This is a genomic window from Ancylobacter sp. G4_0304, assembly GCF_047501495.1.
In the GTDB taxonomy this organism is placed as follows: Bacteria; Pseudomonadota; Alphaproteobacteria; order Rhizobiales; family Xanthobacteraceae; genus Ancylobacter.
The window spans coordinates 1-57,225 of sequence record NZ_JAZDRM010000022.1 but is presented as its reverse complement, the minus strand read 5'-3'; the positions used below and the strand labels follow the sequence as shown (position 1 = coordinate 57,225).

Below are 57,225 nucleotides of genomic sequence, written 5' to 3'. Positions count from 1 at the left end.
TATCGCTGGCGCATTGGCGAAATCCCGATGGATATCGTCGCCATCGCCGCGAACTACCCGCGCGAGACCTACGCCCATCTCGATTTCGACGGCATCCCGTTCCACTATCTGCCGATCACCAAGGCGACCAAGATGGAGCAGGAAGCCCAGCTCTGGGAGCTGTTCCAGTCCTCCGGCGCGGAAGTTGCGGTGCTCGCGCGCTACATGCAGGTGCTCTCGGACGGGCTGTCGGCCAAGCTGTCCGGCCGCTGCATCAACATCCACCACTCGTTCCTGCCCGGCTTCAAGGGCGCCAAGCCTTATCACCAGGCCTTCGAGCGCGGCGTGAAGCTGATCGGCGCCACCGCGCATTACGTGACCTCGGACCTCGACGAAGGCCCGATCATCGAGCAGGACGTCGAGCGCATCACCCATCAGGATTCCGCCGAAGCGCTGGTGCGCAAGGGCCGCGACATCGAGCGCCGCGTGCTCGCCCGGGCGCTGGCCTGGCATCTCGACGACCGCGTGCTGACCAACGGGCACAAGACCGTGGTGTTCCGCGACTGAACTTTTTGCCCCACTGGAGAGCTGTCCCATGGTCGAGACCCGCATCATCGACGGCAAGGGCTTTGCCGAGAAGCTGCGCGCGCGCCTTGCCGGCGAGGTAGCCGCCTTCCACCAGGAAACCGGCGTGACGCCGGGCCTCGCGGTGGTTCTCGTGGGTGAGGATCCCGCCAGCGCGGTCTATGTCCGCAACAAGGGCAAGCAGACCGTGGAGGCCGGCATGGCCTCGATCGAGCACAAGCTGCCGGCCACCACGGCCCAGGCCGAACTGCTGGCGCTGATCGCGAGCCTCAATGCCGATCCGGGCGTGCACGGCATTCTGGTCCAGTTGCCCCTGCCCGGCCATCTCGACGCGCAGGATGTGCTCGCCGCCATCGACCCGGCCAAGGATGTCGACGGCTTCCATGTGGTGAATGCCGGCCGGCTCGCGGTCGGGCTCGACGCGCTGGTGCCCTGCACGCCGCTCGGCTGCGTGATGCTGCTGAAGGACCAGCTCGGCTCGCTCGCCGGTCTGCGCGCCGTGGTGGTGGGCCGCTCCAACATCGTCGGCAAGCCGCTCGCCCAGCTGCTGCTGCGCGAGGACTGCACCGTCACCATCGCCCATTCCCGCACCAAGGACCTCGCCGAGGAATGCCGGCGCGCCGATATCCTGATCGGCGCCGTGGGGCGGCCGGAGATGATCCGCGGCGACTGGATCAAGCCCGGCGCGACGGTGATCGATGTCGGCATCAATCGCGTGGAGAAGGCGGGCGGCGGCACGAAGCTGGTCGGCGACGTGGCGTTTGACGAGGCGCAGGGCATCGCCGGCGCCATTACTCCCGTGCCCGGCGGCGTCGGCCCGATGACCATCGCCTGCCTGCTCGCCAACACGCTGACGGCGGCACGGCGGCAGGTGGGGGTGTGAGGGGGGAGGGTTCGTTGAAGCTAGGTGCGACGCGCGCTATATTGAGCGCATGAGCACCGCACGCGACACTCACCCTGTAAAAAAGGCCACTCGTGACGACGAGCAGCGCCGGATTCAGAATGCGCGGATTCAGGCGGCACTCGATGCTGGCGGGTTGGACGTACGAGTTGACGCCAGCGGCGAGGTCGACCCCGAGGCCTTTGCTGACGCCGTGATGAAGCGTTGGCCGCGCGTCATGGCGAAGCTCGGCGAGTGAGCGAGCCGCGTTGGATTTCGTCTGATTTTGTCATTCGTTTGAATCGCCGACTTGTAGAACATTCCGGCGAGCCCTTTCTCTTAAGGGACGGCGGGTTGTTGGAATCCGCGCTCACAGTGCCTCAGAACCGATGGCACTACGAACGCGCCAAGGACATCGGTGAGCTTGGGCTGGCACTTGCAGTGGCCATCGCCCGTAACCATCCGTTTGCCCAGGGCAACAAGCGGACGGCATGGGCGGCCATGCTCACCTTCTTTCACATCAACGGGTTCGCCTTGAGAGCGAAAGACGACTACCATCTGGCGGAACTGTTTATTGCAGTCATCACAGGCACGCTGGAGCCAGAAATACTGCTGTCTTCCATGTTCATCTCGCCCGCGCCATAAGCCCCCTCACACCCTCGACATCCTGTTCCACGCATCCAGCCCGGCGATCTTGTAGGCTTCGGCGAGCGTGGGATAGTTGAACGTGTTCTCGATGAAATAGTCGATCGTGCCTTTGAGGTTCAGCACCGCCTGGCCGATATGGATCAGCTCGGTCGCCCCCTCCCCCACGATGTGCACGCCCAGCAGCCGGCGGGTGCGCACCGAGAAGATCATCTTCATCATCCCGTTATTGAGCCCCATGATGTGGCCGCGCGAGGTCTCGCGGAACCGCGCAATGCCGCATTCATAGGGAATCTCGCGCCGGCGCACCTCTTCCTCGCTCATGCCGACCGTCGACATTTCCGGTACCGAATAGATGCCATAGGGGAAGAATTCCGGCGGCGGTGGCGGCTCCAGCCCGAAGGCGTGGCAGGCGGCGAGGCGGCCCTGCTCCATCGAGGTCGAGGCGAGGCTGGGAAAGCCGATCACGTCGCCCGCCGCATAGATGTGCGGCACCACCGTCTGCAGCGTCTTCGGGTCCACCGCAATGCGGCCGCGATGGTCCACCGTCAGCCCGGCGGCCTCCAGGTTGAGCCGTGCGGTCGCCCCGACCCGGCCGGCGGCGAATAGCAGCATGTCGGCGACCACGGTGCGCCCGTCGGCGAGCTTCACGACGGGCCGCTCGTCGGGGCCGAGCGTGATGGTCGACACCGCCGCGCCGAGGCGCAGCGCGACGTTGCGGTCGCGCAGTTCATGGACGAATTCCTCGATCAGCTCCTTGTCGATGAAGTCGAGGAAGGAGGAACGTGGCTCGATCAGCGTCACCGCGACATCGAGCGCGCTGAAGATGGTCGCATATTCGACGCCGATCACCCCCGCCCCGATCACCGCGAGGCTGCGCGGCAGGCGCGGCAGCTCGACGATCTCGTCGCTGTCGAACACGGTGGCGCCGTTGAACGGCACATAATCCGGGCGGAACGGGTTGGTGCCGCACGCGATCAATATGTGCGCGCCTTTCACCACCTGCGTCTCGCCCTCCTCGCCCGTGACCTCGATCTCGTGCGGGGAGAGGAAACGGGCCTCGCCGCGCAGGCTTTTGACGGCGTTGCGGCTGAACTGGTGCTCCAGAACCTCCACCTCGTGGTCCAGCGTCTTGTGCAGCCGGGCGAGGATGTCTCCGGCGGAGATGTCTTGCTTCACGCGGTAGGAACGGCCGTAGAAGCCGCGCTCGCGCCAGCCCGAGAGGTTGAGCACGGTCTCGCGCATGGTCTTGGAGGGGATGGTGCCGGTATGGACCGAGACGCCGCCGACACGCCGCCCCTTTTCGATCACCAGCACCGATTTGCCGATCTTGGCGGACTGCACCGCCGCGCGGCGGCCGGAAGGGCCGCTGCCGATAACGATCATGTCGAAGTCATGCATGGGCAATCGTACCGCTCAACCGAAGGCGCCGGACGTGCGCCGCGCGGCCTCGACGATGCATGATGAATGCCAAGCCGACATGACGGCGCGGGGCTCCCGCATACCCGGCGGGCGCTTTTCCGCGCTTCCGGGACAGTTCGGACTTGGCTTTTTGTGGTTATGGAGTTCCCATCTGCGGGAATGATCATTCAGAAGCATGGGGGAATCGGTAAGGTGGCAGAGTTGAAGGGCCGGAAGGCCGATGCGCCGGTCGAGGATCTGAGCACGGGGTCGGGCGCGCCGGCCACCAGCGAACGCACGCTCGAACAGGCGCTCGGCCTTCAGGTGCGGGCAATCCGCCGCGATCTGGACCTCACCGTCTCGGACCTCGCCAATGCCGCGGCCATCTCGGTCGGCATGCTCTCCAAGATCGAGAACGGGCTGATCTCGCCTTCGCTCGCCACGCTGCAATCGATCTCCAGCGCGCTCAACGTCCCGCTGTCCATGCTATTCACCAGCTTCGAGGAGAAGCGCGACTGTTCCTATGTGCCGGCCGGACAGGGCGTGCATATCGAGCGGCGGGGCACCAAGGTCGGGCATCAGTACGAATTGCTTGGCCATGCGCTCGGTGGCGAGGTAGCGGTGGAGCCCTACCTCATCACGCTTTCCGAGGAGGCGGTGCCCTATACCGGCTTCCGCCATGCCGGCGTGGAGTTCATCCACATGGTGAGCGGCGAGGTGGTCTACCGCCACGGCGACCGCACCTATCACCTGAAGCCCGGCGATTCGCTGCTGTTCGACAGCGCCGCCAATCATGGGCCGGAGGAACTGCTGGTGCGGCCGATGAGCTATCTGTCGATCATCATCTACCCGCGCGAGCCGGGATGAGGCACGCCCGGCAGTGGACGATTTCCTAAGAAGAAAAATTTATTCCCCTGCATTGACGCTGCCGTCCACCGCTCCTACAACAGGGCTACGCGATCACTTCACGCATTTCTTGCCCCGGGAGTCCTGCCGATGTGCGGCATTGTCGGCCTGTTTCTGAAAGACCCGAAGCTGGAGCCGCAGCTCGGCGCCCTGCTGTCGGGCATGCTGGACGTCATGTGCGACCGCGGACCGGATTCCGCCGGCTTCGCGGTCTACGGCGCCGGCAACCACGGTTTCGTCAAGCTCACCCTTCGCGGCCCTGACGGTACCGATTTCGCCGCGCTGGCCTCGCAGCTTGGCCACGCCATCGTCCCGCGCGGCACCCATGCCGTGCTCAGCGTGCCCGCCGCCGAGGAGGGTCTGGTGCGCGCGGCCCTCGCCGGGCTCGCCCCGGAGGTCCGCGTGGTCGGCACCGGCGCGCGCATGGAGCTCTACAAGGAAGTCGGCCTGCCGATCGAGGTTGCCCGCCGCTTCAAGCTGGAGAGCATGAGCGGCACCCACGCCATCGGCCACACCCGCATGGCGACGGAGAGCGCGGTGACCACCGACGGCGCCCACCCGTTCTCCACCGGCCCGGACCAGTGCCTCGTCCATAACGGCTCGCTGTCCAACCATGCCGGCGTGCGCCGCCGCCTCGCCCGCGAGGGCGTGAACGTCGACACCGAGAACGACAGCGAGGTCGCGGCCGCCTACCTCACCTATCGCATGCGCTCCGGCGACACGCTGGGCGAGGCGCTGGAGCATTCGCTCGACGACCTCGACGGCTTCTACACCTTCGTGGTCGGCACCGAGAGCGGCTTCGGCGTGCTGCGCGACCCGATCGCCTGCAAGCCCGCCGTCATGGCGGAAACCGACGCCTACGTCGCCTTCGGCTCGGAATATCGCGCGCTCGCCGGCCTGCCCGGCATCGAGACCGCGCGGGTGTTCGAACCCGAGCCGGCCAAGGTCTATTTCTGGGATCGCGCAGCATGAACCTCTCCCTGCGAAGCTCGTCCGTGCTGGACGGCACCACCCATGTCGACCTCGCCACCTCGACGGTGCGCGAGCTGAACGGCGCGCTGCACGCGCTCAAGCCCGACACCAATGAGACGCTGTGGAAGATCGCCAATCCGCGCGGGCTCCACGCCATCGCCGCCGGCCTCGACGTGCCGGCGAGCATCGAGATCGACGGCCCGGTCGGCTATTATTGCGGCGGCATGAACAAGCAGGCCCGCATCACCATCGAGGGCAATGCCGGCGTCGGCGTCGCCGAGAACATGATGAGCGGCCTTGTCCATGTGAAGGGCGACGCCAGCCAGGCGGCCGGCGCGACCGGCAATGGCGGCCTGCTGATCATCGACGGCAACGCCTCCGCGCGCTGCGGCATCTCGATGAAGGGCATCGACATCGTGGTGAAGGGCTCGGTCGGCCACCTCTCGGCCTTCATGGGCCAGGCCGGCACGCTCACCGTGCTCGGCGATGCGGGCGAAGCGCTGGGCGACAGCCTCTATGAGGCCAAGCTGTTCGTGCGCGGCACGGTCGCGGGCCTCGGCGCCGACTGCATCGAGAAGGAGATGCGCGAGGAGCACAAGACGCTTCTGGCCTCGAAGCTGGAGGCCGCCGGCATACTCGGCGAGGTCGATATCTCCGAGTTCCGCCGCTACGGCTCGGCCCGCACGCTCTACCATTTCCACGTCGACAACGTGTCGAGCTACTGAGGGATCGCGCGATGAACGACATGACCAATACGCCGCGCACCACGCCCCGCGCGTCCGCCACCTTCGACGAGTACACGCTTTCGGAAATCCGCCGCGCCGCCGCCACCGGCATCTATGACATCCGCGGCGCCGGGGCGAAGCGCAAGGTTCCCCATTTCGACGACCTGCTGTTTCTCGGCGCCTCGATCTCGCGCTACCCGCTGGAGGGCTACCGCGAGAAGTGCTCCACCGAGGTCCTGCTCGGCACCCGCTTCGCCAAGAAGCCGATTGCGCTGAAGATCCCGATCACCATCGCCGGCATGAGCTTCGGCTCGCTCTCGGCCAATGCCAAGGAAGCGCTGGGGCGCGGAGCGTCCGCCATGGGCACCTCGACCACCACCGGCGACGGCGGCATGACCAATGAAGAGCGCGGGCACTCCACCCAGCTCGTCTATCAGTATCTGCCCTCGCGCTACGGCATGAACCCGGACGACCTCAAGCGCTGCGACGCCATCGAGGTCGTGGTCGGCCAGGGCGCCAAGCCCGGCGGCGGCGGCATGCTGCTCGGCCAGAAGATCACCGAGCGCGTCGCCAAGATGCGCACGCTTCCCGTCGGCATCGACCAGCGCTCGGCCTGCCGCCACCCGGACTGGACCGGGCCGGACGACCTCGAAATCAAGATCGAGGAACTGCGCGAGATCACCGATTGGGAAAAGCCGATCTATGTGAAGGTCGGCGCCGCCCGTCCCTATTACGACACCGCGCTGGCGGTGAAGTCCGGCGCCGACGTCGTTGTCGTCGACGGCATGCAGGGCGGCACGGCGGCGACGCAGGAAGTCTTCATCGAGAATGTCGGCATCCCGACGCTGGCCGCCGTGCGGCAGGCGGTGAAGGCGCTGCAGGACCTCGGCATGCACCGCAAGGTTCAGCTCATCGTCTCCGGCGGCATCCGCAACGGCGCGGACGTCGCCAAGGCGCTGGCGCTCGGCGCGGATGCGGTCGCGATCGGCACCGCCGCGCTGGTGGCGCTGGGCGACAATGACCCCCATTATGCCGCCGAATACGAGGCGCTCGGCACCAAGGCCGGCGCTTATGACGACTGGCACGAGGGTCGCGACCCCGCCGGCATCACCACGCAGGACCCGGCGCTGATGGCGCGCCTCGATCCGGTCGCCGCCGGCCGCCGGCTCGCCAACTACCTCGCCGTGCTGACGCTGGAGTGCCAGACCATCGCCCGCGCCTGCGGCAAGAGCCATGTGCACAATCTGGAGCCGGAAGACCTGGTGGCGCTGACCATCGAGGCCGCCGCCATGGCCAATGTCCCGCTCGCCGGCACCGACTGGATTCCCGGCCGCGGCGGTAATTTCTGATCGCCATCCTCCCGCACGCGCCTCATGCGCGGGGCGGGAGGATGGCACACATCCGATACCGGGCCTGTGACGCTTTGATCACCGGCCGGAGGCGGTAGCGCGATGTGGCCACGTCGCCAGCGGCGGCCGGGATGTCGACCTTTGACACGGCGTCGCCGGCACGTCCGGCGCGCCGCTTGCATTCATGAACGAGCCCAAAAGGGCCGGGGAACAGCACGAAAGCGGATTGCATCGCATGGCCCACGATCTTGCCTATGCCGCGCGCGAGCTCGGCATCAATTATTTCCTCATTTCCTATGTCGACCTGTTCGGCGGCCTGCGCGCCAAGCTGGTGCCCGCCGGCGCGATCAGCGGCATGCAGAAGGCCGGCGCCGGTTTTGCCGGCTTCGCCACCTGGCTCGACATGTCGCCGGCCGACCCGGACCTGTTCGCGGTGCCCGACGCCGAGAGCCTGATCCAGCTGCCCTGGAAGCCGGAAGTGGGCTGGCTCGCCTCCGATCTGGTGATGAACAACGAGCTGGTCGCGCAGGCCCCGCGCAACGTGCTCAAGAACACGCTGCTCGGCGCGGACAGCCTCGGCTACGAGATGAAGACCGGCGTCGAGTGCGAGTTCTTCCTCACCACGCCGGACGGCCGGAAGATCTCCGACGCCGCCGACGATGCCACCAAGCCCTGCTACGACCAGTCCGCCCTGATGCGCCGCTATGACGTCATCAAGGAAATCTGCGACAGCATGATCATGCTGGGCTGGGGCCCCTACCAGAACGACCATGAGGACGCCAACGGCCAGTTCGAGATGAACTGGAACTTCGCCGACGCCCTCACCACCGCCGACCGGCATGTGTTCTTCAAGTTCATGGCGCGCTCCATCGCCGAGAAGCACGGCCTGCGCGCCACCTTCATGCCCAAGCCGTTCATCGATCTCACCGGCTCGGGCTGCCACATGCACACCTCGCTGTGGAACGGCGACACGAACCTCTTCGAGGACGAGGACGGCGAGCTCGGCGTCTCCGACCTGTGCTACAACTTCATCGGCGGCCTGATCCATTCGGCCGACGCGCTGTGCGCCTTCACCAACCCGACGGTGAATTCCTACAAGCGCATCAACGCCCCGCGCACGGTCTCCGGCGCCACCTGGGCGCCCAACACCGTCACCTATACCGGCAATAACCGCACCCACATGATCCGCATCCCCGATGCGGGCCGCCTGGAGCTGCGCCTGCCGGACGGCGCCGCCAACCCCTATCTCGCGCCCGCCGCCGTGCTCGCCGCCGGCCTCGACGGCATCCAGAACCAGCGCGATCCGGGCAAGCGGCTCGACATCAACATGTATACCGAAGGCCACAAGGTGCGCGGCGCCAAGAAGCTGCCGCTGAACCTGCTCGACGCGCTGCGCGCGCTCGGCAAGTCGACCGTGCTGCGCTCCGCCCTCGGCAGCCCGGTGGTGGACGGCTTCCTGAAGCTGAAGCAGGAGGAATGGGACGCCTATTCCCGCCACCTGACCCAGTGGGAACGCGACAACACGCTGGATATCTGACGGAGCGTCGGGCCTACCCTGCTTCTGCGTTGCTGCGTCATGCCCGGGCTTGTCCCGGGCATTCACGTTTTCAGGCGACGGCGGCGGCTTTCCCTCTCCCCTCGGAGGCGGGAAAAGCCACCCTCACTCCTGAATAGTGAACGGCACCACCCCTCTGCGGTCGGGGTCGAGCACGATGGCGCGGTCGAGCGGGGGGAAGGCGCGCTCCGGGCAGGAGGTGCGCGGGCAGATGCGGCAATTGACGCCGAGCGGTGCGACGCTGGCGCTGCGCAGGTCCAGCCCGTCGGCATAGACCAACTCGCCGGCATAGGAAATCTCGCAGCCAATGCCGAGCGCGAAGCGGCGCTCGCGCTGGCCGTGGCGCTGCGGCGGCTTCACGCTGCCGCGCGCGAGGCACAGATAGCGCACCCCGTCCGGCATCTCGCCGATCTGCACCAGCGCCTTGGACGGCTGCTCGAACGCCTCGTGCACGTTCCACACCGGGCAGGCCCCGCCATAGCGCGCGAACTGGAAGCGCGTGGCGCTGTGGCGCTTGATGACGTTGCCGGCGCGGTCGACCTTCAGGAAATAGAACGGCACGCCCTTCTCGCCCGGCCGCTGCAAGGTCGAGAGGCGATGGCACACCTGTTCGAGGCTCGCCCCGGTGATGACCGACAAAAGGTCGAGGTCGTGCCGCTTCTCGCGCGCGAGGCGTGCAAAGCGGCGATAGGGCAGGATCAGCGCGCCGGCATAGTAGTTCTGCAGCGATAGACGGCACACTTCCCGCGCGGTCACCGAGCGGAAACCGGCGTCGAACACATGGCGGTCGATCAGTTCGCTCTGCTCGAAGCGGGCCAGCAGCGCGGCGAGACGGAAGGTCTGGCTGGCGCGGTCCAGCGCCTTGGAGAGCGTGGCGACGCGGCGCTGCCGGTCATAGCGCAGCAGCGGTGCCTCCGGGTCGCCCGCCGGCGCGATCTCCACCCCGATATCGTGCCGCTCGCGCAGGTGCCGCACCAGCAGGCCGAGCGCATCGTCGCGCCCGAACAGGTCGAGCGCCGCGCTCATCTCCTCGGCGGCGCGGTCGAGCCCGTCGACATAATTGTCGATGTAGTGGAAATGGTCGCGCACCTCCTCATAGGGCGCGAGGCTGCGCGCCTCGCCATCGCCCTCGGTCGCGCTGGAGGCCACCGCGTCGTCCAGCGCCGCGCGGCGCTCCACCAGCCGGCGCATGCCGCCGTGCAGCCGCAGGAAGGCGTGGGCGAAGGCGGGGGCATGGGTGGTGGCGTTCTTCAGGTCCTGAAGGCTCGGCTCCATGCCGCGAAACATCGGGTCCGCCAGCGCCTCGCGCAGATCGGCGACAATGCGGTCGAGATCGTCGGCGCCGAAGCGGGTGATGTCGAGGTCGAACACCCGGCCGATCGCCAGCAGCACGGCGGCGGTAACCGGACGCTGGTTGCTCTCGATCTGGTTGATATAGCTCGGCGACAGCGAGAGCCGGCGGGCGAAGTCGACCTGCGTCAGTCCCAGCTTCTCGCGCAGATTGCGCACCGCGTGGCCGGCGAAGACTTTCTTGGACATGCTGACGCTCCACAACCCGCGGCAAGTGCCTTAACTTTTCCTCTCCCCGCCGGAGAGGGAGAAGCGACGCGCCCGCCATCGCACAGCACTCGTCCACTTTGTGAAATTTTTACAATTTCACGATCCGCATTTTCACAGCTTATCTTTTGTCCGGCAAGGGCCTAGAACTGCATCAACATGATCGGCGCGTCTCCCGCGCCGCCCTCTCGCGCATCGGTGCCCGCCATGAAGCACATACTCGACGAGCTCGAACAGCGCCGCGCCGGCGCCCGCCTAGGCGGCGGTGAGAAGCGCATCGCCGCCCAGCACAAGCGCGGCAAGCTCACCGCCCGCGAGCGCATCGAACTGATGCTCGACACCGGCTCCTTCGAGGAGTTCGACACCTTCGTGCAGCACCGCTGCGCCGATTTCGGCATGGACAAGGCCGAGAAGATTCCCGGCGACGGCGTGGTCACCGGCTGGGGCACGGTGAATGGCCGCCGCGTCTTCGTCTTCGCCAAGGACTTCACCGTGTTCGGCGGCTCGCTCTCGGAAGCCCATGCCGCCAAGATCACCAAGATCCAGGACCTCGCGCTGAAGACCCGCGCCCCGATCATCGGCCTGTTCGATGCCGGCGGCGCGCGCATCCAGGAAGGCGTCGCCGCGCTCGGCGGCTATGGCGAGGTGTTCAAGCGCAACGTGCTGGCCTCCGGCGTCATCCCGCAGATTTCCGTCATCATGGGCCCGTGCGCCGGCGGCGACGTCTACTCGCCGGCCATGACCGACTTCATCTTCATGGTGCGCGATACCTCCTACATGTTCGTCACCGGCCCGGACGTGGTGAAGACCGTCACCAACGAGACCGTCACCGCCGAGGAGCTGGGCGGCGCCAAGGTGCACACCACCAAGTCGTCGGTGGCGGACGGCGCGTTCGACAATGATGTCGAATGCCTGCTGCAGATGCGCCGGCTCATCGACTTCCTGCCCGCCAATAACGCCGACGGCGCGCCGGAATGGCCGAGCTTCGACGATGGCGAGCGCATCGACGCCTCGCTCGACACGCTGGTGCCCGACAATCCGAACAAGCCCTACGACATGAAGGAGCTGATCGCGAAGATCGTCGACGAGGGCGATTTCTTCGAGATCCAGCAGGGCTTTGCCGGCAACATCATCACCGCCTTCGGCCGGGTGCAGGGCAAGACCGTCGGCTTCGTCGCCAACCAGCCCATGGTGCTGGCCGGGGTGCTGGATTCAGATGCCTCGCGCAAGGCCGCGCGGTTCGTAAGGTTCTGCGACGCTTTTGAGATCCCGATCGTGACGCTGGTCGACGTCCCCGGCTTCCTCCCCGGCACCGCGCAGGAATATGGCGGGTTGATCAAGCACGGCGCCAAGCTGCTGTTCGCCTATAGCCAGGCCACCGTGCCGCTGGTCACCGTCATCACCCGCAAGGCCTTCGGCGGCGCCTATGACGTCATGGCCTCCAAGCATGTCGGCGGCGACGTGAATTACGCATGGCCGACCGCGCAAATCGCGGTGATGGGCGCCAAGGGCGCAGTGGAGATCATCTTCCGCGCCGATATCGACGATCCCGAAAAGATCGCGGCGCGGACCAAGGAATATGAGCAGCGCTTCCTCTCGCCCTTCGTCGCGGCGGAGCGCGGCTATATCGACGAGGTGATCACGCCGCGCTCGACCCGCAAACGCATCGCCCGCGCCCTCGCCATGCTGGCCTCCAAGAAGGTCGAGGCCCCGGCGAAGAAGCACGACAACCTGCCGCTGTGAAGGTTCGCACCATGTTCAAGAAAATCCTCATCGCGAACCGTGGCGAGATCGCCTGCCGGGTTATCAAGACCGCCCGCAAGATGGGCATCAAGACCGTGGCGGTGTATTCCGACGCCGACAAGGACGCGCTCCATGTCGAGATGGCGGACGAGGCGGTGCATATCGGCCCCGCCCCCGCCGCGCAGTCCTATCTGATCGCCGAGAAGATCATCGAGGCGTGCCGGCAGACCGGCGCCGAGGCGGTGCATCCCGGCTATGGCTTCCTCTCCGAGCGCGCGAGCTTCTCCCAAGCGCTGAAGGACGCCGGAATCGTGTTCATCGGCCCCAATCCGGGGGCGATCGAGGCGATGGGCGACAAGATCGAATCCAAGAAGGCGGCGGCGGCAGCGCAGGTCTCGACCGTGCCAGGCTATCTGGGCGTGATCGAGGACGCCGAGCACGCGGCCAAGATCGCCGACGAGATCGGCTATCCGGTGATGATCAAGGCCTCGGCCGGCGGCGGCGGCAAGGGCATGCGCATCGCCCATTCGCGCGCCGAGGTGCAGGACGGCTTCGACCGCGCCCGCTCGGAAGCGCGTTCCTCCTTCGGCGACGACCGCGTGTTCGTCGAGAAGTTCATCGTCGACCCGCGCCACATCGAGATCCAGGTACTGGGCGACAAGCACGGCAACGTCATCTATCTCGGCGAGCGCGAATGCTCGATCCAGCGCCGCAACCAGAAGGTGGTCGAGGAAGCCCCCTCCCCGCTGCTGGACGAGGCCACCCGCCGGAAGATGGGCGAGCAGGCGGTCGCGCTGGCCAAAGCGGTGAACTATGACAGCGCCGGCACGGTGGAATTCGTCGCCGGGCAGGACAAGTCGTTCTATTTCCTCGAAATGAATACCCGGCTGCAGGTCGAGCACCCGGTGACCGAACTCATCACCGGCATCGACCTCGTGGAGCAGATGATCCGCGTCGCGGCCGGCGAGCCTCTCGCCCTCCGACAGGAAGACGTGAAGCTGAACGGCTGGGCGGTGGAGAGCCGCGTCTATGCCGAGGACCCCTACCGCTCCTTCCTGCCCTCCATCGGCCGGCTGACGCGCTATCGCCCGCCTGCCGAGCGGGTGAAGGACGGTATCACCGTGCGCAACGACACCGGCGTCTATGAGGGCGGGGAAATCTCGCTCTATTACGACCCGATGATCGCCAAGCTGGTGACGCACGCCCCGACGCGCGCGGAAGCCATCGAGGCGCAGGCGGATGCGCTCGACGCGTTCTCGATCGACGGTATCCAGCACAACATCCCGTTCCTCGCCTCGCTGATGGCGCATCCGCGCTGGCAGGAGGCCCGGCTCTCCACCGGCTTCATCGCCGAGGAATATCCGGACGGCTTCCACGGCACCGCGCCCACCCCGGCGCTGGCCCGCCGGCTGGCCGCCGTGGCGGCGGTGATCGACAATGTGGGCAATGCGAGGAAGCGCCGGATTTCCGGCCAGATGCTGGGCCGCACCGTGACCTTCGAGCACCAGCGCGTGGTGAAGATCGGCGGGACGGAACTGCCCTGCGAGGTCGACCGCGCGGCGGGTGGCTTCATCGTCACCTTCCTCGATGAGGCCGGCAAGGCGCTCTCCACCCACGAGCTGCGTTCGGGCTGGCAGCCCGGCGAGCCGGTGTGGAACGGCACGTTCGACGACGACGCCATAGCCGTGCAGGTCCGCCCGCGGCTCAACGGCGTGGCCCTCGCCCATCGCGGCGTGGCGGTGGACGCCATCGTCTACACGGTGCGCGAGGCCGCGCTCGCCGCGCTGATGCCGGAGAAAGTGCAGGCCGGCGCCGGCAAGAACCTGCTGTGCCCCATGCCCGGCCTCGTGGTCTCGATCGCGGTGGCCGAGGGGCAGGAAGTCAAGGCCGGCGAGACGCTGGCGGTGGTCGAGGCGATGAAGATGGAAAACGTGCTGCGCGCCGAGCGCGACGCCACCGTCAAGAAGATCCTCGCCAAGGCCGGCGACAGTCTCGCCGTCGACGCCGTGATCCTCGAATTCGCCTGAGAGAGCCCATGGACAACGCCGCGCTCGACCTCGACCTCGCCGATCTCGACCGCTTCCCGCTGCCGGGGCGCGAGGACTGGCTGAAGCTGGTCGACGGCGTGCTCAAGGGCAGCGCTTATGACAAGCGCATGGTCACGCGCACGCCGGAGGGGCTCGCCTTCGACGCGCTGGCGCCGCGCCGCAAGGATGCCTCCCCGATTGCCGGGCGGGCGGCGGGCGCGCCGTGGAAGATCGCTGCGCGCATCGACCTTCCCGACGCGGCGGCCGCCAATGCGCAACTGCTGGAGGATCTCGACGGCGGCGCGGATGCGCTCTCGCTGGTGTTCGCCTCCTCTCCCGCCGCCCACGGCTTCGGCCTGCCGGCGGACATCGCCGCGATCACGCGCGCGGTCGACAAGGTGCTGCCGGAGTTGATCACGCTCCGGGTCGAGGCCGGCCGCTTCCAGGCCCGCGACATCGCGCTGGCGCTGGTGCGGCTCTATGAGGGCAAGGACCCCGCCGGGCTCGATATCCGCTTCGGGCTCGACCCGATCGGCGACTTCGCCGCGCTGGGCACGTCGCCGCTGGATTGGGACGGCCTGTCGGTCCGCCTCGGCCAGACCGTCTCGACCCTGCGCGGGCGCGGCTTCGCGGCCCCCATGGTGCGGGCGGACGGGCGGGTGCATCACGCCGCCGGCGCCGGCGACGCGCAGGAACTCGCCGCCACGCTCGCCACCGCGCTCGCCTATCTGCGCGCGCTGGAAGCCACCGGCCTCTCGATCGAGGATGCCGCCGCGCTCACCGAGGTGACGCTGACCGCCGATGTCGACCAGTTCGCCACCCAGGCCAAGCCGCGCGCCTTCCGCCTGCTCTGGGCCTCGGTTCTGCAATCCTGTGGTGTCAGCGCGCCCGCGCCGGTCGCGATCCACATGGAAACCGCCTGGCGCAGCCTGACGCGGCACGACCCGCATGTGAACCTGCTGCGCGGCACCGTCGCCGCCTTCGCCGCTGGCGTTGGCGGGGCGGACAGCCTCACCGTGCTGCCGTTCACGCAGGCCATCGGCCTGCCCGACGGCTTCGCCCGGCGCCTCGCCCGCAACACCCAGCTCATCCTGATCGAGGAAGCCAATCTCCACCGCGTCGCCGATGCCAGCGCGGGTGCCGGCGCCATCGAGGAGCGCACCGATAAGCTGGCAGAGGCGGCCTGGGAACTGTTCCGCGCGATCGAAAGCCAGGGCGGCATGGTCGAGGCGTTGCTCTCCGGCGACTGGCAGCGGCGTATCGGCGTGGTGAGCGCCGCGCGCAAGAAGGACATCGCCACCCGCAAACTGCCGATCACCGGCACCTCGGAATTCCCGCTGCTGGGCGAAGCCCCGGCGCCGGTGTTGGCGCCGATTCCGCCGGCGGCACCCGCGCCCGCCGAGGGTGCGCTGACCACCCAGCCGCTTGCGCCTTATCGCCTCGCCGAGCCGTTCGAAGCGCTGCGGGCGGCGGCGCAGGCCGGCGGCGCGACGGTGTTTGTCGCGCAGCTCGGCACGCCCGCGGACTTCACCGCACGCGCCGGCTTCGCACGCGCCGCCTTCGAGGCCGGCGGCGTGGCCACTCTGGCAGCAACCGGCACTCCCGCCGAGCTGGCCGAAGCGTTCCGCGCGTCAGGCGCGCGCCTCGCCTGTCTGTGCTCGTCGGACGAGGCCTATGCCGCTCAGGCGCCGGCTGCCGCGCGCGCGCTACGCGAGGCCGGGGCCGAGACGGTCTGCCTCGCCGGCCGGGCGGGCGAGCATGAAGAGGAATGGCAGACGGCCGGCATCGCGCTGTATCTTCAAGCGGGCATGGACCTTCCGGCCTTCCTCGCACAGGTTCTGGACCGCCTCGGAATCGGGAGACGGGAACCATGAGAGCCGCCAACGATTTCCCTTGGGTACGGCAACCTGCCGTTGACCCAGGATCATGCCATGAAAACGCTATGCCACGCCTTGGGCGTCGCAGCGATGGGGGCACTGCTGCTGGCGCCGCCTGTATCGGCGCAGAACTCCGCCCCCACCGGGCTGCACGACGGAATCTGGAAGGTCTCGACCGAGCCGGCGACTGGTCCGTGCTCGAAGAGGTTGGAATTCTCGCTGGCAGTAGAGGAAGGCCGCATCAGCTATTCCGGGTTGATGCCGGTCGATGCCAGCGGCTCGGTCGATGCCGTCGGCGTGATCACCATCAGGGTGGTGCGCGGCGACGAGACGGTCGCGGCCAAGGGGCTGGTGCGCGGGGATACCGCCTCGGGCGACTGGGTGTCGCCGGTCAAGAACTGCACGGGCTCGTGGGTGGCGCGGAGGGCGTGACCCTCCCGGCTCACGGCGCTGGAGGGGGTGTCCGATGAGCCGCATTCCGAACTTCGCCGCGACCGGCTGGAAGCCTCCCCGCACGGCCGCGCCGCCGGCCACTGCACCATGGCTGACGCCTGAGGGCATCGAGGTGAAGGGCATCTATGGCCCCGCCGACATCGCGGGTCTCGGCTTCGTCGACAGCTACCCGGGAATCGCGCCCTTCCTGCGCGGCCCCTACCCGACCATGTATGCCACCCAGCCCTGGACCATCCGGCAATATGCCGGCTTCTCCACGGCCGAGGATTCTAACGCCTTCTACCGACGCAATCTCGCCGCCGGGCAGAAGGGCCTGTCGGTGGCCTTCGATCTCGCCACCCATCGCGGCTATGACAGCGACCATCCGCGCGTGGCCGGCGATGTCGGCATGGCCGGAGTGGCGATCGATTCCATCTACGACATGCGCACGCTGTTCTCCGGCATTCCGCTGGACCAGATGAGCGTGTCCATGACCATGAACGGCGCGGTGCTGCCGATCCTCGCGCTTTATGTCGTGGCGGCGGAAGAACAGGGCGTGAGCCCCGAAAAGCTCTCCGGGACTATCCAGAACGACATCCTCAAGGAGTTCATGGTCCGCAATACCTACATCTACCCGCCCGGCCCCTCGATGCGGATCATCTCCGACATCTTCGCCTTCACGTCGAAGAACATGCCGCGCTTCAACTCGATCTCGATTTCCGGCTACCACATGCAGGAAGCCGGGGCGACGCAGGACCTTGAACTCGCCTACACGCTGGCCGACGGCGTGGACTATGTCCGCGCCGGCGCCCGCGCGGGGCTGCCGATCGACAGCTTCGCGCCGCGTCTCAGCTTTTTCTGGGCGATTGGCATGAATTTCTTCATGGAAGTCGCCAAGCTGCGGGCCGCCCGGCTGATCTGGGCGAAGCTGATGACCGATCTGGGCGCGACCAACCCCAAGTCGCTGCCGCTGCGCACCCATTCCCAGACCTCGGGCTGGAGCCTGACCGCGCAGGACGTGTTCAACAACGTCATGCGCACCATGGTCGAGGCGATGGCGGCGACGCAGGGCCACACCCAGTCGCTGCACACCAACGCGCTCGACGAGGCGCTGGCGCTGCCGACCGACTTCTCCGCCCGCATCGCCCGCAACACGCAGATCCTGCTGCAGCAGGAAAGCGGCACCAACCGCGCGATCGATCCGTGGGGCGGCTCGTTCTATGTCGAGAAGCTGACCGCCGACCTCGCCGCCAAGGCGCTCGGCCATATCCGCGAAGTCGAGGAACTCGGCGGCATGGCGAAGGCGATCGAGGCCGGCATCCCCAAGCTGCGCATCGAGGAAGCCGCCGCCACCACCCAGGCCCGCATCGATGCCGGCGCGCAGATCGTGGTCGGCGTGAACAAATACAAGCCGGAGCGCGAGCAACTCATCGACGTGCTCAAGGTCGACAATTCGGCGGTGCGCGCCGCCCAGCTCGACAAGCTCAATCGTCTGAAGGCCGAGCGCGACCCGACGGCGGTTGATGCGACGCTCAAGGCGCTGGAGAATGGCGCGCGCGGCGACGGCAACCTGCTGGCGCTCGCTATCGACGCCGCCCGCGCCAAGGCGACGGTGGGCGAGATTTCCGATGCGCTGGAGCGCGCCTTCGGCCGGCACCGGGCGGAAATCCGCGCGGTGTCCGGCATTTATCGGCGGGAGGCGGGAGCCATGAGCGACAAGGTGGAGCGCGTGCGCGCGCGCGTCGCCGCATTCGAGACCGAGGAAGGCCGGCGCCCACGCATCCTCGTCGCCAAGGTCGGGCAGGACGGGCATGATCGCGGGCAGAAGGTGATCGCTTCGGCCTTCGCCGATCTCGGCTTCGACGTCGATATCGGCCCGCTCTTCGCCACCCCGCAGGAAGCTGCCCGGCAGGCGGTGGAGAACGACGTCCACGTCATCGGCATCTCTTCACTCGCCGCCGGCCACCTGACGCTGGTGCCGGAAGTGAAAGCCGCGCTGGCGGCGGAGGGGCGGCCGGACATCTTGATCGTGGTGGGCGGCGTGGTGCCGCCGCAGGATTATGACGCGGTGCATGCGGCCGGCGCCGAGGCGATCTACCCGCCCGGCACGGTGATCGCCGACGCGGCGGAAGAACTGGTTGAAAAAATAGGCAAACGCCTCGGCCACGCGCGCGCGGCGGCGGAGTAGGCCGCAAGGTCGCCGGATGCCGCGAACCTCGACGCGCCATTAGCCGAACTCATTTCATTCCGTCGCCGCAGACGGCGCAGCCCTTCCAAAGGTCTGCGCCGTTTTCATTATTTCCTGTAGGCGGACCGGACGATCCGCGCACGGGCGCGCTGATGCGCAAAGCGTTGCGGCGCCTTGATCCCAGCTTGGCACAGCGCTTGCTTACATTCTTGTATACAAGTTTGTGAGCAAGCGTGATGAACCCGGCTGCCGCCAATATCGAAGAAGCCATCCTCTCGGCGATCCTTGCCGGGCGCATCAATCCAGGCACGCGGCTCGGCGAGCAGAAGCTCGCCGACCTGTTCAGCGTGTCCCGTACCCGGGTGCGCGAGGCGATGATGCGGCTGGAGACGCGCGGCGTGGTGCAGGTGAGTGCGCGGCGCGGCTGGTATGTCGTGGAGCCCTCCGCCGACGAGGCGCGCGAGGCGTTCCAGACCCGGCGGGTGATCGAGACCGGCCTGCTGCACACGCTGCGCGCCGTGCCGCCCGCCGTGGTGAAAAGCCTCAAGGAGCACGTCGCCATCGAGCGCGAGGCGATCGCGGCGGGCGACGTGCATTCCCGCGCATGCCTGCTCGGCGATTTCCACATCCACCTCGCCGACGCGCTGGGCAACCGGCTGCTGACCGAAATCATCCGCGACCTCACGGCGCGGACCACGCTGATCTCAATGCTCTATCAGCCGACCGAGAAGGCGGCGGAGTCCAGCCACGACCACGAGGACATCGTGGCGGCGCTGGAGGCCGGCGACATTCCGCTCGCCGCCCGGCTGATGGACGAGCACATCCAGAAGGTGGAGGCCGGCCTCGACCTCACCGCCAAGCCGGACCCGCTCGCGGGCCTGCGCGAACTTCTGTCGCCGTCGACCTTCGTCGGCGCCCCGCCTTCCATGCCCGGCGCCGCGAATGGCGCCCATCACCATTCCCACAGTCATGCAAAAGAGGACTGAACGATGAACCGCCGCACCCTGCTCTCGCTCCTCGCCGGCGCGCTCGCCATCGGCGCCGCCCAGATGCCCGCCCCGGCCAGCGCTGATGCCCTCGCCACCATCGAGGCCAACAAGGTCATCCGCATCGCCGTGCCGCAGGACTTCCCGCCCTTCGGCAGCGTCGGCGTGGACATGGCGCCCAAGGGCTATGACGTCGATGTCGCCAAGCTGATCGCCGACAAGCTCGGCGTGAAGCTGGAACTGGTGCCGGTGACCAGCGCCAACCGCATCCCCTATCTCCAGACCAACAAGGTCGATCTCGTCATCTCCTCGCTCGGCAAGAATCCGGACCGCGAGAAGGTGATCGACTTCTCGATCGCCTATGCCCCGTTCTTCAACGGCGTGTTCGCCCCGGCGGACGTCGCGGTGAAGGAGGCCAAGGACCTCGACGGCAAGACCATCGGCGTGACGCGCGGCGCGGTGGAAGACCTGGAGCTCACCAAGATCGCTCCGGCCGGCGCCACCATCAAGCGCTATGAGGACAATAACGGCACCATCTCCGCCTTCCTTTCCGGCCAGGTCGAACTGGTCGCGACCGGCAACGTCGTCGCTGCCGCAATCTTGGAGCGCAACCCGCCCAAGCGCCCGGAGATCAAGTTCCTGATCAAGAACTCGCCCTGCTATATCGGGCTCAACAAGAACGAGCCGGCGCTGCTGGAGAAGGTCAACGCCATCATCACGAGCGCCAAGGCGGATGGCGCGCTGAACGCCATTTCCGAGAAGTGGCTCGGCGCCAAGCTGCCGGCGGAGCTGTGATCTAGACCGTCGTCATCCCGGAACGGCCGCAAGGCCGTCTCCGGGATCGCGGGCCGATCCTTCCGATGAGACGATCCCGGCTCTTTGGCCGGGATGACGACAAGCCTGAGCGACGTCGTTATCGGCGTCTCCCCAGGCATCCCCGCCTCTTTTGGCGAGGGCGTGGCGTTCCCCTTTTCATCCCAACACTTCGCAGCGGGAGTTCACCCTCATGAACTACGCGTTCGATTACGGCTGGCTGTTCGAGTACTGGCCGGTCCTGCTCAAGGGGCTCGTCATCACGGTCGAGCTGACGCTGGTCGGCGGCGTGTTCGGGGTGGCGCTCGGCGTCGCCTGCGCCTGGGCCCGCGCGCTCGGGCCCAAATGGCTGCGCCCGGTCGTCACCGCCTATGTCGAGATGATCCGCAACACCCCGTTCCTGATCCAGCTGTTCTTCATCTTCTTCGGCCTGCCCTCGCTGGGCTTCCGGCTGGGCGAGTTGGAAGCGGCGAACCTCGCCATGATCATCAATCTCGGCGCCTATGGCTGCGAGATCGTGCGCGCGGGCATTCAGGCGACACCAAAGGGCCAGTTCGAGGCCGGGGCCAGCCTTGGCATGAGCCGGTTCCAGACCTTCTGGTACGTGGTGCTTATTCCCGCCCTGCAACGCATCTGGCCGGCGCTCTCTTCGCAGATCGTGATCGTGATGCTGGGTTCGGCGGCGGTGTCGCAGATCGCGGCGGAGGACCTCACCTTCGCGGCGAACTTCATCCAGTCGCGCACCTTCCGCGCCTTCGAGGCCTATTTCGTCTCGACCGCGATCTATCTCGCGCTCGCCATCGCCCTGCGGCAGTTGCTGCGCGGCCTCGGCTGGTCGCTCTTTCCCAAGCGTTCCGGCCGGTAGGAGGGCGCGATGAACGAATTCACCGACTGGGACATTTTCCGCAACCTACTGCTCGCCGCGCGCTGGACGGTGGTGCTCTCCATCGTTTCCTTCATCGGCGGCGGCATCGTCGGCGCGCTGCTGCTGCTGATGCGTATCGGCAACGGGCGCGTGGGGCGGGTCTTCACCAAGGTCTATATCGAGCTGTTCCAGGGCACGCCGCTGCTGATGCAGCTGTTCCTCGCCTTTTTCGGCCTCGGCCTGTTCGGCATCGACGTGCCGGCCTGGCTGGCGGCGGCGGTGGCGCTGATCCTGTGGACCGCCGCCTTCCTCGTCGAAATCTGGCGCGGCTGCGTGGAGTCCATCGCCAAAGGTCAGTGGGAGGCGTCGTCCAGCCTCGGCATGGGCTACCTCCAGCAGATGCGCTACGTGATCCTGCCCCAGGCGCTGCGCATCGCCGTGCCGCCCACCGTTGGCTTCTCGGTGCAGGTGGTGAAGGGCACGGCCCTGACCTCGATCATCGGCTTCGTCGAACTCGCCAAGGCCGGCACCGTGCTGACCAACGCCACCTTCCAGCCCTTCACGGTCTACGGCTTCGTCGCGCTCATCTATTTCTGCCTGTGTTGGCCCCTCTCCAGGTCGAGCCAGGTACTCGAAAGGAAACTCAATGTCGCTCATCGAAATCACTGAAGTGAAGAAGCGCTTCGGCGACAACGAAGTGCTCAAGGGTATCAATATCGACGTCGCGCCCGGCGAGGTGATCGCCATCATCGGCAAGTCGGGCTCGGGCAAATCCACGCTGCTGCGCTGCATCAACGGGCTGGAGACCATCGACGAGGGCTCCATCTCGGTCGCCGGCGCCCAGTTGCTGCCGGACGAACTGCACCTCAAGGCGCTGCGCCTCAAGGTCGGGATGATCTTCCAGCAGTTCAACCTGTTCCCGCACCTCTCGGCGGGAAAGAACGTCATGCTTTCGCAGATGGTGGTGAAGAAGACGGCGAAGGCCGAGGCGGAGGAGATGGCCAAGAAGATGCTGGAGCGCGTCGGCCTCGGCCACAAGTTCGATGCCTACCCGGATCAGCTCTCAGGCGGCCAGCAGCAGCGAGTCGCCATCGCCCGCGCGCTCGCCATGCAGCCGATCGCGCTTCTGTGCGACGAGATCACCTCGGCGCTCGACCCGGAACTGGTGAACGAAGTGCTCGCCGTGGTGAAGGAGCTGGCAAGCGAAGGCATGACGCTGCTCATGGTCACCCATGAGATGCGCTTCGCGCGCGATGTGTGCTCGCGCGTCGTGTTCATGCATCAGGGCCGCGTGCACGAGATCGGGCCGCCGGCGGAGGTGTTCTCCAATCCCCGCACGCCCGAACTCAAGCAGTTCCTCGGCATGCAGCACTGAAAGCGGCCGGCGGGCGCGTCACGGGGCGGCGCCCGCCGGTGTCAGCCAGGGGAAGTCGCGGCGATAGCCGGTCTCGAAGGCCGCAAGCTCGGCCGAAAAGCTCTCGGTGAGACTCAGATCGTCGAGCCCGGCCAGCAGGCTGCGCTTGCGTAGCGGGTGGATGTCGAACGGGTGCGTGCGGCCCGCCACGTCGCGCACCACCTGCGACTCCAGATCGACATGGAGTTCGGCGCAGACCTGATCGTGAAGCTGCCCGCGCAGTTCCACGCAGGTCTCGTTGGGTAGGATGATCGGCAGCAGGCCGTTCTTGAAGCAGTTATTGGTGAAGATGTCGCCGAAGCTCGACGCCACCACGGCCCGGATGCCGAAGGCCAGCAGGGCATAGACCGCGGTCTCGCGCGAGGAGCCGCAGCCGAAATTGCGGTCGGCCACCAGAATGCCGGCCTCGCGGTAGGGGGCGCGGTTGAGGATGAAGTCCGGCTTCTCGCGCCCCTCGGCGTCGAAGCGGCGGTCATGGAACAGGATCTGCGCAAAGCGCGGCCCGCGCGGGATCTTGTTGAAGCGCGTCGGGCAGATCTGGTTGGTGTCGACATTCGGCTCGTCGAACGGCGCCGCCAGAGAGCTGAACCGGGTGATCGGCGTCATGCGGCTTCTCCCTCGAAGCGGCGCACATCGGTGAGATGACCGGTGATCGCGGCGGCGGCCGCCATAGCCGGGCTGATGAGATGGGTGCGCCCATTGGTGCCCTGCCGGCCGCGGAAATTGCGGTTGCTGGTCGAAGCGCAGCGCTCGAATTCGGCGAGCACGTCGCCATTGATCGCGGTGCACAGCGAGCAGCCGGATTCGCGCCATTCGAAGCCGGCGTCGCGGAACACCGCGTCCAGCCCCTCGCGCTCGGCCTGCCGCTTCACCGCGCTGGACCCCGGCACCACCCAGGTCGGCACCACGGCCCGGCCATGGCGGGCAATGGCGGCGGCGGCGCGCAGATCCTCGATCCGGGCATTGGTGCAGGAGCCGATGAACACCCGGTCGATGGCGACCGAGGTCAGCGGCGCTCCCGCCGTCAGCCCCATATAGTCGAGCGCGGCCTCCACCTCACGGCGGGCATCGGCATCGGCGATGGCGGCCGGGTCGGGGATATGGCCATCAATGGCCATGGCGTGCTCCGGGCTGGTGCCCCAGGTTACGGTCGGGGCCAGCGCGGCGAGATCGATGGTCACCTCGCGATCGAACACCGCGCCCTCATCGCTCACCAGCGTGCGCCAATAGGCAAGCGCGGCATCCCAGTCCGCCCCCTTCGGCGCGAATTGGCGGCCTTCGAGATAAGCGAAGGTGGTGGCGTCCGGCGCCACGAGCCCGGCGCGGGCGCCCGCCTCCACCGCCATGTTGCACAAGGTCATGCGCTGTTCCATCGACAGGCCGGCAATACCCGAGCCGGCATATTCGATGATGTGCCCGATCGCACCGCCGGCACCGATCCGGGCGATCAGCGCGAGATTGATGTCCTTCGCCGAGACATGGGCAGGCAGCGCGCCGTCGAGGTTGACCCGCAGGTTCTTCGGTCGGCGCAGCCACAGCGCCTGCGTCGCCAGCACATGCAGCGCATCCGAGGCACCGATGCCGAAGGCGAGGCAGCCGAAAGCGCCGTGCGTGGTGGTGTGGGAATCCGCGCCGCCGATCAGCAGGCCCGGCTGTGTGATGCCCTGCTCCGGCGCCACGACATGGAGGATGCCCTGATTGGGGTCCTCCGGCCCGAAATGGACGAGGCCGTGGCGCTCGGCATTGCGGCCGAGCCCCAGCACCATATCGCGGATCGCCGGATCCGGGATCGCCGCCACCCCGCCGATGCGGCTCCCGGTCGGGAGGTAATGATCGGCGCAGGAAATCACCTGCAAGGGGCGATGCACCGGGCGGCCCGCGCGCTCCAGCGCGGCGAAGGCGTGGCTGGAGCCTTCATGAACCAGAAGACGGTCGACATAGACGAGGTTCTCGCCCTCGATCTCGGTCACGCGATGGCGATCGATGATCTTCTCGGCGAGCGTTTTCGGGGAGGTCATGCGGGGATGTCCAGACGATCCATTGATGGCTCCCTCCCCTGCAGGGGAGAGCGAGAACAGCCTCGCCGCGAGGGAAGCGGCGCGGCCCGCATCACGCCGCCGGGGCATGGGCTTCCGGCGCGTCGAAGAACTGGCTGCCGGGGCGCTCCAGCCCGTAATGGCCGCGCAGCGTGTCCGCCTCATATTCGGTGCGGAACAGCCCGCGCTTCTGCAGCAGCGGCACAACCTCGTCGATGAAGGTTTCCAGAAGCGCCGGGAGGATCGGCGGCATCACGTTGAAGCCATCGGCGGCGCCGGAGCGGAACCAGTCCTCGATAAGGTCGGCGACCTGCTCCGGCGTGCCGGCCATGGCGAAATGACCGCGCGCGCCGGCGAGGCTGTGCAGGAGCTGGCGCAGCGTCGGCTTCTCGCGCTCGACCAGCGCCGCGATGACGTGGGCGCGGCTCTGCGCGGTCTGCACCGTCGCCGGGTCCGGCAGGTCCGCCAATGTCAGCACCTTGTCGAGGTCGAGATGGGAGAAATCATGGCCCCCGAACCGGCCGGACAGCCGCTCCAGCCCGACCTTGGGGTCGGAAAGCTCGTCGAGGTCGCGCTGCAGGCGCTTCGCCTCCGCCTCGGTGGAACCGATGACGGCGCTGATGCCGGGCAGCACCAGAATCTGGTCCGCCCTGCGGCCGAGCCCGACCGCCTGCCCCTTGAGGTCGGCATAGAAGGCCACCGCGGTCGCCTTCTCCAGATGAGCGGTGAACACCGCCTCGGCATATTGCGCGGCGAAGCGGCGGCCGGCGGTCGAGGAGCCGGCCTGCACATAGACCGGGCGGCCCTGCGGCGAGCGCGGCACGTTCAGCGGGCCGGCGACCTTGTGATAGGGGCCGGCGTGATTGATCTTCTTCACCCGGCTGGTGTCGGCGTAGCGCCCGCCCTCGCGGTCGTCGAGCACCGCGTCGTCGGCCCAGCTGTCCCACAGCTTGGTCACCGCATCGAGGAAGTCATAGGCGCGCTCATAACGCTCGCCATGTTCGATCTGGTGGTCATAGCCGAAATTCGGACCGGCGCCGGGCACCCAGGAGGTGACGATGTTCCAACCGGCGCGGCCATGGCTGATATGGTCGAGCGAAGCGAACTGGCGGGCGAGGTTGTAGGGCTCGGTATAGGTGGTGGAGACCGTGCCGATCAGCCCGATGCGCTCGGTCGCGCCTGCGACCGCGGCGAGGGTGGTGATCGGCTCCAGCCCGCCCTTGGCGGCATGGCTCACCTCGTCGCCGACCGCCAGCGCATCGGCGAGGAACAGCGAGTCGAACAACCCCTTCTCCGCGGTGCGGGCCAGCTCGCGGTAATAGTCGATGTCGGTCAGCGCGCGCCGCGTCGAGGCGGGATGGCGCCAGGCGGTCTCGTGGTGACCGCGCCCATGTACGAACAGGTTGAGATGCAGCTTGCGGGACATGTGCGCGGTCTCCCTATGAGGTCAGAGGGTTTCGGACACGCCGAGCGCGCCGAGCAATGTGGTTCTGAGCGCCGCAAAGGCGGCATCGGTCTTGCGGCGCGGATGGGCGGCCTCGACCGGCAGGTCCAGCGCGATCCGCCCCTGATCCATCACCAGCACGCGCTCGGCGAGCAGCAGGGCCTCGTCGACGTCGTGGGTGACCAGCAGGATGGTCGGCCGGTGGACGCCGAACAGCCGGAACAGCAGTTCCTGCATCTTGATGCGGGTGAGCGCGTCGAGCGCGCCGAACGGCTCATCCGCCAGAAGCAGATCAGGCTTGCGCACCAGAGAGCGCGCCAGCGCCACGCGCTGCTGCTCGCCGCCGGAAAGCTGGTTGGGCCAGGCTTCGTTGCGGCCGGCGAGGCCGACATCGGCCAGAGCGGTCTCGGCGCGGGCCGGGGCATCGCGGTCGCGCAGGCCGAGCCGGATGTTGTCGATGGCGCTCAGCCAGGGCAGCAGCCGCGAATCCTGGAACAGCACCGAGCGGTTGGCCGGGGCTTCGATACTGCCGCCGCCATCCACTTCCTCGTCGAGGTCGGCGATGGCGCGCAGCAGCGTGCTCTTGCCCGAGCCGCTCTTGCCGATCAATGCCACGAACTGGCCGGCCGGAATGTCCAGGTTAATGCCGTCCAGCGCCGGGCGGTCGTTGAAGCGGCGCACCACATTGCGGACACGCACGGCGACGGGCGGGGCGGGGAAGCCGTGAAGTTCCGGAGCAAGGGTAGCGGCGGCGCTCATGAGCCGATCACCTTGCGATAGCCCAGCGCGCGGCGCTCAAGCGCGCGGACGGCGAAATCCGAGGCGAGGCCCAGCGTGGCGTAGATGGCGAGGCCGACCACGATGATGTCGGTCTGCCCATAGTCGCGGGCACGGTTCATCAGATAGCCGACACCCTCGGTGGTGTTGATCTGCTCCAGGACCACCAGCGCGGTCCAGCAGGCGGTCACCGCCAGCCGCAGCCCCGTGAAGAAGCCGGGCAATGCCCCGGGCAGTGCGACCTTGCGCACGAATTCCAGCCGGGTGAGTCCGACCGTGCGGGCGAGTTCGACATAGCGCATGTCGATGCCGCGCAGGCCGGCATGGGTGTTGATGTAGACCGGCACCAGCACGCTGGTGGCGATGATGGCGACCTTCATCGCCTCGCCGATGCCGAGCCACAGAATGGCCAGCGGGATGAGCGCCAGCGTCGGCACGGCGCGCTTGACCTGCACGGTGCCGTCCACCGTCGCCTCGCCGATCCGGCTCAGGCCGGAGACCAGCGCCAGCGCCACGCCGACTGCCAGGCCGATGGCGAGCCCGGCATAGGCGCGCCAGGCCGAGGCGAGGAAATGGTCGCTGAGCGAACCGTCCGCGATCATCTCGATGCCCGTCACCACCGCGGTCGAGGGCGCCGCCAGCAGGCGCGGCGACAGCCAGCCGACCTGTGAGGCGAACTCCCAGACCAGCACCAGCAGCGCCGGGCCGATCAGGATTCCGGCCGGGCCGAGGCTGCGCGGGGTGAGCCGGGGCGAGCCGCCGACGCGCCGGCGGCGCGCGGGCGTCTCGGCGGGTCGGATCGCCGGAGCGAAAGCGATGTCGGAGGGGCGAGCATGTATGGTCATGGCGAGACTTCCTTCCCGGCTTGCGGCTATTCGCCGGCGGTGCGGATCGCTTCGTCAAAGCGCAGGTCGAATTCCTTCGAGGCGTCGAGGTGCTTGGGCAGATCGCCGGCCGAGTAGATCAGGTCGACCAATGCCTGCTGCCGGGCGATCAACTCGCTGAGCAGCGGGAAGCTTGCCGGACCGACCGAGGCGACGATGGCGCGGCCGTCTTCCGGCTTGAGGCGCTGGCGCTGCACGAAATAGGCCTGCACCCAGGCCTCCGGCTCGGCATCGCGCCAGCGATTGGCGGCGATCCACCGGATCACGAAGTCGCGGATCGCGGCGGCCTTGGCCGGGTCGCGCAGCGAGGCGCCGCTGGCATAGAGATAATTGAGGCCCTGCGGCAGCTTGTCATAGACCGCGTCGGGGAAGGCCAGCGGCCCCTGCCCGGCATAGTCGGAAAGGTAGCGCGAGTAGTGCGGCTCGTTCAGCGGGGCAACATCGACCTGACCGGCGCGCACCGCGTCCGGCATGTCGCCGGAGCGCAACGGCACCAGCGTGACGTCCTTGCGGGTGAGACCGGCGCTCTTGAGCGCGTTCAGTACGAAGGGCTGGCGGCCGGTGCCCTCGGCATAGGCGATCCGCTTGCCGCGCAGATCCTCCAGCGTCGTCAGCGTGAGGCCGGGGCGCAGCGCGAACTTGTAGTCAGGCTCCGCGGTGACGATGGCGGCCACGATGAGGATTTCCTCGCCGGCGGCCTGAGCCTGGATCGGCGGGGTGTTGCCGACCGTGGCGAGATCGAGCGCGCCGGCGCGGAACGCTTCGAGGATCTGCGGGCCGCCGATGAAATTGGCATAGCTGGTCGAGGCTGCGAGCTTGGCATGCTGGCCGGAGGCGATCATCAGCGTCTGAAGCGCCTCGTTCTGGTCGGCGACCACCAGCTTGGTGCCGGCAGGCACCGTGGTCGGCAGGCGATCCTCGGCCGCGGCGGCGACCGTGAAGGCACCCAACACACCGAGGGCGAGCGCTGCGAGGACGGCGCGGGGAGATCGGGAGAACAGCGCAGGAGTCACGGCAGGGATCCTTTTCCTATTTAGTTTATCTATTCACTATATTATTGGGCTGTCAACCGCGGTCACCCGCATGCACATGTGCGGAAACCTTCATCCCCGACACGCCGAAAAGCGTGCTTCATCAATGACTTTTTGGAAGGCCGGCTCCGGCGGCGTCAGCCCGGAAACATCGAACCCGGACGCAGCCGATAGACATTGGCGGAGGCAAACAGCTCCGCCACCCAGTCGACGAACACGCGCAGGCGGCTGCTCAGATGGCGGTTCGGCGAGTAGACGACATGAAGCACGATGGGCGAGCCGACCCACTCCGGCAGCACCGGCACCAGCAGGCCGGCGCGCAGATAGGGCTCGATCATCGGCTCGATCGACTGCGCGATGCCGAGCCCCGCCAGCGCCGCCGCGAGATAGGCGGTGGAATCGTTCACGGCCACCGCATAGGGCAGGTTGAGATCGTAGCTCTCCGCCCCGCGCGACATGCTGAACGGCCCGTGACGCCCGGTACGGGCGTTGAAATAGCCCACTACGGCGTGGCCCTCCTGAAGGTCGAGCGGATGGGCCGGCGTGCCGTGGCGCTCAAGATAGCCCGGCGTCGCGCACAGCATGAGCTGCACCTGACCGATGCGCCGGGCGATCAGCGTCGGGTCGGCGAGGTCGCCGCCGCGTATCGCGCAGTCGATATTCTCGGCGAGCAGATCGGCGGAGCGGTCCGAGACGCCGAGGTCGACCCGGATATCGGGATAGCGGGCATGGAACTCCGGCAGCGCCGGGATCAGCACGAACAGGGCGAGCGAGGACGCGACATCCACGCGCAGCCGGCCGGAAGGATTGGCCTGCGAGTGAGACATCGAGCCGTCCAATTCGTCGAGATCCGAGAGCAGCGCCACCGCGCGCTCATAATAGGCGGCGCCGTCCGGAGTGACGCCGACGCGGCGGGTGGTGCGGTTCAGCAGCTTGGTGTGCAGATGCGCCTCAAGCTGTTGAATCAGCTTGGTAACCGTCGGCTTCGGCATCTCCAGCAGGTCCGAGGCCCGGGTGAAAGTCCCGGCTTCGACCACGCGGACAAAGGCCCGCATCGCGGCGATCTGATCCATGCGCACCCTCGGCTTGCTGCTGGATTATTTCCATATGTGAATAATGATATGCGAAATCCGGTATTTTTCGCCAGATCATGCGCACTAGTTTTCGCCGCACTGCAACAGGGGAAATCGGGTGGCACTGGGCTGCCGTCCCCGCAGATGGTGAGCGCCATGTCGGCTTTATGGACCGAAGACAAGCTGGAACTGGACGGGACGGCCTGGCCGGTCCGCGTCTACCGTTCCGCCGCGTCGCCGCGTCCGGCGCCGCTGGTGCTGCATCTGCATGGCGGCACCTTCACCTGCGGCGACCTCGATTGCAGCGCCTATATCTGCCGCGCCATGGCGGAAGCCGGCGCGGTGGTGGTCTCGCTCGACTACCCGCTCGCTCCCGAGCACCCCTTCCCCGCCGCGCTGAATGTCAGCTTCGCCGCGCTCGGCCTGCTGCATCGTGAGCGTGCCCGCTGGGCGGGGCGCGGGGCCAAGCTGTTCGTGGCTGGTGAGGAAGGCGGCGCCAACATCGCCACCGCGCTGACGCTGATGGCCCGCGACCAGAACCACCCCCCCGTCGCCGGTCAGATCCTGCTGGCGCCGATGCTCGACCCCAATCTCGGCTCGAAATCGATCCATGCCGCCGCGGCCGGCGCCGCCGGGTGCAAATGGGCCGATGGCTGGCACGATTATCTCGGCACCGCCGACAAAGCCGCCCATCCCTACGCCGCCCCGCTGGGGTCGCGCCGCCTCGGCGGTGTCGCTCCCGCCATGATCGTCACATGCGACAAATGCCCCACGCGGGATGAGGGCCTCGACTATGGCCGCCGGCTTCAGGCCTGCGGCGTCCCGGTCGAAAGCCATGTCCTCGCCGATACGGCCGACCTGCCGCAGGACGGCCCGCCGGACGCCGCGAGCCTGCCTCCCTGGGCCGTCGCGCTGCGCCGGCTGTTCGAGACCTTTCTGACGGCCAACGCCGTCGCGCCTATTCGCACCATTCGGGCCTAGAGCCGGAGATTTGCCATGACCCACAGTGACCCCCGCCTCGACGCAGACGACAGGATCGAGCACGCTGATATCGCCCGCGATATTCTGAACGGTCTTGCCCCGCTGCGCCCGCGCCGCCGTCCCGGCGCCGGCCTCGCCATCGTCACCGCCGCCGTGATCATCGGCGCGGCCGTGGTGCTTGCCGGCATTGGCGACCGCGCACTGGCGACCGATCCCGCGCCGGCGGCGAGCGCCGCCCCGCCCGCCACCCCGGTCTCGGTCGCGGTGCTTCAGGCCCGCGACACCATGCGCTGGGACGAATTCTCCGGCCGGCTGAGCGCCGTGGAGCGCGTTGACATCCGCCCGCGCGTCGCCGGGGCGGTGAAGTCGGTGCATTTCCGCGAGGGCGCGCTGGTGAAGCAGGGTGACCTGCTGGTCACCATCGACCCCGAGCCGTTCAAGGCCGAACTCGACCGCGCGGAGGCGCAGGCCGCCGCCGCCGAAGCCCGGCTGCTCTTCACCAAGAACGAACTCGACCGCGGCCAGCGGCTGGTGGATTCGCGCGTCGTCTCGGTGCAGGACCTCGACCAGCGCACCAACAACTACAAGGAAGCGCAGGCCAATCTGCGCGCCGCGCAGGCGGACGTGCAGACCGCCCGGCTCGATCTCGGCTACACTGAGGTCCGCGCCCCGGTGGACGGGCGCGTCGGCCGCATCGACGTCACCGTCGGCAACCTGGTCGCCGCCGGCCCGACCTCCCCGGTCCTCACCACGCTGGTCTCGGTCAACCCGATCTATGTCGGCTTCGCGGCGGACGAGAACGCGGTGAGCGAGGCGCTGGCCACGCTCGGCGATGGCGACGTGCTGAGCCAGATCGACCGCATTCCGGTCGAGATCACCACCGCGACCACCGGCGGCAAGCCGGTGAGCGGGCGCCTCCAGCTCGTCGACAACCAGGTCGACGCCGCCACCGGCACCTTCCGGCTGCGCGCAGTGTTCGACAATGCCGACGGCCGCCTCGTACCCGGCCAGTTCGCCCGGGTGCGCATGGGCCGCGGCAAGACCGAGCCGGCGCTGGTGATCAATGAGCGCGCCGTCGGCACCGATCAGGACAAGAAGTTCGTGTTCGTGGTCGATGCCGACAACAAGGCTTCCTATCGCGAGGTCAAGCTCGGCTCCACTTCGGACGGGCTGCGGGTCGTGACAAAGGGCCTGTCCGAAGGCGAGCGCGTGGTGGTGAACGGCCTCCAGCGCGTGCGCCCCGGCGCCCTGCTCGCCCCGGAGGTCGTGCCGATGCAGACCGCCCGCGCCCCGCAAGCCGATTCCCGCAACGCTGACGTCGCCGCGCGCTGAGCGGCTTCTTCCGACACCCCCTTGAGGGGAGGACGCCATGAACTTGTCCCGATTCTTCATCGACCGGCCAATCTTCGCCGGGGTGCTGTCGGTCCTGATCTTCCTCGCCGGCCTGCTGGCGCTGCGTGTGATGCCGATCTCGGAATATCCCGAGGTCGTGCCGCCGCAGGTGATCGTGCGCGCCACCTATCCCGGCGCCAACCCGAAGGTGATCGCCGCCACCGTCGCCACCCCGATCGAGGAGGCGATCAACGGCGTCGAGGACATGCTCTACATGTCCTCCCAGGCGACCACCGACGGCGTGATGACGCTGACCGTCACCTTCAAGCTGGGCACCGATCCCGACAAGGCGACGCAGCTGGTGCAGAACCGCGTCAGCCAGGCCGAGCCGCGCCTGCCTGAGGAAGTGCGCAGCCTGGGCGTGACCACTGCCAAGAGCTCGCCCAACTTCATCATGGTCGTGCATCTGGTCTCGCCGAACGACCGCTACGACATCACCTATCTGCGCAACTACGCCGTGCTGAACGTGAAGGACCGGCTCGCCCGCATCGGCGGCGTCGGCCAGATCGACATCTTCGGCGCCGGCGACTACTCGATGCGCGTCTGGCTGGACCCGCAGAAAATTGCCGAGCACGGGCTCTCCGCCGGCGATGTCGCCAATGAAATCCGCGCGCAGAACGTGCAGGCCGCCGCCGGCATCGTCGGCGCGTCCCCGGCGGCCGAGGGCGTCGATCTCCAGCTTTCCGTCAATGCGCAAGGTCGTCTGGAGACCGAAGAGGAATTCGGCGACATCGTTGTGAAGACCGGCGCCGACGGGCAGGTGGTGCGCCTGCGCGATATCGCGCGCATCGAACTCGGCGCCGCCGACTATGCGCTGCGCTCGCTGCTGGACAACAAGCAGGCGGTCGGCATCGGCGTGTTCCAGGCGCCGGGCTCCAACGCGCTGGAAATTGCCGAGAACGTCCGCAAGACGATGGAAGAGGTGAAGCAGACGATGCCGGAAGGCGTCGACTACGCCATCGTCTACGACACGACCCGCTTCGTCGACGCCTCGATCGAGGCGGTGGTGCACACGCTGTTCGAGGCGGTGCTGCTGGTCGTGATCGTGGTCGTGGTGTTCCTGCAGACCTGGCGCGCCTCCATTATCCCGCTGCTCGCCGTGCCGGTGTCGATCGTCGGCACCTTCGCGATCATGTATCTGTTCGGCTTCTCCATCAACGCGCTCAGCCTGTTCGGGCTGGTGCTCGCCATCGGCATCGTGGTCGATGACGCGATCGTGGTGGTGGAGAATGTCGAGCGCAACATCGAGAACGGATTGTCCCCGCGCGAGGCCTCCTATCAGGCCATGAGCGAGGTCTCCGGTCCCATCATCGCCATCGCGCTGGTGCTGGTCGCGGTGTTCGTGCCGCTCGCCTTCATCACCGGCCTCACCGGCCAGTTCTACCGCCAGTTCGCGCTCACCATCGCGATCTCGACGGTGATCTCGGCGATCAACTCGCTCACCCTGTCACCGGCGCTGGCCGCCCTGCTCCTGAAGGGCCACCATGCCGAGCCGGACCGGCTGCAGCGTGTGATCAACTTCCTGCTCGGCTGGTTCTTCCGCGGCTTCAACTATGTGTTCGCGCGCGGTTCGCACGGCTATGGCGCCGGCGTGCGCGGCACGCTGAAGGCCAAGAGCCTCGTCATGGTGTTTTACGCCGTGATGCTGGGGGCGACGTGGTGGCTGTTCCAGGCGGTGCCCTCGGGCTTCGTGCCGGCGCAGGACAAGCAATATCTGGTCGGCTTCGCCCAGCTTCCCGACGGCGCCACGCTGGACCGCACGGAAGAGGTGATCCGCCGGATGACGGAGATCACGCTGGCCGAACCGGGCGTCGCCAACGCGGTCGCCTTCCCCGGCCTGTCGATCGCCGGCTTCTCCAACTCATCCAATGCCGGCATCGTGTTCTCGACACTGGCGCCGTTCGAGGACCGCAAGGATCCGTCGCTCTCCGCCGGCGCCATCGCTATGAAGCTGAACCAGAAGTACGGCGCGATCCAGGACGCCTTCATCGCCATGTTCCCCCCGCCTCCGGTGCAGGGCCTTGGCGTGGTCGGCGGCTTCAAGATGCAGATCGAGGACCGTGCCGGGCGCGGCTATGAGGAGTTGGCGCAGGTGACCAACGCTTTCATGGCCAAGGCGATGGCGGCGCCGGAACTGGTGGGTCAGTTCACCACCTTCCAGGTGAACGTGCCGCAGCTCTTCGCCAATGTCGACCGCACCAAGGCTCGCCAGCTCGGCGTGCCGATCCAGTCGGTGTTCGAGACGCTGCAGGTTTATCTCGGCTCGCTCTACGTGAACGACTTCAACAAGTTCGGCCGCACCTATTCGGTGCGCGTGCAGGCCGATGCGCCGTTCCGGGCGCGGGCTGAAGACATAGGCAAGCTCAAGGTTCGCTCCGTCAGCGGCGAGATGATCCCGCTGTCGGCGCTCTTGAAGGTGGAGCCGACCGCCGGGCCGGAACGCGCCATGCGCTATAACGGCTTCCTCACCGCCGACTTCAATGCCTCGCCCGCCCCGGGTTATTCCTCGGGACAGGCGCAGGACGCGGCGGCGCGGATCGCCAAAGAGGTGCTTCCGCCCGGCTTCGATTTCGAATGGACCGACCTGACCTATCAGGAAATTCTCGCCGGCAATTCCGCAACACTGGTGTTCCCGCTCGCCATCCTGCTCGTCTTCCTGGTGCTGGCGGCGCAGTATGAAAGCCTGACGCTGCCGATCGCGATCATCCTGATCGTGCCGATGGGCCTGCTCGCGGCGCTGTTCGGCGTCTGGCTCGGCGGCGGGGACAACAATGTGTTCACGCAGATCGGCCTCGTGGTCCTTGTCGGCCTCTCGGCGAAGAACGCGATCCTGATCGTCGAATTCGCCCGCGAGTTGGAGTTCCAGGGCCGCACGCCGGTGGAAGCGGCGATCGAGGCCAGCCGGCTGCGCCTGCGGCCGATCCTGATGACCTCCTTCGCCTTCATCATGGGCGTGCTGCCGCTGGTGCTCTCCACCGGCGCCGGGGCGGAGATGCGGCAGGCCATGGGCATCGCGGTGTTCTCCGGGATGATCGGCGTGACCTTCTTCGGCCTGTTCCTTACCCCCGTGTTCTACGTGCTGCTGCGGCTGCTCACCGGCAACCGCCCGCTGCGCCAGCACGGCGAGGCCCACATCGCTCACCCCGCCGCCGCGGAGTGAGCCACCCCTGAGGCCCGTCCGACCCTGCAGGTCCCCTACCTGTAGGACGGGCCTCCGGCCGGCTGGAAGACACAGAGCGCAGCCCGGGGCCGTCCCGCCCCCTTGCGTGCTTCGGGTGCCCGATCTTCCAGCCGGCCTACCTTCCCGCTGGCCTTCCCATTTTCTCGCCGCCATGGCACAGGGCTGGCCATGACGAGGCGAGCGGCGCGATGAAACCGATACGATCCGACTGGACGGACATCGTGCTGGTGTGCCGCAAATGCGCGAAGAAGCTCGACGGCGGCTTCGGTCCCGATGGCAAGCACAGCCTGCCCAAGGCGCTGCGCGCCGAGATCGCCCGCCGCGAGGGGGCCAAACCTCAGAAGAAGGCGCGCCGCAAGGGCGCGCGCGTCGCCGTGGTCGAGGTCTCCTGCCTCGACGTCTGCCCGAAGAACGCCGTGGTGACGATTTCCTCGAACGAACCGGGCCGCTGGCATCTGGTGCGCGCGGGTGAGGAGGCCGGCGACGTGCTCGACCGGCTGGTGCCGCCGGTCACGCCGCCAGCCGGCGATTAGGCCGAGGCTTTGGCCGGCTCGGCGGGCCGGGCGTTGAACGCCCAGATCACCACCGTCATGATGCTCACCCCGATCACGATGCCGATCAGCCGGTCGATCGGCGGCAGGATGCTGACCGGCGGGCCGGTGCCGACCATGGTGACCAAGAGCGCAATGGCGGACTGGGTGCCGATATAGGCATTGGGCGTCTTGCCCAGATGCATCCGCGCAAAAGTGAACACGCCGAGCCCCATGCTGATGGTCCACCACCAGATGTGCACGGCGTCGATCCAGATGATCACCAGCGCCGTGGTGCCCCCGATGATGCAGCCCAGAATGCGCTGCCAGCCGCGATGGCGCGAGGCGGCGGGGTTGGCGTCGACGATGATCAGGCTCGAAATCAGCACCTGCACGAGCTGCGGCAGGTTGAACAGCGACCACACGATCACGATGGTGACCACGCCCAGCGCGCCGATGGCGGCCTGCTTGAGCGCGCTCTCGGGCGTGGCTGCGGCGGGCTGCGGGACCAGGCCGTGCGGCAGGCTCCGCTCGCCCGGCCCGATCGCCCAGTTCGCCAGCGTAGCGACCGTCACCCCGATGACGATTTCGTAGCAGCGATACCAGGCGAAGGAATAAATCTGGTCCGGCGTGGTCATGGCGCAGGCAATCATCAGCATGAAGGTCAGCGCACCGTAGAACCAGGCATAGCCATAGGCGCTGCGCTGTCGGCCATAGGTGCCGATGCCCGCCGCCAGCGCGACCAGCACGAGCTGCGCCGGCGGCAGTTGCTCGCTCCACAGCGCGGCGACATAGCCGGTGGTGACCCCGACAATGGTGCCGACCACCCGCAGCACCCCCTTGGTGAACAGCGCGTCGCGGTCGGTGTTGGAGATGATCATCACGCTGAGCGCGGCCCAGTAGGGCTGCTCCAGCCCCATCCACAGCGCGATGTAGACCGCGACGATCACGCCGACCGCGGTGGCGAGGGCCTGGCGGGAGATGTCGTCCATCGCCCCCTCCCCGCTCAGAACCAGATCAGCACGCGGGCATCGGCGCCGAGGAACAGGCCGAGATCCTCGGGCCAGTCGTCCAGCGTCACCTCCACCGGGAAGCGCCGCGGCAGCCGCACCCAGTCGGTGGACGGCTCGACATAGGGCAGCACCTGCACCTCGCCCTCCTGGCGCGCCACGCCGGGCGAAATGCCGGTGACGTGGCCGCCATGGATCACCCACGGATCGGAGCCAAGCGTCAGCCAGACCCGCTGGCCCAGCGCCACGCGCGCAAGATGGCGCTCGGCCATGTTGGCGACCACGCGCCGCCGCTCCGGGGTGATGATGGCCACCACCTTGGTGCCGCGTTCCATGTAGTCGCCGACCCGGATAACGAAGGGCGTCACCCGGCCCGGCGCGGGCGCGCTCACCACGGTCTTGGAGAGGTCGTATTGCGCGGTGGCGAGCGACGCCTCGGCATTGGCGATGTCGGCAGTGGCCACCGCCACGCGGCGGGTGGCGACGCTGAGCGCGGAGTCCGCCACCTGCACGGCGGCATTGGCGGTCGCGACGTCGCGGGTCGCCACGTCGAGCTGGGCCTCCGGCGAGAAGCCGTCCTTGGCGAGCGAGCGCACCCGCGCCAGTGTCTCGTTGGCATTGGTGGCCACCGCCTGGGCGGAGGCGATGGTGGCCTTGGCCGCGCTCACCTCGTCATTGGCGAGCGCCAGATCGGCCTGCGCCTGGGCGAGCGCCGATTCGCGCTCCTTCACCTTGAGCGCGAACGGGGTCTGGTCGATGCGGAACAGCACCTGCCCGGCGGTCACCGGTTCATTGTCCTGCACCAGAAGTTCAGAGATCGGGCCGGCGACCTGCGAGGCGATCACCACCACATTGCTGTCGACATAGGCGTCGCCGGTATAGGCGAAATAGCGGACGCTGATTTCGTAGAGCGCGAACAGCGTGAGCACTGCCGCGACGATGAGCAGGACCGGATGGCGGAGAAAGCGTGACAGCATTGAATAGACCGATTCCGGGCGGGACGCCGGCCCGCCCATCATCGCCAATGACGGCGCGCTGGCAAAGCGGCTTTCTCGCCATCGACCGCTGCCGCCACGCTGGACTTGGTCGCCCGGATCGAAGAAAGTCCGTCCGCCCATGAACTTGGCAGGGCAGGCGCCGGGCGGAAGCGACGCGTTTGCGCGCCGCCCGCACCAACGGCAACGGAATCAGCGCCATGGCCGACACGCATACCGCCATTCTCGTCGTCGACGATGTCGCCGAGAATCGCGACCTGCTGTCCCGTCGCCTCAGGCGCATGGGATTTTCCCAGATCGAGGAGGCCGAGAACGGCGTCGAGGCGCTGGCGGCCATCGACCGGCGCGCCTTCGACCTCGTGCTGCTCGACATCATGATGCCGGTACTGGACGGATTCGGCGTGCTGGAGCAGCTCAAGGCCGACGGGCGGATCAACGATCTGCCGGTGGTCGTGGTCTCGGCGCTGAACGACATCGAGCCGCTGGTGCGGTGCGTCGAACTCGGCGCCGACGACTTCCTGTTCAAGCCGTTCAACCCGACCTTGCTGCGCGCCCGCGTGCTCGCGACGCTGGAAAAGAAGGCGCTGCGCGACCGCACCCGCGACGAGCTGAAGCGCAAGCAGGTCGAACTCGCCGAGGCCCGCACGCTGCAGCTCGCCCTCGCCCCGCCGCGCCTGAGTGCCCCGCTCGGCGGCAGCCGGCTGCGCGTCGCGGCGATGCTGGAGCCGGCCAAGGAGGTGGGCGGCGACCTGGTGGATTATTTCGCCGTGGACGGCGACAAGCTCGCCATGCTGGTCGGCGACGTCTCCGACAAGGGCGCAGGCGCGGCGCTGGTCATGGCGCGCACCCATGCCATGTTCCGCGCGCTGGCGGCGCGTCCCGATTCCGGCGAATTGTTCGCCCGGCCGGAGCGCGCAGTGGCGCTGGTTAACGACGCGCTCGCGGTTGGCAATGCCAATTGCATGTTCGTCACCCTGTTCCTCGCCACGCTCGATCTCGATACGCGCCGCCTCGCCTATGTCCGCGCCGGCCATGTGCCGCCCTTCCTGCGCCGGGCCGATGGCGAGGTGCTGCGGCTCGAAGTCCTGAGCGGCCCGCCGCTCGGCGTCGCGGACGGCATCGCCTATCGTGCCGGCGCGATCGAGCTGGCGCCGGGCGACAGCCTGCTCGCCCTCACTGACGGTTTCACCGAGGCGCAGGACCCAGCGGGCGAGCTTTACGGCGAGGAGCCGATCGCCCGCTTCCTCGCCGCGACGCCGGGGCTGTCCGCCGACACGCTGCCGCGCCTCGCCGCCGAGGTCCGCGCCTTCGAGGCCGGGCAGCCTGCTTTCGACGACATGGCCGCCTTCCTGGTGGCGCTGGATGCGTCGGCGTAATTCCCGCACATTCCGAACGGCCTTGGGGGATAGGAAACATGGGAACCGAGATCGGACGGGTGGCGAAGCCCGAGGACCTGGCGACGGATGACGGCGGCGCCAGCGGGCGGGAGCTCACCTTGCTGCGCGCCACGCTGGAAAACATGGCCCAGGGTGTCGCCATGTATGATGCGCGGCATCGGCTGGTGACCTGGAATCCGCTGTTCCGCGAATATCTCGACATGCCGGACGAATTCCTCGGCACCGAGCACACCTTCTCCGACTATATCCGCTACCTGCACGGGCGCGGCGAGTTCGGCGATGCCGATGTCGAGGTGCTGCTGGCGAAGCGGCTGAAGGAGCTCGACCACTCCCACCAGTTCGAGCGGGTGCGCCCGGATGGCACGGTGCTGGAGGTGCGGCGCGATCCGATCCCCGGCGGCGGCTTCATCGCGATCTACACCGACATCACGGAGCGCAAGCGCGCCGAGCAGAAGCTCAAGGACGAAGAGGAGCGGCTGCGCCAGATCGACGGCGCCGCCCCGGTCGGCCTTGTCATCGTCGCCTGGCCGAGCCGGATCATCCGCCATGTGAATCCGTGCTTCGCCCGCATGTTCCGCAAGGACGCCGCTCAGTTCATCGGCAAGTCGATCGAGGGGCTGCTGGACGACCCCGAGAAAGGCCGCGAGTTCGGCGACGTCATGGGCCGCCTGCCGACCGGTCCGCAGGAATTCTCCTTCGTGAAGCAAGACGGCACCACCTGCTACACCATGGTGTTCGGCGGCGCGCTCGACTTCATGGATGATCCCTCCATCATCGCCACCGTCTCCGATATTTCCGACCGCGTGCGCATGGAGGACGAGCTGCGCGAGGCCAAGGAAGCGGCGGAATCGGCCAGCCAGGTCAAGAGCGCCTTCCTCGCCAATATGAGCCACGAGTTGCGCACCCCGCTCAACGCCATCATCGGCTACAGCGAAATCCTGCAGGAGGACGCGCGCGACGACGGCAACGACGCCCTCGTCGCCGACCTCGAAAAGATCCAGGGCGCCGGCAAGCACCTGCTCGGCCTGATCAACGACATCCTCGATTTGTCCAAGATCGAGGCGGGCCGGATGGACGTGTATCTGGAGCAGGTTTTCCTGACCCGGCTGGTGGACGAGGTGAAGACCATCGTCTCGCCCATGATGAAGAAGAACGCCAACAGCCTCGTCATCGACTGCCCGCCCGATATCGGCTCGGTGCGCACCGACCTGACCAAGCTCAAGCAGAGCCTGATCAACCTCTTGAGCAACGCCGCCAAGTTCACCAAGGAAGGAAAGGTCACGCTCTCGCTGGCGCGCGTGCCCACCGCCGAGGGTGGCGAGGAGGTGCGGCTCTCGGTCAGCGATAGCGGCATCGGCATGAGCGAGGAGCAGATGGGCCGGCTGTTCCAGGCGTTCACGCAAGCCGACGCCTCCACCACGCGCAATTTCGGCGGCACCGGGCTCGGCCTCACCATCACCAAGCATTTCGTCGCCATGCTCGGCGGCACCATCGAGGTGACGAGCGCACCCGGCGAGGGCGCCACCTTCACCATCCGCCTGCCGCAGGACGTCGCCGGCCGCCCGGTGGCGACGCCGGACGAACTGCCGGAGCCTTCCGCCCTCGACAAGGTGCGCCACGGCGCCATCACCGTTCTGGTGGTGGATGACGACGCGGCGGTCCACGAGGTGCTGGCCGCCACGCTCGGCAAGGAAGGCTACCACCTGATCCACGCCCATGACGGGCACGAGGCGCTGGAGATCATGCGCCGCGAGCCGCCGGACATCGTGACGCTCGACGTGATGATGCCCAAGATCGACGGCTGGTCGGTGCTCGGCATCATGAAGTCCGACCCGGCGCTCGACCATATTCCGGTGATCATGCTCACCATCGTCGACGACCGGACCCTCGGCTATTCGCTCGGCGCGGCCGAATACATGACCAAGCCGATCGACCGGCACCGGCTGCTGGCGCTGATCCATAAGTTCGCGCCCACCGCCAGCGAGATGCCCATTCTGGTGGTCGATGACGACGCGGATGTGCGCGCCATGGTGCGCACCACCATCGAGGACCTCGGCATCGAGGTCGCGGAGGCCGGCAATGGGCGCGAGGCGCTGGAATGGCTCGCCGCCAATCCGCGCCCGGCGCTGATCCTGCTCGATCTGATGATGCCGGTGATGGACGGGATGGAATTCCTGGAGCGGGTGCGCGGCATGCCGAAATTTACCGAACTGCCGATCGTGGTGCTCACCGCCAAGGAGCTGACGGCCGAGGAGCGCAACTTCCTCGCCCGCAACACGCTGCTGATCCTGAGCAAAAGCGCACAGCCCATCGGCACGCTCGGCGCCGCTCTGGCGGCGATCGCCGGGCGTGGCACGGCCGGGCGTTCCCATGTGGAGGAGACCTGATGAGCCGCATCCTGCTGGTCGAGGACAATGAGCTGAACCGCGACATGCTCTCGCGACGGCTGTCGCGCAACGGCTTCGAGGTGATCGTGGCGGTAAACGGGCAGGAGGGCGTCGACCTCGCGCTCTCCGGCAAGCCCGATCTCATCCTGATGGATATGAGCCTGCCGGTGCTCGACGGCTGGGAGGCGACGCGGCGGGTGAAGGCCAACCCGGAAACCGCTGCGATCCCAGTGATCGCGCTCACCGCCCACGCCATGGCGCAGGACCGCGAGGAGGCGATGGCGGCGGGGTGCGATGATTTCGACACCAAGCCCGTGGACCTGCCGCGCCTGCTCGAAAAAATCCGGGCGCGGCTGGGCCTTCCCGGGTGAGGATGCGGCGTCCGGCCGTGCGCGAGGACGTTCGCAGCACTGTCGTCAGAACGTCACGCGCGCGTTGCACATCACCGGAGTCGCTGTCCGAGCGGCTTGGCGCGCCGATTGCTAATCCCTCCCGGCCGATGCGGCGCCGGCACGGCGCGCTGCCGCCGGATCGAGCGTCCTCGGATCGAAACCCAGACCCATCGGGTGTTGCGCGTTGAGTGCCCTTGCCACGATTTCGGAGCTCCTCGCCGGGCTCGGCCTGTTCTTCATCGGCGTGAGGGCGCTCTCCGCCAACCTCGTGCCGCTCATGGGCCGGCGCGCACGCGCCGCCTTTGCCCGCGCCCTGCGCGGCCGGATGAGCTGCGCTATCGGCGGCACCATCGCCGGCGCGGTGACGCAGAGCTCCACCGCCGTGTCGTGGATCGTGGTCTCCTTCGTGAGGGCCGGCATCCTCACCGGCAGCACGGTGCTGCTGGCTCCGGTCTGGGCCAATGTCGGCACGGCGCTGCTGCCGCTTCTGGTGGCGTTCGACACCTCGATCGCCGCCGGCATCGTCATCGGCGCGGCGGGTTTCGCCAGCTATTTCAAGCTGGTAAAGCGCGAGAGCCTCAAGCATGCCATGGAAGCCGCGCTCGGCGCCGCCATGCTGCTGTTCGGCATGCATCTGGTCGCGCTCGCCGTCGGTCCGATCCGCGACGGGCTGATGCACCTGCCGTGGTGGGAGGCCGCGCTCGACCAGCCGCTGGTGCTCGCGCTGATCGGCGCGATTTTCTCCTGCGTCTCGCAATCCTCCTCGGTGTCGGCGGCCATCGCGGTCGCGGCGATGAGCGGCGGGCTGCTCGACCTGCCGGCCGCACTGCCGCTGGTCGCGGGCGCCAATGCCGCCGGCATGATCAACAATGCGGTGCTGATCCCCGGCGAGACCACGGCCGGGCGCCTCGCCTTCGCGCTTCAGGTCGCGCAGAAGGGCATCGGCGCGCTGTTCCTCGCCGTCGTCGCCACCTTCGCCGCGCTCTATCCGGGGCCGGGCGCGAGCCTGCTGGGTCTGGCCGGCAGCGCGCCGGACGGGCAGCTCGCCATCCTGTTCCTGCTGGCGCAGATCGTCGGCGCCGCCGGGGCGAGCCTGATCGAGGAACCGACGCGCCGGCTGATGCTGCGCCTGATGCCGGTGCCCGCGGTCGAGACGCTGGCGCAGCCGGCCTTTCTGATGCGCGAGGCGCTGAACGACCCGGCCGCCGCGCTCGACCTCACCTTGCACGAGCTCGGCCGCCTGAGCGCGCGCCTGCCGCAGATGCTGGACCACATACGCGACGAGCCGGACCTCGCGGCCCCCTCCCCGGCCGTGCTGCGCACCGCCGGCGTGACGCTGGCCGGCGCGATCCGGGCCTATCTGACCTCGCTGCTCGACAACCAGCCGACCCGCCCGCAGGTCGCCACCGCTCTGCTGCTGGAGGATGCCGCCGTCAATGCCAGCGCCTTGCACGAGGCTCTGGCGGAACTCGCCGATGCCAGCGTCAGCGCGCGTGCACTCCCCGCCGCCGGCCGGCTGGTGGAAGCGCTGCATGCCCTGCTCGGCACCGTGGCCGACCATGCCGAGGACCCGGCGGCGGACGATCCCGATATGGTGCTCAGCCTGCTCGGTCACCGCGACAAGCTGATGGAGGAACTGCGGCTGCGCCTCTCCTCGCAGGAAGACGTCGGCGCGGAGGCGCAGAACGCGCTGTTCCGCATGACGGTGCTGTTCGAGCGCATCGTATGGCTCGCGCGCCGTCTGGTGAACGATTTGAGCCAGGCCCGCCGCTCCGCCGCCGGCTGAACGCCCTCAGCCTGGCGTATCGGCGCCTTCGAGATCGAATTGCAGCGTCACCACGTTGCACCCGTTCTCGCGCGCATAGGCAAACCCGCCGGCGAAGCGGCGCACCAGATGCACGCCGAGCCCGCCGATACGGCGATCCTCGATCGGCGCGTCGAGATCGGGCGGCGGGGCGGTGAAGGGGTCGAAGGCATCGCCATCGTCGCGGATCACCAGCGTCAGGCGGTCGCCCTCGCGCGCGAGCGAAACCGCGATCTCGCCGCGTCGCCCGTCGGCATAGCCGTGATTGATGGCATTGCTGACGAACTCGTCGACGGCGAGGCTGACATTGAAGGCGACCCGGGCCGGCAGCCCGGAGGCTTCGGCATAGGCGTCGAGCGCCGCGCCGAGACGCTCCATCTCCGAAAGGTCGTTGTCGAGGCGGATGTCGATCCCGTTGTCGATCATGTCTCCGCCCTCGACATCGCCCGGAAGGCGCCGCTAGGTCAGCGCCGCCAGCGCGGTTTCGCGGCTCTGGTGGATGGGGATGAGGGCGGAGAAGCCGCTTACCTCGAACACCTCGTGCACCTGCGGGCTGAGGCCGCACACGGCGAGCGGAATGCTGGCGCCGCGCGCGAGCTTGGCCGCCTTCAGCACGACGCGCAGGCCCGCCGACGAGATGAAGACCAGCTCGGCGAAATCGAGCAGCACGCCGCTGCTGCCCTCCGGGATTGCCGCCAGAACCTCGTCGAGCCGCTGGGCACTGGAGCTGTCCAGCCGGCCCTTCACCGTCGTCACCACGACGGCATTCTCAATGGAACGGTCTATCTGCATCGAAACTCCGAACCACCTGCACGCGCCTGTGCCTTTCGCACCGCGTCAGGATTAGCCGACAAGGCCAAGGGCACGCAAGCACAGGCGCGATACCGCGCTCAGTGCTCCATGCGCAGGGTCAGCACCTGCCGTTCGCCCTCGCGGCCAAGCACCAGACGGTCCGCGCGCTTGCTCAGCATGTAGCCGACGAAGCGCGCCACCTCATGGGCGTCGCCCAGCAGGGCTTCCGGCGAGGGACGCAGGCTTGGCACTTCGATCGGCTCGCCGTTGTAGAGCAGCGAAACGTCGAAATTCATCTCGTCGAAATGCGCCCGCATCTCCACGTCGCCAGTGGCGAGGTCGTTGTCGAGCAGCATCTCGGCGGCCTCGGCGGCGAGCGGAATCGCCGCAGCCACCACGTCGCGCCGCGCGCCCCACAGGTCGCCCTGCCGCTCCAGGAACTCGGTCGCGGTCTCGAACGCGTTGTCGCCCCGCTTCACCGGCACGCTGGCTTCCTGGCGGATACCGATGCGGAACAGCAGGTTGAGCGCGATGGCGAAGCCGGTGGCGACCGAGAGCGGCGATTCGAAGATCGGGTGCATCCAGTCCGGCAGCGCCTCGACCAGCTCCGGCAGCACCGCCACCGCGAGGCCGGCGAGCACTGACAGGCCGACCGTGAAGATGCGCCGGTCGCTCATGCGCCGCGACAGGATCAGGTCCATGCCCGCGACGATGAGGAAGGCCGCGGCATAGAGCAGGATCGCCCCGATCACCGAGGAGGGAATGATGCTCAGAAGCGCGATCAGCCGCGGCGAAAATGCGGAGGCCAGCACCATGAGCCCCGCCGCGATGCCGACGCGCCACGCCGTGGTGCCGGTCGCGAAGGCGACGCCGATCGAGGCGGACGAGGAGGCGCTGGCAAAGCCGCCCACCAGCGCCGCACCGAGATCGCCGATGCTGTTGGCGCGGATGGCGCGGCCCGCCGTGTTCATGTCGACGCGCCGCCAGTCGGCATCGTCCATGCGCTGCATCGAGACCACGGTGCCGAGCATGTCGATGGCGGAGACGACGGCCGTGATGATGGCGACCGGCACAGCGACCCAGGAGAAGGTCAGGCCCGGCCAGCGCAGGTTCGGCAGGTCGACCAGCGGCAGGGCGGAAAACTCGAAGCTCGGGTGGTCGGGGGTGAGGCCGTAATACACCGCCAGCCCCCAGCCCAGGCTCGCGCCGATCGCCACCGCGAACAGGCGCAGCATGCCCCGCGAGAAAATGGCGAGGGCGACGATCACCGCCAGCGTGACGAAACTCACCAGCGGATAGCGGTAGTCGATCGCGCCGCCGCTCTCCTCGATGAGATTGAAGGCACGGCGGAAGGCCGGCGCGGCGAGCGCCACGCCCATCATGGTCACGGCCACGCCGCAGACTTCCGGCGGAAACACCGAGCGCAGCGCGCCCATGAAACGGGTCAGCGCGAGCTGGCTGAAGGCGGTAAGCACGCTGGTGCCGGCATAGGCCGCCGGGCCCCCTAGGCCGAGGGACTGGACCGCCAGCGGCAGATGCATCGGGTTCGGAAGCTGCACCAGCAGCACGCCGGAGCCGGTGCGCGGCCAGCACACCAGCATGGTGGTGATGCCCATGAAGATGACGCAGCCGGTGATCAGCACCTGCGTGTCCTCGAAGGACAGCCCGGCCTCGGCGGCCGCGACGATGGGATAGACCACGAACAGCAGCGCCAGCACGGCATGCTGGAATGCCAGGATCACCAGCGTGGTGAGCGGCGGGCGCTCGGGCGCGCTGTAGATGATGTTGGAAGGTTTACGCGCCATGGGTCGCCACGCGCCCCCGTGCGAGCCCGCCCCGGGGATGATCCGCCACTGCCATTCTCGTCCGCCCCTGCCGCGGCGCACCAGCCCGCGCGCCGTCCTCAAGCGACTATGAATGCTTCGGGAATTACCGGCAACAGCCGTGACGGGAAACCCACCGGCGCGCGTGCCCCGCTCAGGCCGCCTCGGCGAAACGGTAGCCGACGCCCGGCTCGGTGCGGATGATGGCGGGATTGGCCGGATCGCGCTCGATCTTCTGCCGGAGCTGGCCGATGAACACCCGCAGATAGTGCAGGTCCTCGCCATGGGCCGGGCCCCACACCGAGGTCAGCAGCGTGCGGTGCGTCACCACGCGGCCGGCATGGCGGGCCAGAAGGGTCAGGAGGTCATATTCCTTGGGCGTCAGTTTCACCGGCTCGCCGCCGCGCGTCACCAGCCGGCGCACCATGTCGATATCGAGCCCGTCGACGGCGTAGCGCTCGGCCTCGACCTCGACGCCCTTCTTGTGGCGCAGCGCGGTGCGGATGCGCGCGGTGAGCTCGCCGATGCCGAACGGCTTTTCCACATAATCATCCGCCCCGAGATCGAGCGCGGCGATCTTCTCGGCCTCGCGGTCGCGCGCGGACAGGATGATGATCGGCACATGCGACCAGCCGCGCAGCCGGGCGATCACCTCCTTGCCGTCCATGTCCGGCAGGCCGAGATCGAGCAGGATGAGGTCCGGCGCCGTGGTGGCGGCGGCCCTGAGCGCCTCGGCCCCGGTCGCCGCCTCGAACACCTCATAGCCCGCCGCCGACAAAGCCGGACGCAGGAAGCGCTGGATCTGCGGCTCGTCATCCACCACGAGAACGCGATTGCCGCTCATGGCTCGACCCGTTCCTGCTCGGACAGCGGAAAGCGCAGCACCATCCGGGTGCCGCGCGGCCGACCCTGGCGCTGCGGCGCCGGGCTTTCCGCCGTGATGGTGCCGCCCATGGCTTCGACGAACCCTTTCGCGATCGACAGGCCGAGCCCGGTGCCGGGCGGGCGGCCGTCGGGATTGCCGCGCCGGAAGAATTTCTCGAACACCGCGCCGAGGTCTTCCGGCGGGATGCCCGGCCCGGCATCGGTGACGGAGATGACAAGATCACGGCCCTCGACCCGTGCATAGAGCTCGACCGGCTGGCCCCCGCCATATTTGGCGGCGTTGTCCAGCAGGTTGAACAGCACCTGTCCGAGCAGCACGCCGTCGCCGCGCAGCAGCGGCAGGCCGGGATCGATGCGGGTGACGATGCCGAGCTTGGGGAAATAGCGGGCGCAGCGCTCCTGCGCCGCGCGAATGGCGTCGCCGACATCGATCCAGTCCGAGCGCGCATCGAGCGTGCCGGCCTCGATCCGCGTCATGTCGAGCAGATTGGCGACGAAGCGGGAGAGCCGCGCGCTTTCCTCCTCGATGGTGAGCAAGAGGTCGTCGCGGCTCGCCGCGCTCATTCGGTCGCCGAGCTGGCGCAGGCTGGTGACCGCGCCGGTGATGGTGGCGAGCGGGGTGCGCAGATCGTGCGAGATCGAGGACAGCAGCGCCGCGCGCAAATTCTCGCCCTGCAGCCGCGCGCCCTGCGCGATCGCTTCCTCGGCGAGCCGCGCGCGGTCGAGGGCGATGGCGGTCTGGTCCATCACCGCCAGCATCATGCGCTCCGATACGCCGTCGATGGCCTCGCCGCCCCAGCGCAACCCGTAGACGCCGACCGCGCCATCCGGGTTCATCATCGGGCGGAACTGGTAGGGGCTGGAGGGCAGCGTGCCGGTGTCCTGCCCGGCCGGCTCGCCATGCTCGAAGGCCCAGCGCGCGGCGGTCATGTCCGCGACGCCGAGCTCCGCGTCGGGCGGCCAGGCGGCGGCGAGCGAGAGTTCGCCCTCGCGCGGGGTCAGCACCACGGCGGGACGGCCGAAGCTGGTATGGAGTTGGGCGACCGCCACCCACAGCACATCCTCGGGCTTGGCGGTGCCGGAGAGCTTGCCGGCGAAATCATAGAGCGACTGCACCGCCCTCGCCCTCGCCCGCGCGGTCTGCGCCTGCTCGCGCACCCGCGAGGCCAGCCCGCCCGCCAGCAGCGCGGCGACGAGAAACACGATGAAGGCGAACACCTCATGCGGCGACGCTATGGTGAAGGTATAAAGCGGCCCGATGAAGAAGAAATTATAGGCGAGGCCCGACAGCAGCGCCGCCAGCAGCGCCGCGCCATAGCCGGCCCTTATCGCGGCGACCACCACCGCCATCAGAAACAGCAGCGAGACGTTGGGCACCGGAATCACCCGGTCGATTCCGATACCGATCAGCGTCGCCGCTGCCACGCACACGCAGGCCACCGCGCCCGAGCGCAGCCAGCCGACAAAGCCGACCGGGAACCGGCGCGGCCGGCGAAGCGGCTCCTCGCCCTCGCCGGTCACCAGATGGACGCCGAGCCCGGAGGCGCTGGCGGCCACCTCATCGGCGAGCGAGGCGCTGAACCAGCTCGCCCAGCGCGGGCGCGAATGGGCGCCGAGCACGATCTGGGTGGCATGCTCGCGCCGGGCGAGGCGGATCAGCTCAGTGACGAAATCGCTGGCGATGATGCGCCGGGTTTCCGCCCCAAGGCTCTCGGCAAGCCGCAGCCAGCTATCGACCCGCGCCTGCGCGGCGTCGTCGACCTCGCGCTCGGCGCGCTCCAGCGACACCACGATCCACGGCGCGTTGAGGCCGGAAGCGAGCCGGCTCGCGGTGCGCACCACCTTTTCCGATAGTGCATCCGGCCCGACGCAGACGATCAGCCGCTCCGCCGTGGCCCACGGCCCCTCGATAGCGTGGCGCTTGAGATAATCGACCATGTCGTCGTCGACACGGTCGGCGGTGCGGCGCAAGGCGAGTTCGCGCAGGGCCGTGAGGTTGCCGAGGCGGAAATAGCGCTCATAGGCGCGCTGGATGGTATCGGCGAGATAGATTCGGCCATCCTTCAGCCGCTCGATCAGCTCGGCCGGGGGCAGATCGACGAGGATGACCTGATCGGCCTTGCGCAGCACCGTATCGGGAATGCGCTCGCGCACCTTCACCCCGGTGATGTCGGCCACGACGTCGGACAGGCTCTCCAGATGCTGGACGTTCAACGCCGTCCAGACGTCGATCCCCGCCTCCAGCAGTTCCTCGATGTCCTGGTAGCGCTTGGGATGGCGCGCGCCTTCCGGGTTCGAGGAGGCGAGTTCGTCGACGATCAGCAGGCGCGGGCGGCGGGCGAGCGCGCCATCGAGGTCGAACGCCTCGATCATCCGGCCGCGATGCTCCAGCCGCACGCGCGGCAGCACGTCGAGCCCGTCGAGAAGCTGCGCGGTCTCCGCGCGGCCATGGGTCTCGGCGAGGCCGACCACGATGTCGATGCCGTCGGCCTTCAGCTTCCGCGCCCGTGTCAGCATGGCGTAGGTCTTGCCGACCCCGGGCGCGGCACCGAGGAAAATGGTCAGCCGGCCCCGTCCGTCCTGCCGCGCGGCGGCGAGCAGGGCATCCGGGTCCGGCCGGTTATCGTGTCGGTCGGCGGTCGGCGCCATGCCCGGTTCAGCCCTTGAGCGCATCCAGTGCGAGATTCAGCTCTAGCACGTTGACGCGCGGCTCGCCGATGAAGCCGAGCTGCCGGCCTTCCGCGACGCGCTCCACCAGCGCGGCAACATCGGCTTCGGCCAAGCCGCGGGCATGGGCGACGCGGGCCACCTGCGCGCGGGCAAAGTCCGGCGAGATGTGCGGATCGAGCCCCGAGGCCGAGGTGGTCGCGGCGTCGGCCGGCACGGTGCCGGCAAGCCCCGCCCCGCGCAGCCGCTCGACATCCGCGGCAACGCGCTCGCGCAACTTCGCCGAGGTCGGGCCGAGATTGGAGCCGCTGGAGGCCCCGGCATTATAGGGGTCCGGGCCGGTCGCCGAGGGGCGCGGCCAGAAATAGCGCTCCGAGGCGAAGTTCTGGCCGATGAGGCTGGAGCCGATCACCGTGCCCTCGCGGGTGATCAGGCTGCCGCGCGCCTTGTCACGCGCCATGGCATCGGCGATGCCGGTGATGGCGAGCGGATAGGCGAGCCCGGTCAGCACCGTCATCAGAAGCGTGAGTACGAGGGCGGGGCGGAGAGCTTTAAGCATGATCACACCAGATGAAGCGCCGAGACGGCGAGGTCGATGAGCTTGATGCCGGCAAACGGCAGGATGAGGCCGCCGAGCCCGTAGACCAGCAGGTTGCGGCGCAGCAGCGCGCTGGCGCCGACCGGGCGATAGGCGATGCCCTTCAGCGCGAGCGGGATCAGCGCGATGATAATCAGCGCGTTGAAGATCACCGCCGAGAGGATCGCCGATTGCGGCGAGGCGAGCCCCATCACATTCAGCGCGTCGAGCGCCGGATAGGTCGCCACGAACAGCGCCGGGATGATCGCAAAATACTTCGCGACATCGTTGGCGATGGAGAAGGTGGTGAGCGAGCCGCGCGTCATCAGCAATTGCTTGCCGATCTCGACGATCTCGATGAGCTTGGTCGGCGAGGAATCTAGGTCGACCATGTTCGCGGCTTCCCGCGCGGCCTGCGTGCCGGTCTGCATGGCGACGCCGACATCCGCCTGCGCCAGCGCCGGCGCGTCATTGGTGCCGTCGCCGCACATGGCGATCAGCCGGCCGCCCTCCTGCTCGCGGCGGATATAGGCGAGCTTGTCCTCCGGCGTCGCCTGGGCGAGGAAATCGTCCACGCCGGCCTCCGAGGCAATGGCGGCCGCCGTCACCGGGTTATCGCCGGTGACCATCACGGTGCGGATGCCCATGGCGCGCATGCGGGCGAAGCGCTCCTTGATGCCGGGCTTCACCACGTCCTTGAGATGGATGACGCCCACCAGCCTGCCGCCGTCGGCCACCGCCAGCGGGGTGCCGCCGGTGCGGGCGATGCGGTCCACCGCCTGCCGGAATTCGGCGGGCGCATCCTGCGGGCCGAGGCCGGTGAAGCGCAGCACCGCGTCGACCGCGCCCTTGCGCAGCCGCCGCCCGCCGCCATCGACGCCCGAGAGCCGGGTTTCGGCGGCGAAGGGCACGATGGACTCCGTAGTGAAACCCTGTGCCGACGCACCGAACTCGCCGGTCGCCAGCGCCGCGATGGAGCGGCCTTCCGGCGTCTCGTCGGCGAGGCTCGCCAGCAGCGCGGCCTGTGCGAGGTCGAGCGGCGCCACGCCCGGGACGGGAATGAAATCGGTCGCCATGCGGTTGCCGAAGGTGATGGTGCCGGTCTTGTCGAGCAGCAGCGTGTCGACATCGCCCGCCGCCTCCACCGCGCGGCCGGAGGTGGCGATGACGTTGAAGCGCACCAGCCGGTCCATGCCGGCAATGCCGATGGCCGAGAGCAGGCCGCCAATGGTGGTCGGGATCAGCGTGACCAGCAACGCGGCCAGCACGGTGACCGACAGAACGGTGCCGGAATAGCCGGCCAGCCCCCACAGCGTCACCACGGCGATCAGGAAGATCAACGTGAGGCCGGACAGCAGGATCGACAGCGCGATCTCGTTCGGGGTCTTCTGCCGCTTGGCGCCTTCGATCAGCGCGATCATGCGATCGACGAAGCTGGAGCCCGGCGCCACGGTGATGCGGATCTTCAGCCGGTCGGACAGCACCTGCGTGCCGCCGGTCGCCGCCGAGCGGTCGCCGCCGGATTCGCGGATGACAGGCGCGGATTCGCCGGTGATGGCGCTCTCGTTCACCGAGGCGACACCCTCGACCACCTCGCCATCGCCCGGGATCAGCTCCCCGGCCTCGACCAGCACGATATCGCCGAGCCTGAGCGCGGTGGCAGGCACGGTCTCATTGCGCGCGCCGCCCTCCAGCAGCCGGCGGGCGGAGAGTTCGGAGCGGGTACGCTTCAGGCTTTCCGCCTGCGCCTTGCCCCGCCCTTCCGCCACGGCTTCGGCGAAGGTGGCGAACAGCACGGTGAACCACAGCCACGCGGCGATCTGGCCGGAGAAGCCCGCCTCCCCGCCGCTTACGAGGTCGCGCAGGAAGAACAGGGTGACGAGCGCCGCCACCACCTCGGTGACGAAGATCACCGGGTTGCGCATGAGCTGGCGCGGATCGAGCTTGGCGAAGGCCGAGCGACACGCCGGCACGAGAATCGCCGGATCGAGCAGCCCCTGCGGGCGGCCGGCTTCGGGAGCATTGGATTTGGAGGACATGATGTGCCCTTTCCTTCAGAAGGTCTGGCCGGCGAGCATGGCGAACTGCTCGACGATGGGGCCGAGCGCCAGCGCGGGGAAAAACTGCAGGCCGCCGAGAATGAGGATGATGCCGATCAGCAGGCCGACGAACAGCGGCGTGTGGGTCGGAAACGTGCCGCTCGATGCCTTTGTTCGGACCTTCATCGCGATCGAGCCGGCAATCGCCATGACCGGAACCACATAGCCGAAGCGGCCGAACATCATGGCGAGCCCGAGCGTGGTGTTGTACCAGGGCGTATTGCCCGACAGCCCGCCAAAGGCCGAGCCGTTATTGCCGGCCGCCGAGGTGTAGGCGTAGAGGATTTCCGAGAGGCCGTGCGGGCCCGGCGTGCCGATGCTGGCCAGCGCCACCGGCAGCAGCGCCGACACCGCGGCAAAGCCGAGGATCGCCAGCGGCAGGATCAGCACGGCGAGCATGGCGTATTTCATCTCGCGCCCATCGATCTTCTTGCCAAGCAGTTCCGGCGTGCGCCCGACCATCAGCCCGGCGACGAACACCGCGAGAATGGCGAACACCACCAGCCCGTAGAGCCCCGAGCCGACGCCGCCCGGCAGCACCTCGCCGAGCTGGATCAGGAACATCGGCACCAGCCCGCCCGCTCCGGTCAGCGAACCATGCATGGCGTTGACGCCGCCATCGGAGAGCCCCGTGGTCACCGCCGCATACAGCGCGCTGGCGGACTGGCCGAAGCGCACCTCCTTGCCCTCCATATTGCCGGCGGCCGCATCGAGGCCGAGCGAGGTCAGGATCGGGTTGCCGTAGGTCTCCGCCCAATACACCGCGCCGACGCCCGCGATCAGCAGGATCGCAATCGCGGCGAGGAAGGCCCAGCCCTGCCTGCGGTCGCCGACCATCTGGCCGAAGCTGTAGACCAGCGCCGAGGAGACCGAGAGCATCGCGAAGATGTTGAGAAGGTTCGACAGCGCGGTCGGGTTCTCGAACGGGTGCGCGGCGTTGACGTTGAAGAAGCCGCCGCCATTGGTGCCGATCTGCTTGATCGCCTCCTGGCTCGCCACCGGACCGAGCGCGATCACCTGCTGGGCCCCTTCGAGCGTCGTCGCGGTGACCGAGGCTTCCAGCGTCTGCGGCAAGCCCATGAAAACGAAGATGAGCGCGACCGCGATGGCGAGCGGCAGCAGCACATAGAGCGTGGCGCGGGTCAGATCGACCCAGAAATTGCCCAGCGTCGCCGCCCGCGAGCGGGCGAAGGCGCGGGTGAGCGCCATGGCCAGCGCCATGCCGGTCGCCGCCGAGACGAAATTCTGCGTGGTGAGCCCGGCCATCTGGCTGAAATGGCTCAGCGTGGTCTCACCCGCATAGTTCTGCCAGTTGGTGTTGGTGACGAAGCTCACCGCCGTGTTGAAGGCGAGGTCCGCCGGCACATTGGCAAAGCCCTGCGGATTGAACGGCAGAAAAGCCTGCAGCCGCAGAATGGCGTAGAGCGCCAGCACGCCGGTGAGCGAGAGGGCGAGCATGGCCAGCGTATAAGCCAGCCAGCCCTGCTCCTTGCGGGCATCGATGCCGGCCAGCCCATAGAAGCCGGCTTCCACCGGCGCGAGCAGTGGCGACAGAACGGTGCGCTCGCCCGAGAACACGCGCGCCATATAGCTTCCCAGCGGCTTCACCACGAGAAGCACGCTAAGGAACAAGGCTGCGATCTGCAGCCACCCGACGAGAGACATGATGAGGGCTCCGCCGCTCAGAAATGTTCAGGACGCAGCAGCGTCACGACGAGATAGGCCGCGAGCGCGAGCGCGACCGCGAGGCCGAGAATGGGTTCGATCATGGCAAATCCCTCACGATAGCCGTGCGAGCAGGCGCGCATAGACCGAGAGCGCGGCGAACAGGCCGACGGTGAGGAACAGAAAGAAAAGGTCCGCCACGGGACAATCTCCTGACGCTTCAAGGAGCCGGAGAGATGGACCCGTCACGGGTCAGATATCGATTGCGGAGCGCGAAGCCGGGCGTAAGGAAAAGCTCAAGATCGGGCGTGGAGGACGCCTCATTTTCCCGCGCATCTTTATTGGCGGAACGCGCGATCCGTTATAGACAGGCGCTCGCGCGGGCGTGGCGGAATTGGTAGACGCAGCGGACTCAAAATCCGCCATTGGCAACAATATGTCGGTTCGAGTCCGACCGCCCGCACCAGTTCAAGACAAGCCTCTCGCAACTCGCTTCGCGCGCGGACATACGCGGCGATGGGAGTGCCGCCCCCTCCCACCTACCGAAAAGGCTCACCGACCAGGCGGCTCAGCGCTTCCGGCCGGCGGGCGATCACATCGGCGAGCGTGTGGCGGTCCAGCACCGCAAGGAACGCCCCCATCGCTTCGCCCAGAACGCAGGCGAGGCCGCAGCCGGGGGCCAGCAGGCAGTTCGCGCAATCAACCAGCGCCAGGCTGCCCTCGGTGCGGCGTACCAGTTCACCGATGACGATGCGCTCTGGCGGCATGCCAAGCCGGATGCCGCCGGTTCGCCCGCGCACGCTCGCCACATAGCCCGCCTGCACGAGATCGCTGACCACCTTCATCAAATGGCTCTGCGAGATGCCGTAGGCTTTGGCCACTTCCGCGATCGAGCATTGGCGCTCCGGGCGCGCGCCAAGATAGAGCAGCACGCGCATCGCATAGTCGGAATAGCGCGTCAGATGCATCTGCGGCCCCTCGCGCGCCGGCTGACTTTCATTGCTCCAATTATATGCATATCATATGCATGTTTTCACGGGGAGCCGGTTCATGAATAGCTCGACCAGCGGCACGCGCCGGTTCGTACTCGCGAGCCGGCACGCGGAAAGCGATGTCATCACCTCGTTCGTGCTGCGTCCGGCCGATGGTGGGGCTCCGCCGGCACACCGCGCCGGCCAGCATCTCACGCTGTGGGTCGACATTCCCGGCGAGGGCCGGCACAAGCGCAACTACACGATTTCCTGCGCCCCGAATGGGGAGAACTGGCGCATTTCGGTGCGGCGTCAGGAGGCCGGGCGGGTCTCGCAATGGCTGCACGACCATGCCGTCACTGGCGCCGAATTCGACGTCGCCGGCCCGGCTGGAAGCTTCGTGCTGCCCGACCCTGCCACGGCCCCCGTGGTGATGCTGAGCGCCGGCGTCGGGCTGACGCCGATGGTCGCGATGCTGGAGCAGCACGCCGCGGCGCCGATCGGTCAGCCGATTCATTTCGTGCACGGCGCGCGGGACGGCGCCAGCCATGCCTTCGGCGGCCATGTCCGCGCGCTTGCCGATCAGGCGCCGGACGTGACTGTGACGACCTTCTACAGCCGCTCTCGACCGGAGGATCGGGAAGGTCGCGACTATGATATTTCCGGTCACCTGACGCCGGAGTGGATCCTTGCGAATACAGAGGCCAAGATTGCGGACTACTTTGTCTGCGGTCCGCTCGACTTTCTGCGGGAAATGATCGGTGCGTTGACAGCTGCCGGGGTGCCGTCATCCCGACTGCATTACGAGTTCTTCGGCCAGGTGGAGGACCTGCTCGACGCCGCGCCCACGCCGGCATCGTCCTCCAGCATCGCGGCTCCGCACGCGGCGACCACCATTAGCGGCTTCAGCCGCACCGAGATCGCCGACGGATTGCTGGACAGTGCCGCCGATGCGGTGATCGCCAGCGATCGCGAGGGGATGATCGTGCTGTGGAACGCCGGCGCGACGCGGGTGTTCGGCTTCACGCAGGAGGAAGCCCTCGGCCAGTCGCTCGACATCATCATCCCCGAGCCGTTTCGCCAACGCCATTGGGACGGCTACCACGAGACGGTGAGCACCGGGCAGAGCCGCTACGGCGCCGGCGATCTGCTCGCCGTGCCGGGATTGACCAAGGCGGGCGGACGCATCTCGCTGGAATTCACCATCGTGCTGCTGAAGGATGACCGTGGCCGCGTCACCGGCATGGCCTCGGTGCTGCGCGATGTGACGAAGCGTTTCGAGGAGCTGCGGGCGCTGAAGAAGGAGCTGGCGGGCTTGCGCGAGCAGCACGCCGGGCCGTGAGCGGCTGTGCGCCCATGCCACTAGACTCGCGTGTCGGCGCCCTGATTCCGGCCACGTCCCCGCAACACAAACGAAAACCCCCGCCGGCTTTTTGAGCCTTGCGGGGGTTTTTGTAGGTATCGTTTAGAAGCGGATGCTGTGTTTGGCAGGCCTGGCAGCGACCTACTCTCCCAGGTCTTAAGACATAGTAC

49 protein-coding genes and 1 tRNA gene (1 of these 50 only partly in view) are annotated in these 57,225 nt (G+C 67.9%); 29 read left to right on the top strand and 21 right to left on the bottom strand.

The features are described 5' to 3' along the window. The 4 genes in view from purU to VRZ77_RS13875 are tightly spaced (at most 49 nt apart) and all read left to right on the top strand, a layout consistent with a single transcriptional unit that may run on beyond the window. Positions 1 to 546, top strand: partial view of a formyltetrahydrofolate deformylase gene (gene purU / locus VRZ77_RS13890; protein WP_414593237.1) — the 3' portion only. Its footprint begins 336 nt before the window's first position; the window shows 546 of its 882 coding nt (coding positions 337-882); its start codon lies beyond the left edge, outside the window; it ends in the stop codon at positions 544 to 546. Positions 547 to 574: 28 nt separating this feature from the next. Then, positions 575 to 1,447, top strand: a complete 873-nt coding sequence (gene folD, locus VRZ77_RS13885) for a bifunctional methylenetetrahydrofolate dehydrogenase/methenyltetrahydrofolate cyclohydrolase FolD (RefSeq protein ID WP_414593236.1) — start codon at positions 575 to 577, stop codon at positions 1,445 to 1,447. Between the two features lie 49 nt (positions 1,448 to 1,496). After that, a complete protein-coding gene (locus VRZ77_RS13880) occupies positions 1,497 to 1,703 on the top strand; it encodes a hypothetical protein (RefSeq protein ID WP_414593235.1) in 207 nt (68 codons plus the stop codon). Next, a complete protein-coding gene (locus tag VRZ77_RS13875) occupies positions 1,700 to 2,089 on the top strand; it encodes a type II toxin-antitoxin system death-on-curing family toxin (RefSeq protein ID WP_414593234.1) in 390 nt (129 codons plus the stop codon). Before VRZ77_RS13880 ends, VRZ77_RS13875 begins: the two co-directional genes overlap by 4 nt. Before the next feature lie 6 nt (positions 2,090 to 2,095). Here the strand turns inward: VRZ77_RS13875 and sthA are convergent, their stop codons facing one another. Beyond that, the gene (sthA, locus tag VRZ77_RS13870; protein ID WP_414593233.1) at positions 2,096 to 3,490 is read right to left on the bottom strand and encodes a Si-specific NAD(P)(+) transhydrogenase; all 1,395 of its coding nucleotides are present in this window, start codon (positions 3,488 to 3,490) and stop codon (positions 2,096 to 2,098) included. Positions 3,491 to 3,670: 180 nt separating this feature from the next. Between sthA and VRZ77_RS13865 the strand changes: the two genes are divergently transcribed. The 5 genes from VRZ77_RS13865 (at position 3,671) to glnT (ending at position 8,979) form a co-directional block, all read left to right on the top strand. Then, a complete protein-coding gene (locus VRZ77_RS13865; protein ID WP_414593232.1) occupies positions 3,671 to 4,357 on the top strand; it encodes a helix-turn-helix domain-containing protein in 687 nt (228 codons plus the stop codon). 129 nt (positions 4,358 to 4,486) lie between these two features. Further along, the gene (locus VRZ77_RS13860; protein ID WP_414593231.1) at positions 4,487 to 5,368 is read left to right on the top strand and encodes a class II glutamine amidotransferase; all 882 of its coding nucleotides are present in this window, start codon (positions 4,487 to 4,489) and stop codon (positions 5,366 to 5,368) included. Continuing rightward, complete coding sequence (locus tag VRZ77_RS13855) at positions 5,365 to 6,093, top strand: protein glxC (protein ID WP_414593230.1); 729 nt, start codon at positions 5,365 to 5,367, stop codon at positions 6,091 to 6,093. Before VRZ77_RS13860 ends, VRZ77_RS13855 begins: the two co-directional genes overlap by 4 nt. Before the next feature lie 11 nt (positions 6,094 to 6,104). Further along, a complete protein-coding gene (locus tag VRZ77_RS13850) occupies positions 6,105 to 7,442 on the top strand; it encodes an FMN-binding glutamate synthase family protein (RefSeq protein WP_414593229.1) in 1,338 nt (445 codons plus the stop codon). Positions 7,443 to 7,677: 235 nt separating this feature from the next. Then, entirely contained in the window at positions 7,678 to 8,979 is a 1,302-nt protein-coding gene (gene glnT, locus VRZ77_RS13845) for a type III glutamate--ammonia ligase (protein ID WP_414593228.1), read from the top strand. 123 nt (positions 8,980 to 9,102) lie between these two features. Here the strand turns inward: glnT and VRZ77_RS13840 are convergent, their stop codons facing one another. Continuing rightward, positions 9,103 to 10,536, bottom strand: a complete 1,434-nt coding sequence (locus VRZ77_RS13840) for a helix-turn-helix domain-containing protein (protein ID WP_414593227.1) — start codon at positions 10,534 to 10,536, stop codon at positions 9,103 to 9,105. A gap of 225 nt (positions 10,537 to 10,761) precedes the next feature. On the opposite strand from VRZ77_RS13840, the gene VRZ77_RS13835 reads away from it, so the two are divergent. The 10 genes from VRZ77_RS13835 (at position 10,762) to VRZ77_RS13790 (ending at position 22,860) form a co-directional block, all read left to right on the top strand. Beyond that, positions 10,762 to 12,297 carry an acyl-CoA carboxylase subunit beta gene (locus VRZ77_RS13835; RefSeq protein ID WP_414593226.1) on the top strand — a complete coding sequence of 512 codons (1,536 nt, stop codon included), beginning with the start codon at positions 10,762 to 10,764 and terminating at the stop codon, positions 12,295 to 12,297. An 11-nt stretch (positions 12,298 to 12,308) separates the two neighbouring features. Next, entirely contained in the window at positions 12,309 to 14,324 is a 2,016-nt protein-coding gene (locus VRZ77_RS13830) for an acetyl-CoA carboxylase biotin carboxylase subunit (protein ID WP_414593225.1), read from the top strand. An 8-nt stretch (positions 14,325 to 14,332) separates the two neighbouring features. Further along, complete coding sequence (locus tag VRZ77_RS13825) at positions 14,333 to 16,198, top strand: methylmalonyl-CoA mutase family protein (RefSeq protein WP_414593224.1); 1,866 nt, start codon at positions 14,333 to 14,335, stop codon at positions 16,196 to 16,198. Between the two features lie 57 nt (positions 16,199 to 16,255). After that, positions 16,256 to 16,633, top strand: coding sequence for a hypothetical protein (locus VRZ77_RS13820; protein ID WP_414593223.1), 378 nt, complete (start codon positions 16,256 to 16,258; stop codon positions 16,631 to 16,633). Between the two features lie 34 nt (positions 16,634 to 16,667). Next, complete coding sequence (scpA, locus tag VRZ77_RS13815; RefSeq protein WP_414593222.1) at positions 16,668 to 18,821, top strand: methylmalonyl-CoA mutase; 2,154 nt, start codon at positions 16,668 to 16,670, stop codon at positions 18,819 to 18,821. A 236-nt stretch (positions 18,822 to 19,057) separates the two neighbouring features. Then, entirely contained in the window at positions 19,058 to 19,807 is a 750-nt protein-coding gene (locus VRZ77_RS13810) for a GntR family transcriptional regulator (RefSeq protein WP_414593221.1), read from the top strand. A 63-nt stretch (positions 19,808 to 19,870) separates the two neighbouring features. Further along, on the top strand, positions 19,871 to 20,602 hold the full coding sequence (locus tag VRZ77_RS13805; RefSeq protein WP_414593258.1) for a transporter substrate-binding domain-containing protein: 732 nt from the start codon (positions 19,871 to 19,873) through the stop codon (positions 20,600 to 20,602). A gap of 211 nt (positions 20,603 to 20,813) precedes the next feature. After that, entirely contained in the window at positions 20,814 to 21,485 is a 672-nt protein-coding gene (locus tag VRZ77_RS13800; protein WP_414593220.1) for an amino acid ABC transporter permease, read from the top strand. A gap of 9 nt (positions 21,486 to 21,494) precedes the next feature. Continuing rightward, entirely contained in the window at positions 21,495 to 22,154 is a 660-nt protein-coding gene (locus VRZ77_RS13795) for an amino acid ABC transporter permease (protein WP_414593219.1), read from the top strand. After that, complete coding sequence (locus VRZ77_RS13790; protein ID WP_414593218.1) at positions 22,132 to 22,860, top strand: amino acid ABC transporter ATP-binding protein; 729 nt, start codon at positions 22,132 to 22,134, stop codon at positions 22,858 to 22,860. Before VRZ77_RS13795 ends, VRZ77_RS13790 begins: the two co-directional genes overlap by 23 nt. 18 nt (positions 22,861 to 22,878) lie before the next feature. Here VRZ77_RS13790 and leuD read toward each other — a convergent pair whose 3' ends face one another. The 7 genes from leuD to VRZ77_RS13755 all read right to left on the bottom strand — a co-directional run bounded on the left by leuD (position 22,879) and on the right by VRZ77_RS13755 (position 30,144). Continuing rightward, positions 22,879 to 23,505 carry a 3-isopropylmalate dehydratase small subunit gene (gene leuD, locus VRZ77_RS13785; RefSeq protein ID WP_414593217.1) on the bottom strand — a complete coding sequence of 209 codons (627 nt, stop codon included), beginning with the start codon at positions 23,503 to 23,505 and terminating at the stop codon, positions 22,879 to 22,881. Continuing rightward, on the bottom strand, positions 23,502 to 24,917 hold the full coding sequence (gene leuC, locus VRZ77_RS13780) for a 3-isopropylmalate dehydratase large subunit (RefSeq protein WP_414593216.1): 1,416 nt from the start codon (positions 24,915 to 24,917) through the stop codon (positions 23,502 to 23,504). The genes leuD and leuC overlap by 4 nt, the downstream gene beginning before the upstream one ends. Positions 24,918 to 25,008: 91 nt before the next feature. Then, positions 25,009 to 26,361: an LLM class flavin-dependent oxidoreductase gene (locus tag VRZ77_RS13775; RefSeq protein WP_414593215.1), complete on the bottom strand. Its 1,353-nt coding sequence runs from the start codon at positions 26,359 to 26,361 to the stop codon at positions 25,009 to 25,011. A gap of 21 nt (positions 26,362 to 26,382) precedes the next feature. Next, positions 26,383 to 27,138 carry an ABC transporter ATP-binding protein gene (locus tag VRZ77_RS13770; RefSeq protein ID WP_414593214.1) on the bottom strand — a complete coding sequence of 252 codons (756 nt, stop codon included), beginning with the start codon at positions 27,136 to 27,138 and terminating at the stop codon, positions 26,383 to 26,385. Next, a complete protein-coding gene (locus VRZ77_RS13765; protein ID WP_414593213.1) occupies positions 27,135 to 28,001 on the bottom strand; it encodes an ABC transporter permease in 867 nt (288 codons plus the stop codon). The genes VRZ77_RS13770 and VRZ77_RS13765 overlap by 4 nt, the downstream gene beginning before the upstream one ends. Positions 28,002 to 28,027: 26 nt before the next feature. Continuing rightward, a complete protein-coding gene (locus tag VRZ77_RS13760; RefSeq protein ID WP_414593212.1) occupies positions 28,028 to 29,053 on the bottom strand; it encodes an ABC transporter substrate-binding protein in 1,026 nt (341 codons plus the stop codon). A gap of 155 nt (positions 29,054 to 29,208) precedes the next feature. Beyond that, positions 29,209 to 30,144 (bottom strand): LysR substrate-binding domain-containing protein, encoded by a 936-nt coding sequence (locus VRZ77_RS13755; RefSeq protein ID WP_414593211.1) that lies wholly within the window; start codon positions 30,142 to 30,144, stop codon positions 29,209 to 29,211. Between the two features lie 156 nt (positions 30,145 to 30,300). Here VRZ77_RS13755 and VRZ77_RS13750 point away from each other — a divergent pair, with 156 nt between their 5' ends. From VRZ77_RS13750 to VRZ77_RS13735, 4 genes are all read left to right on the top strand, one after another. Further along, positions 30,301 to 31,125 carry an alpha/beta hydrolase gene (locus VRZ77_RS13750; RefSeq protein ID WP_414593210.1) on the top strand — a complete coding sequence of 275 codons (825 nt, stop codon included), beginning with the start codon at positions 30,301 to 30,303 and terminating at the stop codon, positions 31,123 to 31,125. 15 nt (positions 31,126 to 31,140) lie between these two features. Next, positions 31,141 to 32,457 carry an efflux RND transporter periplasmic adaptor subunit gene (locus tag VRZ77_RS13745; protein WP_414593209.1) on the top strand — a complete coding sequence of 439 codons (1,317 nt, stop codon included), beginning with the start codon at positions 31,141 to 31,143 and terminating at the stop codon, positions 32,455 to 32,457. A 37-nt stretch (positions 32,458 to 32,494) separates the two neighbouring features. Further along, the gene (locus VRZ77_RS13740) at positions 32,495 to 35,677 is read left to right on the top strand and encodes an efflux RND transporter permease subunit (RefSeq protein WP_414593208.1); all 3,183 of its coding nucleotides are present in this window, start codon (positions 32,495 to 32,497) and stop codon (positions 35,675 to 35,677) included. 209 nt (positions 35,678 to 35,886) lie between these two features. Continuing rightward, on the top strand, positions 35,887 to 36,231 hold the full coding sequence (locus VRZ77_RS13735; protein ID WP_414593207.1) for a (2Fe-2S) ferredoxin domain-containing protein: 345 nt from the start codon (positions 35,887 to 35,889) through the stop codon (positions 36,229 to 36,231). Here the strand turns inward: VRZ77_RS13735 and VRZ77_RS13730 are convergent. Beyond that, positions 36,228 to 37,220, bottom strand: coding sequence for an FUSC family protein (locus VRZ77_RS13730; protein ID WP_414593206.1), 993 nt, complete (start codon positions 37,218 to 37,220; stop codon positions 36,228 to 36,230). The two genes, VRZ77_RS13735 and VRZ77_RS13730, sit on opposite strands and share 4 nt — an antisense overlap. Positions 37,221 to 37,234: 14 nt before the next feature. Beyond that, a complete protein-coding gene (locus tag VRZ77_RS13725) occupies positions 37,235 to 38,215 on the bottom strand; it encodes an HlyD family secretion protein (RefSeq protein WP_414593205.1) in 981 nt (326 codons plus the stop codon). Positions 38,216 to 38,433: 218 nt separating this feature from the next. Between VRZ77_RS13725 and VRZ77_RS13720 the strand changes: the two genes are divergently transcribed. From VRZ77_RS13720 to VRZ77_RS13705, 4 genes are all read left to right on the top strand, one after another. Beyond that, a complete protein-coding gene (locus tag VRZ77_RS13720; RefSeq protein ID WP_414593204.1) occupies positions 38,434 to 39,609 on the top strand; it encodes a PP2C family protein-serine/threonine phosphatase in 1,176 nt (391 codons plus the stop codon). 38 nt (positions 39,610 to 39,647) lie between these two features. After that, entirely contained in the window at positions 39,648 to 42,017 is a 2,370-nt protein-coding gene (locus VRZ77_RS13715) for a response regulator (RefSeq protein WP_414593203.1), read from the top strand. Continuing rightward, entirely contained in the window at positions 42,017 to 42,388 is a 372-nt protein-coding gene (locus VRZ77_RS13710; protein WP_414593202.1) for a response regulator, read from the top strand. Before VRZ77_RS13715 ends, VRZ77_RS13710 begins: the two co-directional genes overlap by 1 nt. Before the next feature lie 205 nt (positions 42,389 to 42,593). After that, entirely contained in the window at positions 42,594 to 44,195 is a 1,602-nt protein-coding gene (locus VRZ77_RS13705) for a Na/Pi symporter (RefSeq protein WP_414593201.1), read from the top strand. A gap of 6 nt (positions 44,196 to 44,201) precedes the next feature. Here VRZ77_RS13705 and VRZ77_RS13700 read toward each other — a convergent pair whose 3' ends face one another. The 9 genes from VRZ77_RS13700 to kdpF form a co-directional block, all read right to left on the bottom strand. Further along, entirely contained in the window at positions 44,202 to 44,639 is a 438-nt protein-coding gene (locus tag VRZ77_RS13700; protein ID WP_414593200.1) for an ATP-binding protein, read from the bottom strand. A gap of 33 nt (positions 44,640 to 44,672) precedes the next feature. Next, the gene (locus tag VRZ77_RS13695; protein WP_414593199.1) at positions 44,673 to 45,005 is read right to left on the bottom strand and encodes an STAS domain-containing protein; all 333 of its coding nucleotides are present in this window, start codon (positions 45,003 to 45,005) and stop codon (positions 44,673 to 44,675) included. Positions 45,006 to 45,103: 98 nt separating this feature from the next. Beyond that, positions 45,104 to 46,810 (bottom strand): uracil-xanthine permease family protein, encoded by a 1,707-nt coding sequence (locus VRZ77_RS13690; protein WP_414593198.1) that lies wholly within the window; start codon positions 46,808 to 46,810, stop codon positions 45,104 to 45,106. Positions 46,811 to 46,982: 172 nt separating this feature from the next. Beyond that, a complete protein-coding gene (locus VRZ77_RS13685; RefSeq protein ID WP_414593197.1) occupies positions 46,983 to 47,672 on the bottom strand; it encodes a response regulator in 690 nt (229 codons plus the stop codon). Next, entirely contained in the window at positions 47,669 to 50,362 is a 2,694-nt protein-coding gene (locus VRZ77_RS13680; RefSeq protein ID WP_414593196.1) for a DUF4118 domain-containing protein, read from the bottom strand. Before VRZ77_RS13680 ends, VRZ77_RS13685 begins: the two co-directional genes overlap by 4 nt. Positions 50,363 to 50,369: 7 nt before the next feature. Then, a complete protein-coding gene (gene kdpC / locus VRZ77_RS13675; RefSeq protein ID WP_414593195.1) occupies positions 50,370 to 50,939 on the bottom strand; it encodes a potassium-transporting ATPase subunit KdpC in 570 nt (189 codons plus the stop codon). 2 nt (positions 50,940 to 50,941) lie between these two features. After that, positions 50,942 to 52,996, bottom strand: coding sequence for a potassium-transporting ATPase subunit KdpB (gene kdpB / locus VRZ77_RS13670; RefSeq protein WP_414593194.1), 2,055 nt, complete (start codon positions 52,994 to 52,996; stop codon positions 50,942 to 50,944). A gap of 15 nt (positions 52,997 to 53,011) precedes the next feature. Continuing rightward, entirely contained in the window at positions 53,012 to 54,721 is a 1,710-nt protein-coding gene (gene kdpA, locus VRZ77_RS13665; RefSeq protein ID WP_414593193.1) for a potassium-transporting ATPase subunit KdpA, read from the bottom strand. 17 nt (positions 54,722 to 54,738) lie between these two features. Then, complete coding sequence (gene kdpF, locus VRZ77_RS13660) at positions 54,739 to 54,864, bottom strand: K(+)-transporting ATPase subunit F (protein WP_414593192.1); 126 nt, start codon at positions 54,862 to 54,864, stop codon at positions 54,739 to 54,741. Positions 54,865 to 55,100: 236 nt separating this feature from the next. On the opposite strand from kdpF, the gene VRZ77_RS13655 reads away from it, so the two are divergent. After that, positions 55,101 to 55,187: transfer RNA gene (locus VRZ77_RS13655), tRNA-Leu, on the top strand. A 73-nt stretch (positions 55,188 to 55,260) separates the two neighbouring features. Here VRZ77_RS13655 and VRZ77_RS13650 read toward each other — a convergent pair. Next, a complete protein-coding gene (locus tag VRZ77_RS13650) occupies positions 55,261 to 55,689 on the bottom strand; it encodes an Rrf2 family transcriptional regulator (RefSeq protein WP_414593191.1) in 429 nt (142 codons plus the stop codon). A gap of 82 nt (positions 55,690 to 55,771) precedes the next feature. Here VRZ77_RS13650 and VRZ77_RS13645 point away from each other — a divergent pair, with 82 nt between their 5' ends. Beyond that, positions 55,772 to 57,034, top strand: a complete 1,263-nt coding sequence (locus VRZ77_RS13645) for a PAS domain S-box protein (protein ID WP_414593190.1) — start codon at positions 55,772 to 55,774, stop codon at positions 57,032 to 57,034. Positions 57,035 to 57,225: the final 191 nt, after the last annotated feature.

Bases quoted from the DNA above. Each gene is read 5' to 3' on its own strand.
- folD (WP_414593236.1), top strand. From the start codon at position 575: ATGGTCGAGACCCGCATCATCGACGGCAAGGGCTTTGCCGAGAAGCTG.
- VRZ77_RS13650 (WP_414593191.1), bottom strand. From the start codon at position 55,689: ATGCATCTGACGCGCTATTCCGACTATGCGATGCGCGTGCTGCTCTAT.
- leuD (WP_414593217.1), bottom strand. From the start codon at position 23,505: ATGACGCCGATCACCCGGTTCAGCTCTCTGGCGGCGCCGTTCGACGAG.
- VRZ77_RS13865 (WP_414593232.1), top strand. From the start codon at position 3,671: ATGATCATTCAGAAGCATGGGGGAATCGGTAAGGTGGCAGAGTTGAAG.
- VRZ77_RS13710 (WP_414593202.1), top strand. From the start codon at position 42,017: ATGAGCCGCATCCTGCTGGTCGAGGACAATGAGCTGAACCGCGACATG.
- VRZ77_RS13690 (WP_414593198.1), bottom strand. From the start codon at position 46,810: ATGGCGCGTAAACCTTCCAACATCATCTACAGCGCGCCCGAGCGCCCG.
- VRZ77_RS13790 (WP_414593218.1), top strand. From the start codon at position 22,132: ATGTCGCTCATCGAAATCACTGAAGTGAAGAAGCGCTTCGGCGACAAC.
- kdpA (WP_414593193.1), bottom strand. From the start codon at position 54,721: ATGTCTCTCGTCGGGTGGCTGCAGATCGCAGCCTTGTTCCTTAGCGTG.
- VRZ77_RS13840 (WP_414593227.1), bottom strand. From the start codon at position 10,536: ATGTCCAAGAAAGTCTTCGCCGGCCACGCGGTGCGCAATCTGCGCGAG.
- VRZ77_RS13830 (WP_414593225.1), top strand. From the start codon at position 12,309: ATGTTCAAGAAAATCCTCATCGCGAACCGTGGCGAGATCGCCTGCCGG.
- VRZ77_RS13745 (WP_414593209.1), top strand. From the start codon at position 31,141: ATGACCCACAGTGACCCCCGCCTCGACGCAGACGACAGGATCGAGCAC.
- VRZ77_RS13855 (WP_414593230.1), top strand. From the start codon at position 5,365: ATGAACCTCTCCCTGCGAAGCTCGTCCGTGCTGGACGGCACCACCCAT.
- VRZ77_RS13720 (WP_414593204.1), top strand. From the start codon at position 38,434: ATGGCCGACACGCATACCGCCATTCTCGTCGTCGACGATGTCGCCGAG.
- VRZ77_RS13835 (WP_414593226.1), top strand. From the start codon at position 10,762: ATGAAGCACATACTCGACGAGCTCGAACAGCGCCGCGCCGGCGCCCGC.
- VRZ77_RS13755 (WP_414593211.1), bottom strand. From the start codon at position 30,144: ATGGATCAGATCGCCGCGATGCGGGCCTTTGTCCGCGTGGTCGAAGCC.
- VRZ77_RS13825 (WP_414593224.1), top strand. From the start codon at position 14,333: ATGGACAACGCCGCGCTCGACCTCGACCTCGCCGATCTCGACCGCTTC.
- VRZ77_RS13740 (WP_414593208.1), top strand. From the start codon at position 32,495: ATGAACTTGTCCCGATTCTTCATCGACCGGCCAATCTTCGCCGGGGTG.
- VRZ77_RS13860 (WP_414593231.1), top strand. From the start codon at position 4,487: ATGTGCGGCATTGTCGGCCTGTTTCTGAAAGACCCGAAGCTGGAGCCG.
- VRZ77_RS13810 (WP_414593221.1), top strand. From the start codon at position 19,058: ATGAACCCGGCTGCCGCCAATATCGAAGAAGCCATCCTCTCGGCGATC.
- VRZ77_RS13770 (WP_414593214.1), bottom strand. From the start codon at position 27,138: ATGAGCGCCGCCGCTACCCTTGCTCCGGAACTTCACGGCTTCCCCGCC.
- kdpC (WP_414593195.1), bottom strand. From the start codon at position 50,939: ATGCTTAAAGCTCTCCGCCCCGCCCTCGTACTCACGCTTCTGATGACG.
- scpA (WP_414593222.1), top strand. From the start codon at position 16,668: ATGAGCCGCATTCCGAACTTCGCCGCGACCGGCTGGAAGCCTCCCCGC.
- glnT (WP_414593228.1), top strand. From the start codon at position 7,678: ATGGCCCACGATCTTGCCTATGCCGCGCGCGAGCTCGGCATCAATTAT.
- VRZ77_RS13685 (WP_414593197.1), bottom strand. From the start codon at position 47,672: ATGAGCGGCAATCGCGTTCTCGTGGTGGATGACGAGCCGCAGATCCAG.
- VRZ77_RS13805 (WP_414593258.1), top strand. From the start codon at position 19,871: ATGCCCGCCCCGGCCAGCGCTGATGCCCTCGCCACCATCGAGGCCAAC.
- VRZ77_RS13700 (WP_414593200.1), bottom strand. From the start codon at position 44,639: ATGATCGACAACGGGATCGACATCCGCCTCGACAACGACCTTTCGGAG.
- VRZ77_RS13645 (WP_414593190.1), top strand. From the start codon at position 55,772: ATGAATAGCTCGACCAGCGGCACGCGCCGGTTCGTACTCGCGAGCCGG.
- VRZ77_RS13820 (WP_414593223.1), top strand. From the start codon at position 16,256: ATGAAAACGCTATGCCACGCCTTGGGCGTCGCAGCGATGGGGGCACTG.
- VRZ77_RS13775 (WP_414593215.1), bottom strand. From the start codon at position 26,361: ATGTCCCGCAAGCTGCATCTCAACCTGTTCGTACATGGGCGCGGTCAC.
- sthA (WP_414593233.1), bottom strand. From the start codon at position 3,490: ATGCATGACTTCGACATGATCGTTATCGGCAGCGGCCCTTCCGGCCGC.
- kdpF (WP_414593192.1), bottom strand. From the start codon at position 54,864: ATGCGCGCCTGCTCGCACGGCTATCGTGAGGGATTTGCCATGATCGAA.
- kdpB (WP_414593194.1), bottom strand. From the start codon at position 52,996: ATGTCCTCCAAATCCAATGCTCCCGAAGCCGGCCGCCCGCAGGGGCTG.
- VRZ77_RS13725 (WP_414593205.1), bottom strand. From the start codon at position 38,215: ATGCTGTCACGCTTTCTCCGCCATCCGGTCCTGCTCATCGTCGCGGCA.
- VRZ77_RS13750 (WP_414593210.1), top strand. From the start codon at position 30,301: ATGTCGGCTTTATGGACCGAAGACAAGCTGGAACTGGACGGGACGGCC.
- VRZ77_RS13880 (WP_414593235.1), top strand. From the start codon at position 1,497: ATGAGCACCGCACGCGACACTCACCCTGTAAAAAAGGCCACTCGTGAC.
- VRZ77_RS13795 (WP_414593219.1), top strand. From the start codon at position 21,495: ATGAACGAATTCACCGACTGGGACATTTTCCGCAACCTACTGCTCGCC.
- VRZ77_RS13715 (WP_414593203.1), top strand. From the start codon at position 39,648: ATGGGAACCGAGATCGGACGGGTGGCGAAGCCCGAGGACCTGGCGACG.
- VRZ77_RS13800 (WP_414593220.1), top strand. From the start codon at position 20,814: ATGAACTACGCGTTCGATTACGGCTGGCTGTTCGAGTACTGGCCGGTC.
- VRZ77_RS13765 (WP_414593213.1), bottom strand. From the start codon at position 28,001: ATGACCATACATGCTCGCCCCTCCGACATCGCTTTCGCTCCGGCGATC.
- VRZ77_RS13680 (WP_414593196.1), bottom strand. From the start codon at position 50,362: ATGGCGCCGACCGCCGACCGACACGATAACCGGCCGGACCCGGATGCC.
- VRZ77_RS13850 (WP_414593229.1), top strand. From the start codon at position 6,105: ATGAACGACATGACCAATACGCCGCGCACCACGCCCCGCGCGTCCGCC.
- VRZ77_RS13695 (WP_414593199.1), bottom strand. From the start codon at position 45,005: ATGCAGATAGACCGTTCCATTGAGAATGCCGTCGTGGTGACGACGGTG.
- VRZ77_RS13730 (WP_414593206.1), bottom strand. From the start codon at position 37,220: ATGGACGACATCTCCCGCCAGGCCCTCGCCACCGCGGTCGGCGTGATC.
- VRZ77_RS13735 (WP_414593207.1), top strand. From the start codon at position 35,887: ATGAAACCGATACGATCCGACTGGACGGACATCGTGCTGGTGTGCCGC.
- leuC (WP_414593216.1), bottom strand. From the start codon at position 24,917: ATGACCTCCCCGAAAACGCTCGCCGAGAAGATCATCGATCGCCATCGC.